We start from the raw sequence: 55,970 nt of genomic DNA, 5'->3' as shown, positions 1-55,970 counted from the left end.
GGCGCGGCACGGGGTGACGCATCTGCTGCTGCCGCCGGCGGTGCTGGGGGTGCTCGACGCGTCGGCTCTGGAACCGGTGACAACGCTGTTCTCGGGCGGCGAGGCGCTGGGGCCGGAGCTGGCGGCGAAGTGGGCGCCGGGTCGACGGTTCATCAACGCGTACGGTCCGACGGAGATCACGGTCTGCGCGACGATGACCGGTCCGCTGGCACCGGGGGATGAGCCGAGCATCGGCCGGCCCAACGCCAACACCCGGGTGTACGTGCTGGACGGGTCCCTGCAGCCGGTCGCCCCCGGCGTGGTCGGGGAATTGTACATCGCGGGGTCCGGAGTGGCCCGCGGGTACCTGCACCGGCCGGGGCTGACCGCGCAGCGGTTCGTGGCCGACCCCTGCGGGGCCGCGGGCTCGAAGATGTACCGCACCGGAGACCGGGCGCGCTGGACGGCCGACGGGCGGCTGCTGTACGCCGGCCGGGCGGACGACCAGGTGAAGATCCGCGGGTTCCGGATCGAGCCGGGCGAGGTCCAGTCGGTGCTGGCCGAGCACCCCGGAGTCATTCATGCGGCCGTCGTGGTGCGTGAGGATACCCCCGGCGACAAGCGCCTGGTCGGCTATGTCGTCCCCGCCGACGGCAGCGCCGCGGCGGGCACGGTCGGCGAGGCGCTGGCTGGCGCCGTGCGCGGTCTGGCCGCCGAGCGGCTGCCGGACTACATGGTCCCGTCGGCGGTGGTGGTGCTGGAGGCATTGCCGTTGACGTCGAACGGCAAGCTGGACCGCCGCGCGCTGCCCGCGCCCGAGTACACCGCGGTCGCCGCCGCCGCGGCGGTGGGCCGCGGGCCCGCCACCGCGCTCGAGGCCGTGCTGTGCGAGGAGTTCGCGGCGGTGCTCGGCGTGGCGTCGGTCGGGGTCGAGGACGACTTCTTCCGACTCGGCGGGCACTCGCTCCTCGCGGTCACGCTGGTGGCGCGGCTCGAGGCGCGCGGAGTGACGGTCTCGGTGCGGAACCTGCTGGCCACCCCGACGGTCGGCGGGCTGATGAACGGGATGAGCCTGGCCTCGGTGCAGGACGCGATGGGAGTGCTGCTGCCGATCCGTACGCAGGGGAGCAAGCCGCCGTTCTTCTGCGTCCACCCCGGCGGTGGGCTGAGCTGGTCCTACATGCCGCTGGCCCGTTTCGTCCCGGGGGAGGTCCCGCTCTACGGCTTGCAGGCCCGCGGCGTCGACGGCGCGGGCGAGTACGCGCGCTCGGTCCGGGAGATGGCGGCGGACTATGCCGAGCAGATCCGCACCGTGCAGCCGACCGGTCCGTACCACCTGCTGGGCTGGTCGTTCGGCGGGATTCCGGTGCACGAGATCGCCGTCCAGCTCCAGGCCGCCGGTGAGGAGGTGGCTGCGCTGGTGATCATGGACGCCTATCCCGCGCCGCCCCGCCCGGACGGTGAGTCCGCGGACCGGGACCGGCAGCCCGTCGACGCCCGCGTCCTCGAGGACGACGGGAAACTGGCCCCGGTCATGGAACGGATGCGTCGCGAGGCGGGTCAGGCGCTCGGCGCGATCTCGGACGAGGAGTTCCGGCGCCTCGCGCAGGTCTTCATCAACAACAGCCTGCTCCGGCAGGAGCACGCTCCCGGCCGGTTCGACGGGGACGCGCTGGTGCTCGTCGCGGCGGAGGGTCGACCCGACGGCGCGCCGACCGCAGACAACTGGAAGCCCTTCGTGTCCGGGGAGATCTCGGCGGTCCAACTGCCCTGCACGCACTCCGACATGATCCGGCCGGACATGCTGGCCGCGGCGTGGTCGGCGGTCTCCGACTGGCTGGGATAGGAGAGGGCTGACGAGGCGTCGTGCCACTGCCGCAGTGCCCGGACCGGGATGCCCGGACCGGGCACTGCGGCGTTCGGTTTCCCGGGCCGGATCGAATGGATAGCCTAGGAACCTAGATGAAGAGAGATGATGGTGATCGAGTTCCACCTGAATGCCCGTTCGGGCGTCGCGCCGTACATGCAGCTGGTTCAGCAGGTGCGCCAGGCGCTACGCCTGGGCGTGCTGACCGAGGGTGACCAACTGCCCACGGTCAAGGACGTCGTGGCCAAGGTGGCGATCAACCCCAACACCGTGCTCAAGGCATACCGGGAACTTGAGCACGAGGGCCTGGTCGCGCCCCGCCCCGGGAAGGGCACCTTCGTGACCAGGACACTCAGCGACGCATCTCTGGCCGCGCACGAGCCGCTGCGGGCAGACCTGCGCCACTGGCTCGACAAGGCCCGAAGAGCCGGCCTGGACGAGGAGAGCATCGAGGCCTTGTTCATGACCACCTTTCGAACCACCAGTAAGTAGGAACCATGACCGCCATGCTGGAGACCAGCAGGTTGAGCAAGCTGTACGGGCGCCACCAGGCGCTGAGCGACTGCACGTTGAGCGTTCCGGCGGGTCGCGTGGTCGGCTTGGTCGGCGCCAACGGTGCCGGGAAGACCACCCTGCTGAAGATGGCCTGCGGACTGGTGGCACCGACCTCGGGAACCATCGAGGTCTTCGGCGAGCGTCCCGCGGCCGACGCGGCGCAGCTGGCGAAGGTGGGCTACGTCGCCCAGGACACGCCCGTCTACGCCGGGCTGTCCGTCGGCGACCACCTGCGCCTGGGGGCGCGCCTCAATCCGAACTGGGACCACGACCTGGCGGAACGCCGGATCCGGCAGCTGGGTCTGAACCCGGCCCAGCGGGCAGGTGCGCTCTCCGGTGGCCAACGCGCCCAACTCGCGTTGGCGCTGGCCGTCGCCAAGCTGCCCGAGCTGCTGATCCTCGACGAGCCGGTGGCCAGCCTGGACCCGCTGGCCCGGCGCACGTTCCTGCGGAACCTGATGGAGTTCGTCGCTGAGCACTCCGCCGGCGTGGTGCTCTCCTCGCACCTGGTCGCCGACCTGGAACGGGTCTGCGACTACCTCGTCGTGTTGGCCGGCTCCCGGGTCCGGCTCGCGGGCGAGGTCGACGAGCTGCTCGCCACGCACGTCCGGATCACCGGCCCCCGGCGTGATCCCGGAACCCTGCCGGCGGGGGTGGAGGTCGTCCAGGCCGATCACACCGAGCGGCAGAGCACGTTCATCGTGCGGACCGACACTCCGATCGACGACTCGAACTGCAGTGTGGACGAACTGAGCCTGGAGGACCTGGTCCTCACCTACATGGCCCAGGCAGCCACCGAACCCGGCTACGGAACCCTCTCGGAGGCGGCGCGATGATCTGGTTGACCTGGCGTCAGTACCGCTCCCAGATCGTGGTGGCTCTCGCCGCCCTCGGCGCGGTCGCCGTCACCCTCGCGATCACGGGGGTGCGGCTGCGGCACTCCTACGACGCCACCCTCGCCGGCTGCCGGGCCCACGGCGGCTGCGAAACCGCGCTGGCCGCGTTCGGGTCGCAGTATGGCGTTCTGGAGACCTACGTCAACGCCGTGCTGATCGCGGTTCCCGGTCTGATCGGCGCCTTCTGGGGCGCGCCCCTGGTCACCCGCGAGCTGGAGACCGGCACCTACCAACTGGCGTGGAACCAGAGCGTGCCGCGGACCCGCTGGCTCGTCGTCAAGCTCGGCTCGGTCGCCGCGGTCGGTATGGCCGCCAGCGGCCTACTCTCCCTGCTGGTGACGTGGTGGGCCGGCCCGCTCGACCACGTTCACGCGGACCGGTTCAACCCGGAGGCGTTCGCCGCCCGCGGTGTGGCCCCCATCGGCTACGCCGCCTTCGCCGTGGCCCTCGGCGTCGTCAGCGGTGTACTGATCCGCCGAACCGTGCCGACCATGGCCGTGACGCTCGCGGTCTTCGCAGCGGTGCAGATCGTCATGCCGCTGGCGGTCCGACCGGTCCTGATGCCTCCGGCTCGCAGCACCGCGGCGCTCGACGCCGGCACCCTCGCCGCCGCCAGTAGCATCGAGGTGACGGGCAGCGGCAGCGACAGCCGCCTCTACGTGGGTATCGCTCAGCCCGACTCCTGGGTCCTGTCCAAGGACCCGGCCGTCGACTCGGCGGGCAGGGCGTACCAGGGGGCGGAGTCCTGTCTGGCGGCCGGGCAGGCGCAGTTCACGGCCTGTGTTGCCGAGGCGGGTCTCCAGCAGGCGGAGACCTATCAACCCGCCGACCGCTACTGGGGGTTCCAGTGGCTCGAAGTCGCGATCTTCCTCGCCCTCGCCGGCGGGCTGGCCGGTCTCGGACTCTGGGCCGTACGCCGACTGGAGTGAGCGGACCGGCGCCCCCGGGCGGGCGCCGGTCAATGCCGCAGCAGCAGGGCGGGTTGCTCGACCAGGTCGGCGACCAGGCGCAGGAACCCGCCGGCCGCGCCGCCGTCGCAGACGCGGTGGTCGAAGGTGAACGACAGCTGGGTCACCTCGCGCACCGCCAACTCGCCGCCGTGGACCCAGGGTTTGGCCACGATCCGGCCGACGCCGAGCATCGCCGCCTCGGGGTGGTTGAGGAGCGGGGTGGAGCCGTCGACGCCGAACACGCCGTAGTTGTTGAGCGTGAAGGTGCTGCCGGTCAGCTCCGCCGGAGTGAGCGAGCCGGCCCGCGCGGACTCCGTCAGCCGGGCCAGTTCCTCGCCGAGCCGCTCCAGCCCGAGCAGCTGCGCGTCCCTGACCACCGGGACCACCAGACCGCGTTCGCTCTGCGCGGCGAAGCCCAGGTGCACGGCGGAGTGCCGACGGATGCCGTCGGCCGCCACGCTGGCGTTGAGCTCGGGGTAGCGGGCCAGCGCGACGGTGCAGATCCGCGCCAGCAGGGCCAGCACGCTGATCCTGGGGCCGGCGGCGCGGTTCAGCTGCTGCCGCAGCTCCATGAGGCCGGTGGCGTCGGCGTCCACCCAGCAGGTGGCGGCGGGGATCTCCCGGTGGCTGAGGGTGAGCTTCTCGGCCGCCGCCTTGCGCAGGCCGCGCAGCGGGACGACGCCCTCGGCGGCCACCGCTGCCGGAGCGACGGTCGCCGCAGTGGCCCGCTCGACGTCGGCGCGCATGATCAGGCCCTCCGGGCCGCTGCCGGTCACGGCGGTCAGCTCGATGCCGTTCTCCCTGGCCAGCCGCCGCACCAGCGGCGAGACCACGGCGACCACGGCCGGGGCAGGTTCCATCGGCTCGGGCTCAGGGGCCGGGGTCGGGACCCCCACCCGGCGGCGCCGTGCGCCCTTGTCGGCCTCCGCCACGCCGTATCCGACGAGCGGCCGCTCGCCGTCGGGCATGGCATCGGCGACCGTCACCAGCGGCGCGCCCACGGCGATCTCCTCGCCCTCCTCGCCGTACCGCGCGGTGACCACCCCGCCGTACGGGCAGGGCACCTCCACCACGGCCTTGGCCGTCTCCACCTCCACCACCGGCTGGTCGACCGCGATCACCTCGCCGACCTCGACCATCCAGCGCACCACCTCCGCCCCGGTGAGACCCTCACCGAGGTCGGGCAGCCGGAACTCCCGCACGACGGGCATCATGCTCAGTCCTCCCACTGCAGCCGGGCGACCGCGTCCAGGATCCGGTCCACCCCGGGCAGGTGGTGGTGCTCCAGCATCGGCGGCGGGTACGGGATGTCGAAACCGGTGACCCGCAGCACGGGCGCGGCCAGGTGGTGGAAGCAGCGCTCGGTGACCCGGGCGGCGATCTCCGCGCCGGTGCCACCGAAGCCGCTCGCCTCGTGCACCACCACGGCCCGGCCGAGCGAGCGCACCACCCGGCAGACCGTCTCGTCGTCGAACGGCACCAGGGTGCGCAGGTCCAGCACCGCGAGGTCCCAGCCCTCGGCCTTCGCCGCCTCCGCCGCCTCCAGGCAGACCGGCAGCGAGGGGCCGTAGGTGATCAACACGGCGGAGGTCCCGGTGCGCCGCAGCACCGCCCGGCCGATCGGCTCGACCGGAGCCGCCGGGTCGAAGTCGGCCTTGCCCCAGTAGAGCCGCTTGGGCTCCAGGAAGACCACCGGGTCGTCGGAGGCGATCGACGCGCGCAGCAGCCCGTACGCGTCGGCCACCGTCCCCGGCGTGACCACGTGCAGGCCGGGGGTGCTGGTGTAGTACGCCTCGGAGGCGTCGCTGTGGTGCTCGACGCCGCCGATGCCGCCGCCGTACGGGATGCGGACGGTGATCGGCAGCGGGAGCCGGCCCGCCGTACGGTTGCGCATCTTGGCGACGTGCGAGAACAGCTGCTCCAGCGCCGGGTAGGCGAAGGCGTCGAACTGCATCTCGACGACCGGGCGCAGCCCGTACATCGCCATGCCGATCGCGGTGCCGAGGATGCCGGCCTCGGCCAGCGGGGTGTCCAGGCAGCGGTCCGGTCCGAACTCGGCGGTGAGCCCGTCGGTGATCCGGAAGACGCCGCCGAGCGCGCCGACGTCCTCGCCGAGGACGTGGACCGTCGGGTCCTCGCGCAGGGCGTCCCGCAGCGCGGAGTTGAGCGCCTGCGCCATGGTCGCAGTACGAGTCGTGGTCATCGCTCGGCCTCCGCAGCCAACTCAGCCGCCAACTGGTGCTGCTGCTCCAGGAGTTGCGGGGTTGGCTGGTCGTACAGGTGCCGGAACAGCGACATCGGGTCGAGCACCGGCTCGGCGTGGAACCCGAAGCGCATCCGGGACGCCAGGGTCTCGGCCGCCTCGGTCGCCTCGGCTGTCGCCGCGTCGTCCAGCAGGCCCATGGCGCGTAGCCGGTGCTCCATCAGCAGCAGCGGGTCGTGCTCCCGCCAGGCCGTGACCTCGTCCGAGTCGCGGTAGCGGGTGTCGTCGTCGGCGTTGGTGTGGGCGTCCAGGCGGTAGGTGACCGCCTCGACCAGGGTCGGGCCGCCGCCGCTGCGGGCGCGCTCCACCGCTTCGGTGAGCACCTGGTGCACCGCGACCACGTCGTTGCCGTCGACCAGGCGCCCGCGCATGCCGTAGCCGACCGCTTTGTGCGCCAGGGTGGGCGCGGCGGACTGGGCGCTGAGCGGGACGGAGATCGCGTAGCCGTTGTTCTGCACCAGGAAGACCACCGGCGCGTTGAGTACGGCCGCGAAGTTCAGCGCCTCGTGGAAGTCACCTTCGCTGGTGCCGCCGTCGCCCATCATGGCAAGCGCCACCACCGGGTCGCCGGCCAGCCGGGCCGCGTGCGCCAGGCCCACGGCGTGTGGCGCCTGGGTGGCGAGCGGGGTGCACAGCGGGGCGGTGCGGGTGGCCCGTGCGTCATAACCGGTGTGCGCGTTCCCACGCAGTAGCGTCAACGCCTCCAACGGATCCACCCCGCGCCCGACCACCGCCAGGGTGTCCCGGTAGCTGGGGAACAGCCAGTCGTCGGGCCGCAGCACCATGGCTGCCGCCACCTGACAGGCCTCCTGACCGGTGGAGGACGGGTACACGGCCAGCCGGCCCTGCTTGGTCAGGGTGGTGGCCTGCTGGTTGTAGCGCCGGCCCACCACCAGACGGCGGTAGAGGTCCAGCAACAACGCCGGATCGGTTCTCGCCATGGCGGGCGTACCGAGCATCCGGACGGGGGAGTCGTCCGGGAGTAGCGGCGCCGGGTCGGTGCGGGGGCCGGTCGCGCCGGGGAGCCACCCGGGTGCGGCGGTCTGGCGACGGTGGTCGAGAGCGGTCATCTCGGCTTCTCCGGGATGGTGGGGACCGCCTGCCGTCCGTCGGTCCGGTCGGACGAGCGGTAGGCGGACGGTGCGTGACGGAGGACCGGGCCGGGCCGGTCAGTGGGCCTCGGAGTGGAGCCCCGAGTCGACCGAGTCCTTCTGGGCGAACTGGGTGTGGTACAGGTCCGCGTAGAAGCCGCCCGTCGCGAGCAGTTCGTCATGGGTGCCGCGCTCCCGGATCCGGCCCGCGTCGATGACCAGGATCTGGTCGGCGTCGCGGATCGTGGACAGCCGGTGCGCGATCACCAGGGAGGTCCGGCCGGCCAGGGCGGTCTTCAGCGCGCGCTGGATCGCGGCCTCGGACTCCGAGTCCAGGTGTGCGGTGGCCTCGTCCAGGACGACGATCGGGGGCGCCTTGAGCAGCAGGCGCGCCAGGGCGATCCGCTGCTTCTCACCGCCGGAGAGCCGGTAGCCGCGGTCGCCGACAACCGTGTCGAGGCCGTCCGGGAGCGCGGAGATCGAGTCCCAGATCCGTGCGGCGGTGCAGGCCTCGATCACCTCCTGCTCGGTGGCGTCCGGGCGTGCGTACAGCAGGTTGGCCCGGAGCGTGTCGTGGAACAGGTGGGAGTCCTGGGTGACCACGCCGACCGTGTCGCGAAGGGACTGCAGGGTGAGGTCGCGGATGTCGTGACCGCCGATCCGGACGGTGCCCGAGGTGGGGTCGTAGAGCCGCGGCACCAGCTGGGTGATGGTGGTCTTGCCGGCGCCGGACGAACCGACCAGCGCGGTCAGCTTCCCGGCCGGGGCGACGAAGCTGAGCTCCTGCAGGGTCAGCGGGTTGTCGGTGCCCTCCGGGGCCCGCACGGAGACGGACTCCAGCGAGGGGATCGACACCTCGTCGGCGCCCGGGTAGCGGAACGAGACCAGGTCGAACTCGACCTCCGGCGCGGCCTTGTCCTCGGCGGTGGGCAGCGCCCGGGCGTTCGGCCGTTCCGCGATCAGCGGCTTCAGGTCCAGGATTTCGAAGACCCGGTCGAAGCTCACCAGCGCGGTCATCACGTTGACCTGCATGGTCGTCAGCTGGTTGATCGGGCCGTAGAGCCGCAGCAGCAGCGCCACCATGGCCGCCAGCGTGCCGATCTGGAGCCTGTCGTGCACGGCGAGGTAGCCGCCGAGGCCGTACACCAGCGCAGTGGTCAGGGCAGTGAGCACGGTGGCCGTGATGAAGAGCAGGCGCCCGTAGATGGCCGACGCCACGGTGATGTCGCGAATCCGGCCGGCCAACCTCTCGAACAGGGCGGACTCCTGGTTCGGCCGACCGTACAGCTTGGCGAGCATGGCCCCTGACACGTTGAACCGCTCGTTCATCATCGAGCCCATCTCGGCGTCGAGCTGCATGCGCTCACGGGTGAGCCGCTGCAGCCTGCGGCCGACCATCTTCGCGGGGGCGAAGAAGATCGGGATCATGACCAGGGCGGCGACGGTGATCTGCCAGGACAGGAAGAACATCGAACCGAGCACCAGCACCAAGGTCATCAGCGTGGAGACGCTCTGGGAGAGCAGGGTGGCCAGCGCCTGCCGGGCCCCCACGATGTCGGTGTTCAGCCGGCTGACCAGCGATCCGGTCTGCGCCCGGGTGAAGAAGGCCAGGGGCTGCTCCTGGACGTGCTGGAACACCTTGGTGCGTAGGTCGAAGACGAGCCCCTCGCCGATTCGGCCCGAGAACCAGGACTGGACGTAGAGGGCCACCGCGTCCACCACGGCCAGCACGCAGATGGTCCCGGCGAGCCAGAGCACCGTCGCGAGCCGCCGGGGCATGATGCCGTCGTCGATGATCGCCTTGAGCAGCAGGGGACTCGTCGCCGCGATCCCGGCGTCGATCACCGTGACCAGCAGCAGCATCGCCAGTGACCACCGGTAGCGCATCGCGTAGGGCACGACACGCCGGAGTGTACCGGGTTTGACCTGCTGGCCGGTGACCGAGTTCTTGTCGAAGCGCGGAAGCGTCGGACCCGTGCCCGGGTCGCCCATCTTGGCCACGAATACCTACCTCGTCAGTGTGCGTCAAGGAACTCGACAGTCGCCGCGTCGACCGCTTCAGGGTGCCCAAGGTGACCGCAGCCGGAGATTCCGCGGCGCCACGGTTCTCGGGCGCCGCGGAGTCGACGACTCTGGGGTTGCGCGGTGTCGATTGCTCGTGGCTTTTCGATGGCCCGTGGTTTTTCGATGGCCCGACCCGCGACGCGAGCGGTCGCAGCGGCGCCTCACTATCCCATTCGGCCGCTGCGCTGATCAATATTCGGACAGGTGCGGTTCGGCTGCGGCCGGCCCCGCGACCAGGGTGATGGCCGGTCGTTCAACTGCCGCGGCACGGCGGTTGAACGACTGCATTGATCGGCTGCGGGCCTTCCTCCATAGTGGAGTTCGGCGCAGTGCTGGCGTCCCGACGTGAGCACGGTCTGGTACGGGAAGCGGGTTCGACCGCACCCGTACTTCCGGTGCCGGCGGACAATGGTGCCGGCGACGGCGGATCACCGCGCGATCCATATCCATTCACCTGAGGAAGGACGGCGTGGTGACGAACCCGTTCGACGATCCCGATGCGAACTACCTGGTCCTGGTCAACGTGGAGGGTCAGCACTCGCTCTGGCCGGTATTCGTGGACGTTCCGGCCGGCTGGACCACCGTCTTCGGTGAGGCCGCACGGCAGGAGTGCCTGGACTTCATCGAGAAGTCCTGGACCGACATGCGCCCCAAGAGCCTGATCGAGGCCATGGGTTGAGTAGGACCCAGGGTTGAGTAGGACCCCCCATCCGTTCGGCCGGCCCTCGTGGCCGGCCGAACGGCTTTCCCGGGACATTTGAAGGGCGCCGGCAGCACGTTCGCGGGGCGCTCGCAGCACAGCGACCGCCCGCTCGGCCGACTGCCGGGCGGGCGGGCGCTGCCGGTCCGCGTTCCTTCCTTCGCTACCTCACCGCCGGCTCCGAGACCGCCGCCTCCGACACCGCGTCGCCGTAGTGCTCACGCACCCAGTCCGGCCGGTAGACGGTGTCCACGTAGCGCTCGCCCAGATCCGGCGCGATCGCCACCGCGATCAACTGATCGGAGCCCGGGCCGTGTTCGGAGAACCAGCGCTGGGCGCCGGCCACCACCGTGCCAGTGGAGCCGCCGAAGAGGAACCCGTGGCCGGCCAGTCTGTGGCAGGCTCGGATCGTGTCGGCCTCCGGGACCGTCACCACCTCGTCCACCAGGGACTCGTCCAGCAGCGGTGGCCGCACTCCGGAGCCGAGACCGGGGATCATCCGGCGTCCCGCCGGTCCGCCGAAGACCACGGAGCCGACGCTGTCCACCGCGACGATCCGCACGCCGGGCCGGTGCTCCTTGAACCAGCGGGCGCAGCCCATCAGGGTGCCGGTGGTCCCGGCGCCGACGAAGAGCAGGTCGAGCTCGGGGAACTGGTCGGCTATCTGGGGAGCCGTCAGCCGGTAGTGGGACCGCCAGTTGTCGGAGTTGACGTACTGGTTGAGCCATAGGTAGCGCTCGTCGCTCTCGCAGAGCCGCTGGACGTACGCCAGCCGGGCACCGAGGAACCCGGTCACCGGATCCGGCTCCGTGATGACATGCACCTCGGCGCCGAACGCCGCCATGATCTGGCGCGTGGCCGGATTGCACCGGGCATCGGTGACGCAGACGAAGCGGTGGCCCTTGCTCGCCGCGATCATGCTGAGCGCGACTCCCAGGTTCCCCGAGGAGGACTCCACCAGGATCGAGTCGAAGCCGAGCAGCCCCGACTTCTCGGCCGTCTCGACCATCGCCAGGGCGGGCTTCTGCTTGATCGAGCCGGAGAAGTTGAAGCCCTCGCACTTGAGATAGAGGGGCAGGTCGAAGGAAGAGGTCAGGTCTACGTACAGGCCGTCCTCATTGTATTCGTGAGGTGCCGAGATGATCACCGCGTGCCTCCCGTAGCCGCGCTTGTCAGGGATCCGGGCCGGTCAGCCGTAGCGGCGCAGCTCATGGAAGAAGTCCTCGACGACCCTCAGCTCTCCGGCGCCGAGCACGGTGTCGTAGACGTGCTTGCCGACCGCGAGGTCGAGCACCCCGAGGCCGAACGGGGAGAACACCACCGGCCGGTCGGCGGCGGGGGTCAGCCGCCCGGTGAGCACGTCGTCCAGGGTGCCGTCGATGAAGTCGCGGTGGCCGACCCGCTGTTCGGCCAGGTGCACCGAGGTGTCCGCCTTCAGGCAGTGCTCCACGTCGTCGACGACGTTGGTCGAGGCGAGCACCACCTCGGGGGACAGGTCACGCAGCGAGACGTGCAGGACCAACGGGTTGTGCGAGAACCAGGCCGGGTCGGTGACGTGCGGGGTGCCGGCGGTGGTGGCGAAGACCAGCAGGTCGCTGTTGCGGACCAGGTCCTCGGCGCTGCCGTGCACGGTGACCCGGGCCGAGCCGTCGGTGGAGCGCTTCAGGTAGTCGGCGTAGCCGCGGGCGTGCTCGGCGGACAGGTCGAACACGCCGAACTCGTCGAAGGACCAGCCGGTGCCGGCCAGGTAGTCGTTGATGTAGCGGGCGATCAGGCCGACCCCGAAGAAGCCGATCCGCCGGGGGCGGTCGTCGCGCTTGGTGAGATGGTCGGCCGCCAGCGCCGCGGAGGCCGCGGTGCGGCTGGCGCTGATGATCGAGCTCTCCAGGCAGGCCAGCGGGTAGCCGGTGTCGTGGTCGTTGAGGATCAGCACGGCCGAGGCGCGGGGGATGCCGCGCTCCAGGTTCTCCGGGAAGCTGGAGATCCACTTGATGCCGTCCACCCGGGTCTCGCCGCCGATGGAGGCGGGCAACGCGATGATCCGGGAGCTGGGGCGGTCGGGGAAGCGCAGGAAGTACGACGGCGGGTTGACGGTGTCACCGGCGCCGTGTGCGCGATAGGCGGACTCGATGAGATCGACGATCTCCCGGTGCCGGCCGTCGAGGACCCGGTGGACCTGGCCGCCGGAGATCACGGCGAACGGGGGCACAGCGGTGTTGTCGGGCATGCGGACTCCGTGGTTCTGGACTGGGCGTAGGCAAATGGGCTGAGGCCGGGTCAGGACGGGAGGTGGTCGGGGAGGCCGACCGGGTCGCCGAGGACGGCGACGATCTCCCGCCTGCCCTGGTAGGGGGCCCGACTGTGTGCCATCCGAAGGTTGTCGACCAGCAGGACGTCGCCCTCCTGCCAGGGCTCGCCGACCGCGGCCCTGAGGTAGACCTCGTTGATCGTCTGGACGGTCTCGTCGGAGATGGCCGAGCCGTCGCCGTACGCGGTGTTGAAGGGCAGGCCGTCGGGGCCGTAGACGTCGACCAGGTAGTCGCGGATCACCGGGTCCATGGTCCGCTCGTTGAGGAACGCCGCCTGGTTGAACCAGATCCGGGCACCGGTGCGCGGATGCCGGACCACGGCGGCACGCCGCTGCCGGGTGCGCAGCCGGTCGCCGGGCAGCCACTCGTGCTCCAGACCGGCGGCCGCGCAGTACGCGTCGACCTCGGCCCGGTCATCGGTCTGGAACGCGTCGCTCCAGGGGACACCGACCTCGTGGTACATCCGGGTGAGGAGCCAACCCTCGCGGGTGAAGCGCTCCACCAGCTCGGCGGGCAGCGCCTTGAGCACCTCCTGGCCGTCCGCCACCTCGGTCTTCCCGCCGCCGGCCGGCGCGGTCAGGCAGCCGAACAGCAGCAGGCTCGGGACCTCGGAGGCGTAGCTGAGCTCGTGGTGCATGCACATGGGCTCGTCGGCGGGCCACTCGGAGGCGGAGTAGACGCCGTCGGCGTGCGTGCCGCGCGGGGCGAACCGCTCCCGCTCGGTCATCCGCTCGATACCCAGGCCGTCGGCGACCGCGGCCACCTGGGCGGCCGAGCCGACGCCCAGTCCGCGCAGCAGCACCGCCCCGTGCTCGGCGACCAGCGCCCGCACCTCCTCGCGGTGCTCGGCTGCCCAGCCGGCGGCCCCGCCGGGGCTGGCAGCCGCCGTCCGGACGTGCAGGCCGCCGCGTCGGAGCTGCGTGCCCGGGGTCGCCGGGTCGGGGATGGTCGTGGAGCTCACGGTGTCGTCCTCTCGGGGGAGCTAGCGTTGATCCGGTCCAGCAGGGTCGCCACGTCGGCGACCGTGGGGGTGTCGGCCAGGTCCTTGACCGTCAGCACCTGGTCCAGCGCGATCACCAGGCGGATCGCGGTCATGGAGGTGCCGCCGAGCTCGGCGAACCGCGAGTCGCGGCCTATGCGCTCCAGCGGGACCTTCAGCAGCTCGGCCCACAGCCGGGCGACCCGGCGCTCGGAGTCGGTCGCCAGTGCCTCGACGGCGTCGTCGTCGGCCCGCTCGGACTCGGCGGCCATCCGCAGCAGTGCCTTCTTGTCGGTCTTGCCGTTCGCGGTGAGCGGCAGCTCCGGGATCCGGTAGAGGCGCTGCGGCACCATGTAGGCGGGCAGCGCTGCGGTCAGGGCCTGCCCGACCTCGGTGGGGGACGGGGCGTCCCGGCCGGTGAAGTAGCCGACCAGCTGGGGCTTCCCGGCACCGCCGGCGATCACCACGGCGCCGTCCCGCACGCCCGGGACCTGGAGCAGCCGGTTCTCGATCTCGCCGATCTCGATCCGGAAGCCGTTGATCTTCACCTGCGAGTCCCGGCGACCGAGGAACTCCAGGGTTCCGGAAGGCAACCAGCGGCCGAAGTCGCCCGAGCGGTAGAGCCGTTGATCCGGTCGGTGCGGGTCGAGGCCGAACGCCGCCTTGGTGCGCGCCTCGTCGTTGATGTAGCCGCGGCCGACGCAGATCCCGGAGAAGACGATCTCCCCGGGAGCGCCCAGCGGAACCGGGTCGAGCCGCTCGTCCACCACATACACCCGGACGTTGCGGACCGGTCGCCCGATCGGCACCGACCGCTGGTCCGGCACCCGGTCCATCACCTCGTGGTTGGTGTCGTCGGAAGTCTCGGTGAGCCCGTAGGCGTTGACCAGGAGCACGCCGGGGAAGGCGGCGAACCAGCGCTGGGCGAGTTCCTTCTTGAGCGCCTCACCGGTCACCGAGACGCAGCGCAGGGCGGGCAGCGGCCGGGGCCGCTCCCGCAGCGCCGACAGCACCACGTCCAGGTAGGAGGGGACCAGTTGGAGCACCTGGATGCCGTGGTCGGCCACCGTCCGGACGAACCGGTGGACGTCCAGGAGGGTCTCCTGCTCGATGATGTGGGTGCGGCCGCCCACCAGTAGCGCGCTGACCAGCTGCCACAGCGAGATGTCGAAGCACTGCGGCGCGGTCTGCGCCACCACCTGGCCCTCCTCGATACCGAGGTCCTCGATCTTGGCCAGCAGATGGTTGAGGAAGCCGTCGTGCTCGCACATCGCGCCCTTGGGCTCGCCGGTGGAGCCCGAGGTGAAGTAGATGTACGCGAGCTGGTCGGCGGCCACCGTGAGGCCGAGGTCGTGGTCCGGGCCCTGCCAGGCCAGCAGCTCGTCCAGGTAGGAGAGTTCGACGTCGGCGCAGCCCCGTAGTGCCTCGTCGAGGTGCGGCACACCGCGCTCGGCGAGCACCCAGCGGGCCTCGCTGCGGCCCAGTACCTTGGTGATCCGGTCGGCCGGGAAGTGCGGCTCCAGCGGCAGGTAGCAGCCGCCCGCCTTGAGCACCGCCAGCACCGCCGCCAGCCACTCCAGGGTGCGCTCGGTCACCACGGCGACCACGTCCTCGGAGCGTAGCCCCCGCTGGTGCAGTTGTCGGGCGATCCGGTTGGCCCGCCGGTTCAGCTCCTGGTAGCTCCAGCCGCGCTCGCCCTGCACGGCGGCGACGGCGTCGGGGTGGCGGCGCACCCGCTGCTCGAACAGCTCGTGGAAGCGGCGATCGGGCAGCGGGCGGACCGGGCCGGCGAACTCCTCCAGCTGGGTGCGCAGTTCCGCCTCCGGGAGCAGGCTGCGCAGTCGGTGGGGTTCGCCCGGGTCGGCGGTCAGCCGGGACAGAGCGGTCAGCAGGTAACCGGCGACCCGCGCCGGCGGCACGTACTCCTGGGCACCGACGCCCTGCCAGGCTAGCTCGGCCTCGGCCCGTCCCCGCGCTGTGGCCGCCCGGGCGACCAGGTCGTGCCAACTGCCCTCGTCCGACGAGAGGTCGGAGGAGCCGGTGACCGCCGCGGCCACCTTGAGCCGGGCGGCCAGGTGCACCGTGTCGGTGCCGACGCCGGAGGCGTCAGCGAGCCGCTGGACCGCGGTCGCGAGATCCGCGGGCACCACGGGGAGGTACTCCCGCATTGGTGCGCCGTCGCCCGGACGGCTGGTGCTGTCGAACATTGAGAGTTCCCTCGTTCAGCCGATCCACTGACACGGATCGGTCGCCCACAAGAAATGCCGGGCGGCCGGACGGCCGCCCGGCCGGAGCCGTGCGTGGGGGGTCGGGCAGGGCCGGCCGCGGAGATTGCCGAGCGTGGCCCGGTACGTCGGTCGACCGCTCGGCGAACCGTGTGCGGTACGGCTGCTGGGGAGCCGCCTGTGCCCGCCGTGCGGTCCGGTCGCGACACCAGGTCGCGAGCAGGGACCGCACAGCGGGCCGAAGGTCGTACCCGGGACTGCTACCAGCGCCACTCACGCTGGTTGAACAGGTGCTCGGCGGTGAAGCCGCGCTCCTTGCACCAGCCGAGGAACTCCTCGATCTGCTTCAGCTGGTAGGTGTCCGGGTGGTAGGTGGTGGCCATCACGTGACCCTGCCAGCTCTCCTCGCCCATGGCGTAGATGTACGCCTCGGTGGCGCCCAGCTCGACCATGATGTCGGCGGCCTGCGCGGCGTTCGAGCCGGACAGCTTGCGCGAGTCGCTCATCTTCTTCGTGACCGGCTTGGTGAACAGGCCGCCGTACAGCCAGGTCAGCGGCGCGCCGTCGCACTCCATGCCCAGGAAGGCCATGTCGACCTGGCCCAGGTTGGTGCGGATGTAGCGGTAGAGCACCGGGTCGATGCCCGAGGAGTCCGCACCGACGAAGACGTTCTTGCCGGCCAGCTCGACCCAGAAGGTCGACTTGGAGCGGATGTCCAGGTCGGAGTGCTCACCGAGGAACGGGGTGGCCACCACGCGGCCGCCCTTGAAGGGCACCTCGTCGAAGTCGTCGACCTCGATCACCGGCAGGCCGATCTCCCGGAGGTAGAGGCCCATCGACGGGTCCTCCAGGTTGCCCCGGGAGGAGCGCGGAACCACGATGGCGCCGACCCGGCCGCGCAGCTGCAGCAGGGTCTCCAGCACGATGTGGTCCTGGTGCCCGTGGGTGATCAGGACCAGGTCGATGTAGTCCGGCAGGTCGTCCAGGGTGTAGCGATTGCCCTCGGTGTTGTCGGTGCTGATGAACGGGTCGGTCACGATCGACACGTCGGGGGTCTGCAGCACCAGGCAGGCGTGGCCGAAGTAGCGGATCCGGCCGCCGTCCGCGATGTGCCGGTCCGCGGACAGGCTTGGCTCGGTGGTCAGCAGCTTGTCGAGCTGCGCCGCCTGCGCCTCGTCGAGGCCGAGCGCCTCGACCAGCTTGGCGGCCGTGGTGGGCTTGATCCGGGCCTGGAAGAGCGCCTCCAGGCCGGGGTGGTTGAACGGGATCTGCAGCTCGAGCACGTCCGGTGAGGGGAGTCGCGGGGTGCTCAGGATGAACGGGCGCTCGACACCGTCGTCCAGCGACAGCTGGACCGACTGGCGCCGCTCGTCGAAGGCCGGGCTCTTGTAGGTGAGCGGCTCGAGGAAGCGGATCGCGGCCTGGTTGCTGGTGTCGTACGCCATCTCGACCAGCCCGTTCAGGGCGGTCGGGAGCTTCGGGTAGAGCGGGGTGAGGTCGAAGCCGGTGGCGTTCTGGCGCACCAGCTCCTCACCCTCGGCGATCGCGTCAGCGAAGGCCAGCATGTCGGCCCGGTCCCTCTTGATCGTCTCGAGCAGCTCTGCGACCTCGCCGGCGCGCTCCTCGGGGACGTTGACGAAGTAACCGCCGCGCAGGTCGGGGTTGTTGCTGGCCGCGACGTGCACCTGCGGGGACTGCAGGTACGACTCGAGCAGCGGCACCTGCAGGAACGCCAGGTTCATCGACGCCGGGACCGGCGCGAACGTGAACATCCAGGCGTAGAACCTGTCGACCAGCGGCTCGATGATCACGTTCGAGCGGAGATACCTCAGCTCGCTACTGTCGCCCATGTGTTCCCTCCAACTGGAACTCTGCTGCCGAACTACGGGCCCGGGATCGCATGGCAAAACCGACAGTCGCGCCGTATTCGACGGGAAAAGAGAAACGGCCCACGGCCATTGACAAAATGCAGCTGACACGCAACTCATTGCAGGGCGCGGTGCTACGGCTCCTCACTATGGCATCGGGCCGCAGCGTTGATCAATGCCGGGCCACCGCAGCCACGTTGTCGGCCGGATACGTCAGCCCGCGGACGACTGACCCGCGTTCAACTGCGGCATCGCGCCGGTTGGACGCGGGTCGAGCGGACCGGTCGATTGCAGCCGAGCGTTGATCCACGGTGCGATGCCGCGTCATAGTGCTTTGACGGAGTGGGCTCAGTCAGGATCGCTTTGAGTCGACGCTCGAAGACCGTCGCGCCTGACCGGGGCGCGGGATGCCTGCGGCCGTACCTGTCGGCGATTGAGTGTCCCCCGACGAACTGGCGGTTGTGATGATGCGCAGCGAGACCCGGCCGATGCCGGAGGAAATCAGCCTGCGGAAGGAGGAGTTGCACTTCAGCCTCTCCGACCCCGTTCTTGACACGATGAACTTCCTTAACGAGGTGACGCAGCGCTATCCGGATGCGCTCTCCTTCGCTCCCGGCCGCCCGTATGACGGCTTCTTCGAGACCGAGGACATCTTCACGCACATCCGGCGCTACCACGATCACCTGGAGGAGACCGGGCACTCGCCGGCCCAGGTCCGTGACGCGCTCTTCCAGTACGGCCCGGCAAGCGGCCGGATCCGCGAGCTGGTGGCCGAATCGCTTCGCTTGGACGAGAACATCGACGTACCGGCCGAGTCCATCGTGATCACCGTGGGCTGCCAGGAGGCGATGTTCCTCGCGGTGCGTGCACTCGTCTCCGGCCCCGAGGACGTGCTCATGGTCTCCAGCCCCTGCTATGTGGGCATCACCGGTGCGGCCCGGGTGCTGGACGTCGAGCTGATCGCCGTCGAGGAGGGGGAGTCCGGCTTCAGCTGCGCCGACCTGGAAGCGGCAATCCTGGCCGAACGGGCGCGCGGGCGCCGACCCCGTGCCTTCTATGTGGTCCCCGACCACTCGAACCCCTCGGGGGCCACGATGCCGCTGGAGGCTCGGCGCGAGCTACTTGAATTGGCGGCCCGTCAGGACATTCTCATTCTGGAGGACAGCCCCTACCGGATCGTCAGCCCCGGGCAGCAGCTGCCAACCCTCAAGTCCCTCGACAGCGGGCGTCGGGTGGTCCATCTCGGGTCGTTTTCCAAGACCCTCTTCCCCGGTTCGCGGGTGGGCTTCGCGGTGGCGGACCAGCTGGTCATCGACGGGGCCGGAAACCGCGGCCTGCTGGCCGATGAACTCACCAAGATCAAGAGCATGGTGACGGTGAATACCTCCCCGCTGAGCCAAGCTGCGGTGGCCGGCATGCTGCTCGGCGGCGGCGGACGGGCCTCGGAGCTGAACGCCAAGACCTCGGAGTACTACAGGGAGGCAATGCAGACCACCCTGCGTCGGCTCGAAGAGTGCTTTCCGCAGGAGACCCGAGCGGGACTCGGGGTTCACTGGAACAAGCCCAGCGGGGGCTTCTTTTTGGCTGTGACCGTTCCGTTCCGCGTAGACAACGTCGCACTGACGCGCTCGGCGCAGGAGTTCGGAGTCATCTGGACCCCGATGTCCTACTTCTATCCCCAGGGCGGCGGAGAGCACAGCATGCGACTGTCCGTCAGCTACCTGTCGCAGCGGGAGATCACGGACGGCATCGGCCGGCTGGCCCGGTTCATCGAGGCCGCAGCTGAGGTGTGACCGCTACGAACTCGACTTCGTGATGTCGTTCTGTGGGTGGTCGGCCATCCAGGACCAGGCCGGTGGCGGCGAGGTGTCCGTCGACCGGGTGGGGTCAGGGCTGGTCATGCTTCAAGCTCCGCCTGACGGCTTGGGAGCCTTGCCAGCCTCGGTTCGTCCAAAGGGTTCGACCACGCCTGCGAGATCTATTGGCAGGCGCCCGCATTGCGGGGATCACCTGAATTTTCGGCGTCATCGGCGCGTCCAGCGAATCGGCTGTCCGACTGTGGCACTACGCCAGTTGAACCCTCGACCCGCCAGCGGAGGATAACCGGCCACCCTGAGCGGAGGCCGGTTATCCGAGGGGTCTGATTTATATCAGTTCGCTATCCAGCCGTGATCCTTGCCGAACTGCACCAGTGCGCGGCGGATCTGTAGGATCTGCTCGCCGGTAAGCGACGGTGCTGCCTTCAACAGGAGATCGGTCGTGTGCGCGGTGTACTCGTCCTCGGTGAACGCATCGCACATGGCGGCGTCGCTGTCCGTCGAATTGACCGCAGTCGCAGGGAAGGCTACCAAAGGGGTCTTCGGTGACGGCGGCGCTGCCTTGGCCTCGGCTCCCGCCGCCATCCGAACGGACGAGGCCTTCGGGCCGCGGTCGCCATCCTCGATCTCGAATTCGACCGATAGGCCTGAGCGTACAAGGGACTCGGGGATCAGCATGTTGTTCACGTGCAGAAAGACATCCTCTCCACCGTGGTCTGGGGCGATGAATCCATAACCCCGCACACTGTCGAACCTCACTACATGACCGGAAACCATGATGACTCCCAAGAGATTTCGGGCTTCTTGTCCAAAGAAATAACCGCTGATGATCATAGCTTTACCGCAGTGAGCGCGGCGATGGCGGCTGCTTTCCGCGGGTCGCCGCTCGGCCAGCGGCACCGACGGGGCCCGGGGCGGCGAGGTTTATTGTTGTCCGACATGCGGCTATGCACCGCTTGGGCCCGGATCTGCCCGGCTCTGGTTCAGATGTGCGGATACATCGGCTATCTCTAATCAGCAGAGTCGGCCGATTCAGTCGCTCTGAGTATCCAGCTGCCAACTAACTGTCGCCGCTGGTTCGCTGCCGGCTTCATTGGGACGGCTCCGCACCCCTTCGGACCAGGGTGTCCTTGGCCTTCTCGGCCGTCGCCCGTTCAACTGCGGCGGTCGACAGTTGAACGCCGAACTCACGTTCGGGGAGCCGTTCGCTCGCCTCAGGCCCATGTCAGCGGGGGGGCGGGCCTGCGGCTCGAGCCTTTCGACACGAAGTTGTGGAGCACCCGCCTGTCCCTTGCGTACCGAAGTCCAGCGATTGTTGAGTACTATCCAGCTTTGAGGGGTTGCCGACTACGCATGCAGATATAGGGGATGAGTCATGCGCGCGTGATGGTTGTATGGGTGAGGTGTAAGGCAATGATGGAGGCAAGTTCGCCTCGCGTTCTCGTCCCGGCGGCCCTTCGGGTGTGATGAGGTGTCGTACCCATGCGTCGTCGTTGTGTGCATTTGGGTGGCTCTGCTACGCGGAGCGGCCATGGGGATGTGACGGTGCGGGCTGTAGTGGAGGAGTCGAGTTGAGGGGGTCTTGATGTGAAGGTCATGTGCTCTGCGTATAGGTGCTTTCGCGTAGCTGCGGGTGATATGTGCACCAGGTTTGAGCTGTTCTTCATTATGGGGGAAATGTCTTGATTCACTCAACCGTTGACTCTTTTAAATCAAAAAATGGGGTGACGAGCAAAGGGGTAAATGTCGAGCCGATCGCCGAGGCCGCTCCTGCCGAAGCTCGAAAGCGGACGATTTTGGCAGTCTCGATCGGGTCCCTGCTGCCTGGCGAATCCCCTCGTTTGGGGGGACCGGACGGGGATCATGTCGCCCGACTGGCCGAGCTCGACGCACCACTTCCCCCTATTCTCGTCGATCGGCGCAGTATGCGGGTTATCGACGGAATGCATCGTCTGATGGCTGCCCTCCTGAAAGGCCAGGAGGAAATAGATGTCGAATTCTTCGATGGTAGCACCGACGATGCATTCTTGTGGGCCGTCGAAGCGAATGTCACCCACGGCTTGCCGCTGTCGCACGCCGATCGCCGTGCCGCAGCCGCGCGGATCGTGGTGTCCCACCCGCACATGTCCGACAGGGCGATCGCGCGGGCGGCGGGCCTGGGGGCCAAGGCCGTGGCGGCGATCCGGCGGTGCTCGGGCGAGGCTGTACCGCAGTTGGGCGCCAGAGTCGGACGGGACGGCAAGGTCCGCCCGCTGAGCAGCGTGGCCGGCAGGCAGCGGGCCGCCGAATTGATCGCTGAGCGTCCGGAGGCCTCGCTGCGCGAGGTGGCGCGGCTCGCGGGGATATCCCCGGCGACGGTCAGCGACGTTCGCCGACGTCTTGAATCCGGCGAGGACCCGGTGGGCACCCGGTCCATGGTGGGCGGCGCGCCCCGCGAGTCCGCCGCCGTGGCCGGAATCCCCCGGCAGCGCACCGAGCGGCGGATGCGGTTGGTACAGCGCGATCCGGCTACGGTGCTGGAGAAGCTACTGCGGGACCCCTCCTTGCGTCACAAGGAGGAGGGCCGGCTGCTGCTGCGACTGCTGCAGCAGAACGCGATCGGGACGCGCGCTTGGAACGAGTTGACGGCCGTGGTGCCGTCGCACTGCGGGGCACTGGTGGCGAACCTCGCGCGTCAGTACGCCGAGACATGGCGGGAGTTCGCCCAGGACCTCGACGAACGCGTGCAGTTGGTCGGGGATCTGGCCGTCGCCGAGTGATCATTCCTGTGGTGGCGGTGCGCGGGATACGCTGACGGTACGGGGGGCATGGCCGATCTTCCCAGCTTGACTTCAAGCCCCACCGAGATCTTCTCGGTGGGGCTTGAAGTCAAGCTGGGAAGCGAGGCGGCCTCTGCTTGATCATGTCTCTGCGCCAAGAGGCACGTTGATCAGGCCGGTGACGGCTTGCCGTCCGGTTCTGTCTCAGGACGCCAGGTGGACGGTCGCGCGCAGCACCGGTTCGCTGCACTGCTCGGCCCCTACCAGTGCCGAGGCTCGGTCCGCGCCGGCTTCGACCCGGAACTTGCAAGGGCTCACCGGGTCCGTGTTAGCGAGTGAACTCCGCCTCGAAGCCGGTGGCCAGGCCGCCCGCGGGCAGGAGCGCCGCATGGACCGCCTCGACCGCGGCCTCCGCCAGGACCATCCCCGGTATGTGGTCGACGGCCACGCCCCGGAAGGTGAGCCGACCGGGATCGGGGTGGAGGGTCCAGTCCGGTGGGCTGGATTCTCGGATCGGACGGCGGCGGCGCGTCCCGTTCCTGCCGTGCCGACCGGACGAAGCGGTAGACCGCCGGAGACAGGAACGCGAGCCGTACGCTCCCGGTGCCGGCCCGGTCCGGCCCGGTGAGGACCTCGCCCGGGAACAGAGCGTCGGTCAGCTCGCCCCGGCGGACCGTACGGTCCCGGCAGTCCAGCCGGACCGTCACCGCACAGTCGGCGGGGACGGGATCGGGATGCTCGGCCGTCGCCGACACTGCCTGGAGCACGCAGTGGTGCCCGAGCGGAACGCCGTACGACGCGTGCCCGACCAGCAGCGAGGCCTGCCGGACGGCCTGCGCCGCCAGAAGCGGTGCCTGACTCCGGGCCGGCAGCGGGGATGCGAACCCGACGGTGTACCGGGCGGAGACCTCGAAGTCGTCCGGGCCGAGGGCCCGCCAGCCGGTCAGCCGCACTCCGCTCGACGGGTCGTCCAGTTCCGCCGGCACCGGTTGCGGGTGGCCGCTCACTCGAAGCGGCGGTCGCGGCCTCACCGCTGCCGCTTGCGGTGTTCGCGGCGGCTTCGCGGGCGGTGGTGGCCAGCCCGGCGAACTCCCCGGCGACGGCCTCCAGGGCGTCGGCGCGGAGCTTGTAGTACGTGAAGCGTCCACAGGGCTCGGTGCCGACCAGCCCCGCCTCGTGCAGGATCTTCAGGTGGTTCGACAGGTTGGTCTGCTTCGCGCCGGTCTCCTCGACCAGGTGCATCGTGCACAGCGCATCCTCGGCGAGGAGCGCGACGATCTGCATCCGGAGCAAGTCGGCCAGAGCCTTCAATACGTCACTGTCGGCTGATGTCACCATGGGCTGATGCGTGACCCGCGTCGGGGCCCCGAAGCGAGTCCTCTCCTCCTCCTGGCCGCCACCGGAGACACCGGAGGACACCTCACCATGATCACGGTGTCGATCGCCTCCGTGCTGTTCGTCTGCATCCACAACGCCGGCCGCTCGCAGATGGCCGCGGGCTTCCTGCGCCACCTCGCCGGCGACCGCGTCGAGGTCCGCTCGGCCGGCTCCATGCCCGGCGACCAGGTCAACCCCTCCGCCGTCGCCGCGATGGCCGAGCTGGGCATCGACATCTCCGATCAGCAGCCGAAGATCCTCGCCACGGAGGCCGTCCAGGCGTCCGACTACGTCATCACCATGGGCTGCGGCGACGCCTGCCCGTGCTTCCCCGGCAAGAAGTGCCTCGACTGGAAGCTGGGGGACCCGGCCGGCCAGGGTGTCGAGGCCGTCCGACCGATCCGCTCCGAGATCAAGGGCCTCATCGAGGGCCTGATCGCCGAGATCGACGCCAAGGCCGTCCGCGGCAAGGAGAGCCGAGCATCTTCATGAGCGCGAACGCATCGATCACCGGCGTCGGCGACGTGCGCGAGGTCGTTATCAGCGGCTCCGGCCCTGCCGGATACACCGCCCTCTACACCGCCCGCGCCCGGCCCAAGCCGCTGCTGTTCGGCAGCCTCATCTTCGTCGGCGGCTTGCTTCCGCCACCACCAAGGTCGAGAACTTCCCCGGATTCCCCGATGGTGTCGACGGCCCCGACGTCATGGTCAACATGCGGGCTCAGGCGGAGAAGTTCGGCGCCGAGGTGGTCGACGACGACATCATCGTGGTCGACCTCGCCTGCGACATCAAGCTCCTCGCCGACTCCGCCAGCACCGTCCACCGCGCGAAGGCGGTGATCGCGGCCACCGGCTCCGGCTGCCGCGAGCTCGGCATTGCCCGCGAGGACGAGCTCTCCAGGCGTGGGGTGTCCTGGTGCGCGACCTGCGACGGGTTCTTCTTCCACGGCAAGGACGTCATCGTGGTCGCCGGCGGCGACACTGCCCTGGAGGAGGCCACCTTCTTCACCCGCTTCGCCGACTCGTCCACCGTCGTCCACCGCCGCGACACCCTGCGCGCCTCCAAGGCCATGCAGAACCGGGCGTTCGCCGACCCGAAGATCACCTTCGTGTGGAACAGCGAGATCGCCGCCATCCACGGCGACAAGCTGGCGGCCGGCGTCACCCTGCGCGACACCGTCACCGGCGAGGAATGAGACCTGGCCGCCTCGGGCCTGTTCATCGCGATCGGGCACGATCGGCGCACCGAACTCTTGGCAGGAGCTGGAGCTGGACGACGCCGATTACCTGAAGGTCGCCTCGCCGTCCACCCGCACCAGCCTGCCTGGCGTCTTCGGTGCCGGCGATGTCGTCGACCACACCTACCGACAGGCCATCACCGCAGCGGGCTCCGGCTGCGCGGCGGCCCTGGACGCCGAGCGCCACCTCGCAACCCTCGCCGACGTCAGCTCGGACGACCTGGACGACGGGACCTCGGAGTCGGTGCCGGTCGGCTGACCCGGCCCGGAACCGACCGTCCACTCACCACCGCCCGGGCCTCGCGGACCGGAGCCACCGTGGTCGATACCACCATCGCTGAAGGGGCGCCAGATTGCCGTCACAGGCAGTAGCCGGGGGAGCGTGGCGGCCTCGGGGATCACTTGGGGACCACATGCGATGGACGGCGGTGAGCGCCCATGGGCAGAATTGGGCAATTCTATACGAATTTGCCGTCCTCGCTGATCGAGTTGCCCAAGAGAAGCGTGGGTCGCGAAGTTGTTAATTTGCTTGCAGGATTGGATCGTTGAGCACGTCCGGGTTGACGGCTAGTCCTGTGCGCTGAGCGTCGGACGCAACTGGGGGTCAAGGGGTCGACGTGGCGGAAGCATCCGGGCAGTAGGTGTCGGGAAGATGGTGCAGACAATGAGGATGGTGGAGATGGTTAACAGATGACCTCGGCTCGGCCAAACCGCTGTTCGCGTGTGAACCTCTCCGGCGATCGGTAGCCGTTGCAGAGGAGGTCCCATGGCTCAACAGTTCATGAGCGTCAGGGAGACTGCGGAGTATCTGAACATGTCGGTCCCGTGGGTGTATCGGGAGGCTCCTCGCGTGGGCCTCGTGTCGTACAGGTTCGGGAGCGGGAAGAACGCGAAGCTGCAGTTCAAGGTGTCGGACGTTCTTGCGTGGGTGAAGCAGCAACGCATGTCGGCTGCCTGATCTGAACAGCCGGAGCGACGAGGAGGGCCTGACCCATCGGGTCAGGCCCTCCTCGCTTCAGGCGGCCAGGCCGAGGTCGAGGAGCTGGGCGGCGCGGCTGATGGAGCCGGGCATCAGGTGGCGGTAGATCTTGAAGGTGACGTCGATGCTCTTGTGGCCCATCCACTCGGCGACGTCGGTGATCGGGATGTTGTAGGTGAGGCAGTTCGAGGCGAAGAAGTGGCGGAGGCCGTAGAGCGTCATACCCTCGGGGATGTCGACGCCGTCGGCCTGCTTGACGATGCGCTGCCAGCGGTTGCTCAGGATGTGGTACGGGAAGGGCTTGCTGAGGTCGCGGGGGTGGCGGAGGAGGTAGCCGTCGACGGTGCCGTAGGTGTCGGCGTACCACTCAATGGTGTGCTTCACCCGGGCGGGTAGCGGGACGTCGCGGTAGTCGCCCTCCTTGCGGTGCTTGAGCGGCGCGTAGTCCTTGGTGGTCTGGTTGACCTGTTCGGACACGCGGTAGACGTCGTCGGCGACGATGTTGTTCAGGTTCACTGCGAAGGCCTCGCCGTTGCGCAGGCCGCAGCCGCTCATGAGGTCGGCGACGAGGAGGAAGGCGTCGTCGCCGGCGGTGCGTAGCCCCTGGAGCTGGGCGGGGGAGGGGATGACGGCGCGCTTGGGGTCGTACTGGGGCGGGGTGACGCCGTCGAGCGGGTTCTCGTCGTAGAGGCCGAGGCGGTGGGCGTCGAGCAGGATCGCCTTGAGCTTGTCGAAGGCGTTGGACTGGGTGGCCAGGCCGACGCCGTTGCGCTCCATGGTCCGGATGAAGGCCTCGACGACCTTGTGGTCGAAGGTGCCCATCCGGCGGCTGTGGAACGCGGGGTAGAGGTGGTGTTCGAGGAGCGAGTCGAGGTGCCGCAGCGACGCCGGCGCGAGGGCGCGCTGGCCGGCCTTCCACTCCTCGGTGTACGCCCCGAACTGCATCACGCCGTACTTGCGGATGCGGTCGGCCTTGGTCTGGCTCTGCGGGCGCTCGCGCTTCGCCCGGTAGATCTCGGTGAGCCGGTCGATCGCCTTGTCCTGGGTGGCGAAGCCGGACTCCTCGGTCTGCCTTCCGGCCGCGTTGCGGTAGCGGATCTTGTAGTCGTGCGGGCACTTCGACCACCGCGTCTGCGGGTGCTCGCACTCCTTGAAGAAGCTGCCCATGCCGCGGGCCAGGGTCCTGGGTGCCATCGTGTGCGGTCTCCGTCTCGTCCCATGCTGACGATTTGCTGACCGCGGATGGTCCACCAGGCCCCTGACCTGGGAAGAACCGTGGATCGCGTGGTATGTGGTGGAACTTCATCGGCCGCTCGATGGAGGACATCGTTCGGGCCCGCGCCGACTGGATGACCGGCAGCCGCTTCGGCGAGGTCCACGGCTACGCCGGTGACCGGCTGCCGGCTCCGGAGCTGCCCGGAATCCCGCTGAAGGCGCGGGGGCGCGTGCGCTGACACCTGCGGGGGCGCGTGCGCTGACACCTGCGAAGGAGCGTGCCGCCGGACCCGGGCCGGAGCCCGGTCGCCGCCGGTGCCGCCGAGGCCCGCCGGCGGGCAGGGGCGAGCTCCTGGTCGCGTTCCTACCGGACGTTGTCCGCCTCCTGCGGCGGCGCGGCAACCGGGGCCGCCTCGGCCTTCGGTCCGGCCTCGGCCCCGGAGCCGGCCGTGGGACGCATCCGGGACGCGACGACGAGCGTGAGGACGACGACCGCGGCCATGGCGAGGAAGACGTCGGAGTAGGCCGCGCCGTGGTGACCGGAGTAGAGGGGGTTGACGGCGTCGCTGCCGATCCGCTGCCTCGCGGACACCAGCACGCCGAACACGGCGGGGCCGGTACCGGCCCCGAGGAACTGGGCCCCCTGGAGGATCCCGAGGCCGACGCCGACCTGCTCGGGGGGAAGTTCGCTCGCCGCGGCGCCGATGATGGTGGTCATCACCACCATGAACCCGATGCTCAGCCCGAGGATCCCCACCCCGGCGAAGACCACCGAGGAGCCGCCGGTGAAGGACGAGAGGAACAGCGAGAACAGCCCGATCAGACCGAGCCCGGAGAGCACCAGGGCCCGCGTGTTGACGCGGCCGGCCAGGCGTCCGATCCACGGCGAGAGGAACGCGGTCACGACTCCGGCCGGGATCATGACCAAGGCGCCCTTGCCCGGGGTGAGTTCGTTGACCTCCACCAGCAGCAGCGGGACGAACACCAGGCCGCCGAGGTTGACGACCATGGCCAGGAACGCGACGAGGACGCTGGTCCGGTAGACGCGGTTGGTGAACAGCGACGGGGGCACGAACGGCTGGTCGACCCGGACGGTGCGCACCCCGAAGAGCGCGAGCGCCGCGATCGCGATCAGGAGGCTGCCCCAGGACAGGGGATCGGTGAAGCCGGAGACCTGCGCCCGGGTCATGCCGAACAGGACGAGGCCGGCTCCGAGGCCGAGGAGGATGCCGCCGGGGAGGTCGAGCCGGCCCGAGCCCCGCGGAGTCTCGTCCGGGAGCACGCGCAGGGCGGGGACGAGCAGCAGCAGCGAGACCGCGAGCATGATCCAGAACAGCGCCGGCCAGCCGAGTGCTTGCCCGATGCCGCCCCCCAGCGCGGGTCCGGCGGCGGTGCCGACGCCCGCACCGGCGGAGACGACGCCGATCCCGGCACCCCGCCGCTCCGGCGGCAGCAGCGTCGTGACGGCGATGACCGAGAGCACGGGGATCGCGGCCGCGCCGACGCCCGTCACGATCCGCCCGGCCACGAGCACCGCGAGACTGGGGGAGACCGCGCAGATCAGGCTCCCGAGGGCGTAGCTGAGGAGCGCGAAGGCGAAGAGGCGGCGCAGGCTCACGCGGTCCGAGATGCGGCCGTACAGGGGGATCCCGACCGAGAACATCAGCAGGAAGCCGGTGACGACCCAGGCGAGTTCCGCCTCGGAGGCCCCGAACTCGGACCCGATCGTCGGAAGCATCAGATTGACCATGTCGCTGGCCGTGACCGTGGCGAGGATCGCCGGCATCAGTACGGCCAGTAAGCGCAGCGCTGAGCCGGTCCGCTCGGTCGGTGTCGACGTGGGAGTCATACGAGGTCCTTCGGGTGAATTTCTGCAACCGTGATGGTTGCAGTTTGGGTAAAAGAGCGGCGGAGGACATTGCCTCCGCCGTCGGTCAGTTGGTGGCGCGTTGCGCGAACTCGCGCTCACTGGACAGTACTTGCCGGACGAGGTGGGCGATCGTGGTGCGCCCGAGCCGTTCCTCCATGGCCCGCTCCGCGTCCTGGAACTCCACTTCGAGCAGCCTCTGCATGTTCCGCCCCACCTCGCATTCGGCGCTCGGCGGGTGCGGGTGCCGCGAAAGCACCGGCCCCGACTCCACGGCGGTGTACGCGTCGTGGAGCGTGATCTCGCGGGCGGGCCGGGCGAGCGACCAGCCGCCGTTGCGTCCCTCGGTGGACCGGACCAGGCCGGCATCCCGCAGGGCGCCGAGGATCCGCCGCACCAGGACCGGATTGCTGGCCAGGCTCTCCGCGATCTCCGCGGAGGTCAGTGACCGATCCCAGCGCCCCAGCATGGTGAGTGCGTGGATCGCGACCGCACTCCTGCTGCTGATGCTCACCGTGCCCCCTTCGTGGCGACTGCCCCGCCGGTCCAACTGTAACGACGCTAGTGGCAGTTGGATCCACGCGTCAATCCCGAGTGCCCGTCGTGGGGGTGCGTCGGGGCGTCCGGGGCGAGGGCGTGGCCGAGGGTGGGGTGACGCGCGCCGACGGCGGCCTCAGGTCAGGTCGGCCAGTTCGGCGGGCCAGTCGATCAGGCCGGCCTCCGTGCCCCGGGGGACCAGGGCGAAGCTCTCCCGGCGGAGCCAGCGGCGGACCTGGCGGGCGGGGAGGTCGACCAGCACCACGCTGTCGCAGCCGCGGAGCATGATGCGCAGGGACGCGCGGCCGTGGCAGGTGCAGGGCGGCCAGACGCGGACGTCGCCGAGGCCGGCGGGTCTGTGCAGCCCCTCCCACAGGAGGTCGCGGGAGAACTGCCAGACACCGGCTTCGGCCGCCGGGCCGAGGAATTCGAGGGCGACGGCGAGCGGATCGTCGCTGCGGTAGCCGAGGCGCACCGGTACGTCGACGCTCGCGTGCTCACCGAGGACGAGCACGGCCTGGAGGGCGATGTCGGTGCTGGTGGCCTCGGGGTGGGGCTGGGGGCTGGAGACGGAGTGGGCGGGCATGGGGTTCTCCTGAGCGGTGTCGGGGCGGGAGCCGGTGCCGGGGTGCACGGGCGTGCACGGGGCGGGAAGGGGAGGCACCGACCGGGTTCGCACGGGCGGGGGCACCGGTGCCGGCGGCAGTGCGGTGCGCTCGTCTCACGCCCTGGGAGCTGCCGGGGGACAGGGGGAGGCGGTGTCGCCTTCACGCTAGGAGACGGTACCGACGCGGATGTTCCGGCCGTGCACCGCCGCATGATGATCCGCGCACCGTTCTCCCGCCGTGCGCGGGGGGTGAGCGGAGCGGTGGCGGCGGCCGGGGGCGGGCCGGCGGAGGGCCGGGAAGGTGGTCGCCGGTGCGTGAAATGCCTTGAGGATAAGGGGAGTTGGTGACCTCCGAGAGGTCAGGGCGCAGCCCTCGTCCGGTGCCTCCCGGAGCCGGCGGAGCGAGGGAATCCTCCGGTTGTCGAAGGTCTGTCCGTCGGGTTCCGCTCCTTGTATGAATGGCGCCGGGAGGCTTTTGACCATGCAGCAGAGGTGGATCCGGCGCGCCCGTTCCGGAGGCGAGGCGGTGCAGACGTTGGTGGACGGCCTGGCCGAGGAGCTGGGGCGTTCCGTGGTCCTCGACGACCCGCTGGTCCGGCTGATCTGCACCAGCCGGCACTTCGGGGACGAGGACCGGGTGCGGGTGCGCACCCTGTTGCAGGGCATCGCGGACGACGAGGCCATCCGCTACGTGCTGTCGCAGGGCGTCGACCGGTGGACCCGGGCGGGCGTCCTGCCGGGCCGCGACGACCTGGGGCTGCGACCGCGCTACTGCGTCCCGGTCCGCGAACGCGGCCACCTGCTGGGCATCCTCATGGTCGTCGCGGCGGGGGAGCCCCTCACGGAGGCCGAGACCGAGGCCATCGACCGGGTCGCCGGGGCGGTGGCGGTCGAGATGTACGCCGAGCGGCTGGCCGCGGACGCCGACGAGGAGCACACCGGTGGGCTGGTGGCCCGGCTGGTCGGCGCGGACTGCGCGCAGCGCTCCACGGCCCACCGTGTCCTCCTGGAGGACGGCCTGCTGCCGGCGGGCCCGCACGTCGTGGTGACCACGGTGGCCGCCTCCGGGCCGCGCGGGCCGTCCGGGCGGAGCGCGGTGGCCCTGCGCGGGGCGCTGGAGCCGTTCCGGCACGCCCGTACGGCCCGTGGCCTGGCGTCGGTCGAGCGGGACCGGGCGGTCCTGGTGCAGGTCTTCGAGCGGGAACCCACGGAGGAGGAGCTGGAGCGGCAGTGCCGCGACGTCGTCCGCTCCCTGCGGACCTTCCTGGGCCCCCGGGCGGCCGTGGTGGTGGGGGTCGGCGGACGCCGCACGGCGCTGGCGGACGCGTGGATCTCCCACGACCAGGCCCGGGTCGCGGCGCGCGCCGCCCGTCGGCTGCCCCGGCTGGAGGGCGTCGGCGACTGGGACCGGCTCGGGGAGTACGCCGTGTTCCTCCAACTGCCCGACAGCGCGCTCAACGACTCCCTGGTGCCCGGGTCGTTGCGGCGGCTGCTGGACGGCGGCGGCAACGCCCGGCTGGTGGAGACGCTGCGCTGCTTCCTGGAGAACGCCGGTTCGGTGCCCAGGACCGCGGAGGCCCTGGAACTGCACCGCACCTCGCTGTACTACCGGCTGCGCCGGATCCAGGAGATCACCGGCCTGGACCTGGACGGCGGCGCCCACCGCCTCGTCCTGCACATGGGGCTGCGGCTGCGGGACCTGGTGCACGCGCCCGCGGAGGAGCCCGTGGCCGTCCGGCAGCCGCTTCCGTAGCTGGTCAACGGCTGCTCGGCGCCCGGGGCCGGCCGGTTGCTACAGAGCGATGAAGCTTCGTCGGGCAATCCCTACCTCGGTCGGTGGTGCCGGGCCCGGCGCGCCGCGAGAATCGTGGCTACGAGCTGCCGCTCATCCCCTGACCACCGCCAGCGGGCGGTCCCCCCCAAGCACCTGTACTGAATCCTCGAACGGTCGGAGCCCTCCGTGATCCCGTCGGGTCCCTCACCCATGCCCGAAGCCGAGTACCACCACGCCGGCCAGACCGCCGTCGACGGCGACGGCTGCGTCGACGTCCTGTCCCCGCCGCCCGGCGCCGATCCCGAGGACTGCCTCTACGTCGTCCTGCACCTGCGGGGCGCGGCCTCCGTGCGGCGCCACGGCACCAGCACGGTGCTGGCGCCCGGCGACCTGCTGATCGGCACCACCCCGCACCCGGCGGGCCTGTTGCAGGACGCGCAGTCCCGGATGCTCCGCTTCCGCGTCCCGTGCTTCTACCTGGGCGTGCGGCCCGGTGACGTCCGGCGCACCGGCGGGCTGCTGGCCCGGGGGGACGAGGGCGTCGGCTCGCTCGCCTCCCAGTTCCTGCGGACGCTCGCCGCCCAGGCCAGGGCGCACCGGGCCCGGCCGGGCAACCACCTGGCGCGCAGCGTCGCCGACATCGTCGCCGTCCTGGTGGCCGAGCTGCTGGAACGGGAGGGGCCGGAGCAGCCGAGCGGCTCGGCGGAGCTGCTGGCGCGGGTCCGCGCGCACATCGAGGAGAACCTCGCCGATCCGGACCTGGCGCCGGAGTCGATCGCGCGCTCCCAGCACATCTCGGTGCGGTACCTGCACAAGCTGTTCCAGCAGGACGGGACGACGGTGGGCCAGTGGGTGCGCGGGCGGCGACTGGACGCCTGCCGACGGGAGCTGGAGCGTCCGTCGCGCCGGCAGACCAGTGTCTCGGCGGTCGCGCACCGGTGGGGCTTCGTCAGCCACTCCCACTTCAGCCGGGCGTTCCGCGACACCTACGGGGTCTCGCCCCGCGAGTGGCAGGCGTACGCGGCGCAGGGCGACGTGCGCGGCCCGGCCTCCTGACGCTCCCCGCGCCCGACGACCCCGCGCTCGACGACTCCGCGCCCGGCCCCGCCCCCGCTCCCGCCCCGCCCCCGCTCCCGCCCCGCCCGTGCTCCCGCCCCCGCCCGTGCCCCGCCGTCCGGCGCCGTCCGAAGGTCCGCCATGTCCTCCACCAGACCTACCGTCGTGCTGGTCCACGACGGCTGCTCCGACGCGGCCGGCTGGATCGGCGTCATCGCCGAACTCCACCGGCGCGGCCTGACCGTGGTCGCCGTCGCGAACCCGCTGCGGGGGCTCGCTCACGACGCCGCCTACCTGACCGGCGTCCTCGCGGGCATCGACGGCCCGGTCGTCCTGGTCGGCCACTCCTACGGGGGAGCGGTGATCACGGAGGCCGGGGCCCTTCCCCAGGTCCTCGCGCTGGTCTTCGTGGCCGCGTACCTGCCGGACGTGGGGGAGAGCCACGACGCGCTCGTGAGCCGCTTCGACCCCGTGCCGTCGGCCTCCCGGCTGCGGCGCACCGGGTCGAGCGCCGATGGCACCGGCCGGGAGGCGGAGCTGTGCTTCCCCCGGGAGTGGTTCCGGCCGCTCGTCGCCGCCGACCTCGACGCGGAGCTGGCCCAGGTGCTGGCCGCGATCCAACGGCCGCTCGCCGAAAGGGCGTTGAGCGACGCGCAGACGGTGGCGGCGTGGCGCGGCAAACCCTCGTGGGCCCTGGTGGCGGGTGCCGACCGGGCCCTGGCACCGTCGGTGCAGCGGTTCACGGCGGGGCGGGCCGGTGCCACCGTCCTCGAACTGCCCGGCGCCTCCCACTCGGTGGCCGTCTCCCGGCCGACCGCCGTCGCGGAACTCATCCACGACGCCGTCAGGTCGGTGTCGGGACGCTCGGGGACACCCTTGACCGGAGGGGCACCGGACGGCCGGTGAGGCGCGTACGGGGGCGGGGCGGGACGGGCCGGTAGCGGGGCGGGCGGTAGCGGGGCGGGAGCGGGACGCGGACGGGGCCCGGCGGAGCGGACACGCCTCCGGGCGGCCGGACGGCGAGGTGCCCGGCCGCCCGAAGGCGGCTGCTGTCACACCGGTCAGCGGTCGGTGTGGATCTCCGCGATGTAGCCGCCGGGGAAGCGCACCATCGCGCTGTCCCGGCCGCCCGCGCGGACCGGTCCCGACAGCACCTCGGCGCCGGCGGCCTTCGCCCGCTCCAGGGTGGCACCGAGGTCCGGCACGCCGTAGCCGGTGAGTTCCAGACCGAACGGGTGGGGCAGGTGGCCGTCCGTCACCGCGATCGTGGTGGTGCCGAACCCGGAGCTGAGGCGGACGAGCCGGTACGTCGTGCCGGGCAGGCCGATGGCGGCGCCGTCGGCCTTGCGGTCGTCGGAGACGATCCGGCCCTGGGTGAAGGCGAGGTAGCTGCGCAGGAAGCCGCCGACCGCGTCCGGCGACAGGTAGAGCCGGTTCTCCGGCACGCTGGCCAGGGCGGGGTAGGACGGCGCGGTGGTGTGCACGTAGAGCTGGGCGTTGATCCCGCCGGGGAACTGGACGACGGCGTCCCGGCCGATCGGGTCGGCGAACGGCGCCACGGTGACGGTCGCGCCGTCCGCGCGGGCGGCCTGGACCGCCTTGTCCAGGTCGGTCACCAGCCAGCCGGTGCGCTCGGTGCCGAAGGGGTACGGGATGGGCGTGGTGTAGTCGAACACCGACAGCGTGCCGACCGGGGAGACGACCAGCTCGGACAGCGTCCGGCTGGGAGTCGGGGTCACCTGGGTGGAGACCGGGCCGATCGTGGTGCCGCCGAAGGTGGACGTCCAGCTGGTGACGAAGGCCTGTTCGGTGCCGGGCGCGACGTAGACGTGGGTGCTGTCGTACTGCGGGCCGACGGCGAACCGGCCGTGGGCGCCCCGGGAGTTCTGAACGCCCTGCGAGTTCTGAGAGCCCTGGGCGTTCCGGTCGCCCTGGGCGGCCGAGGCGGCGGGGACCGCCGTCAGGGCGGCGAGTGCCGCCACCAGCGGGACGAGCCGGCGGGCCAGACGTAACTTCACGGGAACCTCCTGGTCGTGGTGCGCGCCCGGGTCCGTCACGGGCGGACACCGGGCGCGGGTGGGTGGCCGGTACCGCCACCGCCGGCCGGGCCAGGGCGGCGGTGGCGGTACCGACGAGGAGCGGTCGGCCGCGGTCGGGAGGAGCGGCCGACCGGGCTACTTGGCGAGGAAGGCCAGCAGGGCGGCGTTGACCTCCTCGGCGTGGGTCCAGAGCAGGCCGTGCGGTGCGCCCTCGATCTCGACGTAGTCGGCGGCGGGCAGCGCCTTGTGGAACGGGCGCGCGGTGTTGTCGACGGGCAGGGTGCGGTCGCCGGTGCCGTGCAGGATCAGGGCCGGCACGTCGATGCGGGCGATGTCGGCGCGGAAGTCCGTGTACCAGGTGGACGGCGCGGCGGCGGCGGCGAAGAAGCCCCCGCTCGCGGCGACGTTCCAGCTGTTGCGGACGGCCTCCTCGCTGATCCGGGTGCCGAGGTTCTCGTCCAGGTTGTAGAAGTCGTTGAAGAAGCCGGTGTAGAAGGCGTACCGGTCGGCCTTCACCGCGGCGACGATGCCGTCGAAGAACTCCTTCGGGGCGGCGCCGTCCGGGTTGTCGTCGGTCTTCAGCAGGAACGGCTCCAGGGAGGCCAGGAAGGCGACCTTGGCGATCCGCTCCGAGCCGTAGGTGGACACGTAGCGGGCGACCTCGCCGGTGCCCATGGAGAAGCCGACCAGGACGGCGTCGCGGACGTCGAGGGTCTCCAGCACGGTGTGCAGGTCCGCGGTGAAGGTGTCGTAGTCGTAGCCGGTGGTCGGCTGGGAGGACTGGCCGAAGCCGCGGCGGTCGTAGGTGATGACCCGGTAGCCGGCGTCGAGCAGCGCGGCGCTCTGCCGCTCCCAGGAGTGCCCGTTCAGCGGGAAGCCGTGGATGAGGACGACCGGCTGGCCGGTGCCGTGGTCCTCGTAGTAGAGGTCGATGGAGGTGGAGTTCTCCTGGCCAACGGTGATGAACGGCATGGGTTTTCCCTTTTCTTGCGGCTTGCGGCTTGCGGCAGCGTGTGGCTGCGACGGATCAGACGCTACGGCCGGCCGGCGGGCGCCTGTTGCCCCGGAGAGCACCCGGTGTTGTCCCAGAGCGGCTGCCCGGGGACCGTACGGGTGACGGGCCTCGACCCGGGCGGCCCGGTGCGCGGACCGACGGCAACCAGTGCGCCGTCGGAACAGGCCGCGGGCCCGGCGTTCCTAGCCTGGTGGTCGTACTGAGCCGCCCCACGAAGCACAGGAGCACCATGACCAGCCAGCAGCCGCACCTGCATCAGCACGGCCCGGAGATCCAGCAGTTCGGCACCGTCACCCTGCTGCCGATCGCCCTCTCCCACGACGCCCGGCAGTACTCGTGCCAGCGGCTCAACCGCGTCCTCGCGGACACCCAGTTCCTGTACTCGCTGTACAAGAAGTGCCACTGGGGCATGCGCGGGCCGACGGCCTACCAGCTGCACCTGCTCTTCGACAAGCACGCCCAGGAGCAGCTGGCGCTGGTCGACGTGCTGGCCGAGCGGGTGCAGAGCCTCGGCGGCGTCGCGGTGGGCGACCCCCGGCACGCCGCCGAGATCACGAGCGTGCCGCGCCCGCCGGACGGCATCGAGAGCTCGCGGTCGATGCTCTCGCGCCTCCTCGACGCGCACGAGGCCATCCTCGCCGACGTCCGGGACGCGGCCACCCGTACGGCGGAGCTCGGCGACGACGGGACCCAGGACCTCCTGGTCTCCCAGATCATCCGCACCGGCGAGACCCAGGTCTGGTTCCTCGCCGAGCACCTGGTCGTCACCCCCGAGCGCGGGGAGTGACCTCGGGGCCGGGCCCGTTCGTCGGCGGGCCCGGTTCCGAACCGCAGTGCCGGGCCCGTTCGTCGGCGGGCCCGGCACTTTCGCGTGCCCGGCACCTTCCCCCGTCCGGCACCTCCGCGCGCCCGGCACTTTCGCGTGCCCGGCACCTCTCCCCGTTCGGCACCTCCGCGCGCCCGGCACTTTCGCGTGCCCGGCACCTCTCCCCGTTCGGCACCTCCGTGTACCCGGCACCTCGGCGCGCCCGGCTTCCCCGTGGACGCGCCGGCGTGCCTCCCGGCACACCGAGAACGGGCTCGGGGGGGGGGGGGGGGGGGGAAACAAAAGAACACAAAAATGCCCCCGCCTCCCCCCCCCCCCCCCCATCCCCCTCTGAACTTCGCTGTCTCCCCCCCCACCACCCGGAGATTCTGCTCTTCCTCCGGGGGAACACCCCCCCCCGCCCCCCGAGCCCGTTCAGCTGCTGCCGCCTCAACTCCGGTGCAGGGCCAGCCTGGTGGCCAGGCCGCCGCCCACGCCGGCGACGACGGCCAGGGGCAGCCACCACAGCGGCCAGTCCGCGAGGCCGAGGGCCCCGTCGACCGACCACCGGCCGGGGCCGGTGGCGGTCAGCGCCGCGCCGATGACGATCAGGACGAACGGGAACTCGTACCCGTCGTGCTGGACCCACAGGCCGTGCGGCCACTTGACCGTCAGGGCGACGGTCATCACCCCCATGACGCCCGCGCCGGCCAGGGGCGTGAGCAGTCCGAGGGCCAGCATCAGCCCGGCTCCGATCTGGGTGCCGCCGGCGGCTACCGCGGTGAGTTTGCCGCCGCGGAAGCCGTCGCCCCGGAACTCGGCGCTGCCACCCTCCAGGCCGCCGCCGCCGAGGTGGAAGCTGACCTTCTGCACGCCGTGGCCCGCGATCAGCAGACCGGCGACCAGGCGCAGCAGGAGAAGGCCCGTGTTCATGTCGGACTCCGTCGGTTGGGTGCGGTCGGTCAGCCGGCGGCGTGCGGGTCGATCATCGACTGGGCGTAGACCAGGCCCAGGCCGTAGGCGCCGCCGTGCTCCTTGACCAGCTCGGTCACGGCGACGTACGTCTCCGTGCGGGCCCAGTCGCGCTGGAGCTCCAGCAGGACCTGCACCCAGGTGACGGGCACGGCGCCGGCGGCGGTCATCCGCTGGAGGGCGTGCTCGTGGGCCAGCGGGCTGACGCCACCGGAGGCGTCGGCGACGACGTAGACCTCGTAGCCCTGCTCCAGCGCGGAGAGGGCGGGCAGGACGAGGCAGACCTCGGTCCACAGGCCGGACAGGATGATCTTCTTGCGACCGGTGGCCTTGACGGCCTCCACCAGGGCCTCGTCCTCCCAGGCGTTCATGGAGGTGCGGTCGATGACCTCCTGGTCGGGGAAGACCGCCCGCAGCTGCGGCAGGAGCGGGCCGGAGAAGGACTCGGCGGCGACGGTGGACAGCACGGTCGGCACGTCGAAGATCTTCGCGGCCTTCGCCAGGCCGACGGTGGAGTTGATGATGGCGGTGCGGTCGCCGCTGCCGGTGCCGAAGAACATCTGCGGCTGGTGGTCGACGAACAGCATCATCGAGTTGTCCGGGGTCAGCAGGTCCGGGCTCGGCGCGGCGTGGACGTTGGCGAAGTCAACCATGGGTCTTCTCTTCCTTGTGGACACGGGAAACTGACGTTGCGTCAGCCGCAGCCCGGTTGCTCCGGGGCGGCACAGGACGACGTTATTCCGAGCCGGTCCGACGGTTCTGCCCGCTGTGCGCCCGGCACTGTTCCGACAACGCACGGCCGACGGGCGCCGGGCCGGCCGGGCGACGAGTGCGCTGCGGAGCAACTGGTGATGCGCTGCGAAGGGCGCCGCCGCGCCGACGGCTGCCTACGGTCGCCGGGCGGCCCCGTGCGGGAACGCCGTGCGCCGCGACGCCGTGCGCCGGAACACCGTGCGCCGGGGCCGTGCGCCGCACCGCCGCCGACCGCAGGACCGGCGGCCGAAACGCCACCGAACGAAGGGACCTCCGTTGTCCGCCATGCCCGTCGCCGGGATCCGCCCCGGCACCCCCGACCAGCCCGCCGACCTCGTCGTGCGCAACGCCAAGGTGTTCACCAACGACCCGCGCCGCCCGCAGGCCACCGCCGTGGCCGTCCGGGACGGGCGGATCCAGGCCGTCGGTGACGACGCGGACGTCATCCCGCTGGTCGGCCCCGGCACCCGGGTGGTCGACGCGCTCGGCCGCCGGGCCGTCCCCGGGCTCAACGACGCCCACCTGCACGTCATCCGCGGCGGCCTCAACTACGTGCTGGAGCTGCGCTGGGACGGCGTCCCGACGCTGCGCGAGGCGCTGGCCATGCTCCGGCTCCAGGCCGAGCGCACCCCGCCCGGCCAGTGGGTGCGGGTGGTCGGCGGCTGGTCGGCCGACCAGTTCGCCGAGCGGCGCCTGCCCACCCTGGAGGAGCTCAACGCCGCCGCGCCCGACACCCCCGTCTTCGTGCTGCACCTCTACCAGTCGGCGCTGCTCAACCGGGCCGCCCTCCGGGCCGCGGGCTTCACCCGGGACACCCCCGACCCCGCCGGCGGCCAGATCGTCCGAGGCCACGACGGCGAGCCGACCGGCCTGCTGATCGCCGCCCCGGGCGCCCTGCTGCTCTACTCCACCCTGGCGAAGGCGCCCACCCTGGACGAGGCCGACCGGATCGGCTCCACCCGGCACTTCCTGCGCGAGCTGAACCGCTTCGGCCTCACCTCGGCGATCGACGCCGCCGGCGGCTTCCAGAGCTTCCCCGAGAACTACGGCACCGTCATGGAGCTGGCCCGCCGGGGCGAGCTGACGCTGCGCATCGCCTACCACCTCTTCCCGCAGACCGCCGGGCAGGAGCTGGACGACCTCACCCGCTGGGTGAACACCGTGCGCCCAGGGGAGGGCGACGAGTGGCTGCGCCTCAACGGCGCGGGGGAGAACCTCACCTGGGCCGCCGCCGACTTCGAGAACTTCACCGAGCCCCGTCCGCAACTGGGCGCCTACGAGAGCGAGTTCGAGAAGGCCGTCCGCCTGCTGACGGAGAACGGCTGGGGCTTCCGGCTGCACGCCACCTACGACGAGACGATCCGCCGTGACCTCGCCGTCTTCGAGAAGCTCGCCGCCGAGGGCCTCTTCCCGCAGGGCAACCGCTGGCTGTTCGACCACGCGGAGACCGTCAGCAGGGACAGCCTCGACCGGATCGCGGCGCTGGGCGGCGCCGTCTCCGTCCAGAACCGCCTGTCCTTCCAGGGCGAGGCCTTCGTCTCGCGCTACGGAGCCCCGGCCGCCGCCGAGGCGCCGCCGCTGCGCGCCATGCTGGACCGCGGCCTGACCGTCGCGGCGGGCACCGACGCCACCCGGGTCTCCTCCTACAACCCCTGGATCGCCCTGCACTGGCTGGTCTCCGGCCGCGCGGTCAGCGGACGGCGCCTGGCGGCCGACCACAACCGGCTCAGCCGTGAGCAGGCCCTGGAGCTCTACACCCTGGGCGGCGCCCGGCTCACCGGCGAGGAGGAGGTCAAGGGGCGTCTGACGGTCGGCAGTTACGCGGACCTCGCGCTGCTCAGCGCCGACTACTTCACCGTGCCCGAGGCCGACATCCCGCACATCGAGGCGGTCCTGACCGTCGTCGGCGGACGCATCGTCCACGCCGCCCAGGAGCACCAGGGGCTGGCCCCCGAACTGCCCGCCGTCTCGCCGTCCTGGAGCCCGGTCACCCGGTTCGGCGGCTACCACGCCACCCCCGCCCCCGGCACGGCCGGTGTCCGGCAGGCCGAGGGCGTGCTGGAGGCCGTGGCGGCCTCCGGGGAGCAGCACGCCTGGCGTGCCGCCCGGGGCCTCGCCCTCCCGGGGCAGCCCGAGGTGCCGCTGGACCCCTGCTTCTTCTGACGTTTCGTCACTCGTGGGGGCGTCGCCGGAACGAGGCGTCGCCCCCACCGCACATCCACGTCCAGCCGCATCAGGAGCCGTCGTGACCACGCCCCCAGCCGATCACCGGACCGCACCCCCGCCCCCGCCCCCGCAGCCAGGACCGCAGATCCCGGACCACCACCCGCTGGCGCTCGCCCTGTTCGGCCTCACCCTGGTCAGCGGCCTGATCGACGCGGTGAGCTACCTCGGCCTCGGCCACGTCTTCACCGCGAACATGACCGGCAACGTCGTCGTGATCGCCTTCGCCCTCGCCGGAGCGCCCGGCTTCTCCGTCGCCGGCTCGCTGACCTCGCTCGCCGCCTTCCTGCTCGGCGCGCTGCTGGCCGGCCGTCTCGCGACGCGCGGCGCCGGAACCCGGCGGCCCCGGTGGCTGCGGACGGTCTTCGTCCTCGAAGTCGCGCTGTACGGGGTGGCCGCCGCCGTCGTCTTCGCCCGGGGCTCGGACGGCGCGGCGCAGTACGCGGTGATCGCGCTGCTGGCCCTGGCGATGGGCGTCCGCAACGGGACCGTCCGGGGCCTGGGCGTACCGGACCTCACCACCACGGTGCTCACCCTGACCCTGACCGGTCTGGCCGCCGACTCGCGCCTGGCGGGCGGCACCGCGCCCCGGCAGCGCCGGAAGGTCCTCTCCGTGGTCACCATGCTTGCCGGCGCCGCTCCCGGTGCCGTCCTGGTGCTGCACGGGCAGACGGCCTGGGCCCTGGTCGCCAGCGCGGTCCTGGCGGGCGTCACGGTTCTGCTCTACCGGGAGTGACCGGCGGGACGGTCCCCGCGGGGGCGGGGGCCGTGGCGGCGGTGGGCGACGAGTGAGCCATGACTGAGTCATGACTGCATCCGCCCGGCCGGCCGCACCGGAATCCGACCGTCAGATGACCTACCGGCCGGCCGCGCCCGCCGTCCAGGCTGGGACCGGCACGGGGCTCCGTACGCGGGACTCCGGGGAGGGGCGGCCGGATGGACTCGCGGACGTCGCTCCAGGAAATCGCGTCACCGGCTTGACTGGTGACGGAGAAAATGGCCATCATTGCATCACCGCCTCAACCGGTGACGACGAGCAGGGGCGTCTGCTCGCGCCGCCGGTCGGGGCGGGACATCCACTCGATCCAGATGGGGAGCACCAGTCATGGCAGTCAGCTACACCGCCGTCGTCGACGTCAACGGCGAGGGCCGCAACGGCGGCCGGGTCCGTTCCTCGGACGGCCTGCTGGAGACCGGTCTCGCCATCCCGAAGGAGCTCGGCGGGGGCGGCACCGCGACCAACCCCGAGCAGCTCCTCGCGGCCGGCTGGGCCGCCTGCTTCCTCGGGGCCCTGCGCCGGGCGGCCGGCGACCGCAAGGTCCGGCTCACCAGCACCGCCATCACCGCCGAGATCACGCTGACCCACGGGGACGACGACGAGTTCTCGCTCTCCGCGGTCCTCCGCCCGGTGCTGGGCGGCGTGGACCAGGCCACCGCCGGGGAGCTGGCACGCGCCGCGCACCGGATCTGCCCCTACTCCAAGGCCATGAGCGGCAACATCCCGGTCGTCATCGACGCCGGCGTCGCCGCCTGACCCGCACCCCAGACGGCGGGCCCCGCGCGATCTGCCCCCGTTCGCGCGGGGCCCGCTTCCCACCGGCACACCTGCGCGGCGCCGATCGGAGAGCGAGGACACGGCATGGTTTCCGCGACGCACACGTGTCGACGGGTGGCCGGACGGCGCCATCACCGCTCCGGCCGGTGCCCGGCCGCTCCCGAGGCGCGCGTCCGGGGCGCGGCGGCCCCGGGGGAGCGGCCGTGGCCGGACGACGCGCAGCTGTGGAGCTGGTCCGAGACCGTCCTCCTGCTGGGGTACGGCCCGGGGCCCTCGTCCTTCCTGTGAGCGGCGAGGGCGGCTCAGCCGGGCTGGCCGGAGGCGGTCGTACCCGGCCGGACCAGGGTGTGCAGAACGGAGCGCCCCTGCTCGTGGCGCCGGACGCGGCCCTTGGCGACGAGGGCTTCCAGGGTGTTCCGGAAGACCTGGGGCGTCGGGTCGCGCTTCGGGTCCGCCGCCATGAGTTCGTCGCGCAACTCCTCGGCCGGGCACGGTTCGTCGTGCCGTCCGAGCAGTTCCGTGAGCAGGCCGCCGAGCAGAGGCCGGTGCGAAGTCCCCTTCGCACCGGCCTTCTCGGCGTGCGCCGCCGGGGCGGGCGCCCCGCGCCGACGCGCGTGCCCCGCGAGGGGCCGCCGGGCGGAGCGGGGCCGCCGGGCGGAACCGGTTGACGAGCGGACGGGCCCGTTCGGGCGGGCCGGTCAGGCGCTCGCGGTGGACGGGGCCTTCTTCCGGGCCCGGTAGGCGGCCGCCTTGATCTTGTTGCCGCAGGAGTCCATGCCGCACCACTGGCGGCGCATGCCCCGGGAGCGGTCGATGTAGACCCGGGTGCACTCCGGGTTGCCGCACTCCTTCATCAGCGGGACGTCCGGACCGCTGAGGAGGTCGACCGCCTGACGCGCGACGGTCGCCAGCGCCTGGCCGGGCGTCGCCTCGTTGTGCCGTCCGGTCAGGGTGAGCTGCGGCGTCACGGGAGTCCTGCGCGCGGCGCCGTTGAGGACGGCGAGCGCCTGGCGGTCGAACGGCTCGCCCAGCCGGCGGTCGGTGACCAGCCGGTAGATGGCCTCGCGGACGGTCCGTGCCTCCAGGACGTCCTGTTCGTCACCGGGCGTGATCGTGTCCACCAGGCCGCAGTCCAGGTACCAGGCGTTCAGTCGCTCCGGCGTCACGAACATCTCGAACCGGACGGTGCGCCGTGCACGGAGGGTGGCCGCGAAGTCGAGCGCCGGGTGCCCGCAGACGAAGACATGGTCAAGGTTCACAGTCACCATCCTGACAGGTGACTGTGAACGGGTGCAATAACGCGGTGCCCGGGCGGCCGCTACAGCGGCAGCTCCCGGCCCTGCCAGCGGCGGCGCAGCCAGCGGTCGTGGCTCGCGAGGACGATCGCGCCGGGGCCGGCGCCGAGGGCCTCCTCCAGTTCGTCGCACAGGCGGGGGGAGAAGTGGTTGGTGGGCTCGTCGAGCAGCAGCAGCTCGGGCGGGTCGGCGACCAGCAGGGCGAGGGCGAGCCGCCGGCGCTGTCCGACGGAGAGCCGGCCGACCGGCTTGTCCAGGTCCGCCGGGTGCAGCAGGCCGAGCGAGCCCAGCGGCACCTGCTCGGCCCTGGCCGGGCCCAGCGCCAGTTCGTAGGTGCCGCGGACGGTGCGGTCGGGCCGGTCGAACACGGTGTCCTGGGTGAGCAGCCCGACGGTCAGCCGGGGGCGCCGGCGCACCGTGCCCTCGGCGTCGAGGTGCCCGGCGAGCACGGCGAGCAGCGTGGACTTGCCCGTCCCGTTGCCTCCCGTGACCAGCAGCCGGTCGGCCGCCGACACCTCCAGGCCGTCCAGTTCGAGCCGGCCCGGCACCCGGACGTCCCGCAGCGACACCAGCGGCCGCGGCTCCCCGCCCGGTGTCTCGGCGTCGACGGCCAGGGCATCGGGCGCCTCGGCGTCGACGGCCAGGGCGTCGGACGCCCCGGGGTCCACAGTCAGGGCACCGGCGGCGAACCGCAGCGGGCGCGGCGGCTCGGGCACCCGGGTGCGCTCCAGCTCCTCCAGCCGCCGGGCCGCGTTGCGCACCCGGCGGGAGACCTGGCTCTGCACCCGGCCCGCCCGGTGGCCGTAGCCCATCTTCTCGTTGTCGCGCGGCCCCCGGTCCGGTGCCACCCGGTGCGCGGTCACACCGGCCGAGTGGCGCAGCTGCGCCAACTCCTGCTGCTCCTCGGCGTACTGACGCTCCCAGCGCTCCCGCTCGGCGCGCTTCTCACCCAGGTACGCGCTGTAGTTGCCGCCGTAGCGGACCGGCCCGCCCACGGCCGGGTCGAGGTCGACGAGGTCGGTGCAGACGGCGTCCAGGAACGCCCGGTCGTGGGAGGCGAGGACCACGGTGCCGGGCAGTGCGCGGAGCTGCTCCTCCAGGAAGGCGGCGGCGCCGTCGTCGAGGTGGTTGGTCGGTTCGTCCAGCAGCAGCGCGGACGGTCGGCGGACGAGCAGCGCGGCCAGGGCGAGGCGGCCCCGCTGTCCGCCGGACAGCGAGCCGAGCGTGCGGTCGTGCCCGAACGCGCCGAGGCCCAGCCCGTCGAGGACCAGTGCGGCGCGGCGGTCGGCGTCCCAGGACTCCCGGTGCTGGGCACGCTCCAGCCGCTCGGCGTAGGCGGCCAGGAGCTCGGGGTGGCCGGGGGCGGACTCCGGGACGCGGGCGATCTCCGCGCCCAGCCGGTCGAGTTCGGCGAGGTCCGCACGGGCCTCGCGCAGCGCGTCGTCCAGGACCGCGGCGATGGTGGCCCCGGCGTCGAAGGGCATCTCCTGGTGCAGGAAGCCGAGGTCCGCGGGGCGCGTGACGCTTCCGGCGTCGGGTTCGTCCACACCGGCGAGCACCCGCAGCAGGGTGGACTTGCCGGCGCCGTTCTCCCCGATCAGGCCGATCCGGCGGCCGGGGGAGGCGGTCAGGCAGACGCCGTCGAGGACGCGCCGGCCGCCGAGGTGGCGGACGACGTCATGGGCGAGCAGGGCGTGCTGGGGCACGGGGGACCTTCCGGGGTGAGGGGTGGCGGGGCGCGTCGCCGAGCCGCCGTGGGCGGGGTTCGGCGACGCGCCCGGGCCCGCCGGGCACGGAGCCTCGGGCGCGGGCCGGTTCACACGGCGGCCGGTCACACGGCGGGGGCCGCGGTCTCCTTCAGCGTGCCGTCGGCCAGCCGGAGCCAGCGGTTCACGCCGATCTCGGCGAGGAACCGCTCGTCGTGACTGACCACCAGAAAGGCCCCCTGGTAGGAGTTCAGGGCGCTCTCCAGCTGCCCCGCGCTGACCAGGTCGAGGTTGTTGGTCGGCTCGTCGAGCAGGAGCAGGTGGGGGGCCGGTTCCGCGCACAGCACGCAGGCCAGGGTGGCCCGCAGCCGCTCGCCGCCGGAGAGCACCCCGACCGGCAGGTGGGCCCGGGCGCCGCGGAACAGGAAGCGGGCGAGCAGGTTCATCCGTTCCGTCTCGGGCCGCTCGGGGGCGAACGCGGCGAAGTTCTCCGCCACGGTGCGGTCGAGGTCGAGCAGGTCCAGGCGCTGCGAGAGGTAGGCGATCCGGCCGTCGTTGCGGGTGATCTCCCCGCTGTCGAGGGCGAGGTCGCCGGTGATCAGGCGCAGCAGGGTGCTCTTCCCGGCGCCGTTGGGCCCGGTCAGCGCGATCCGCTCGGGTCCGCGGACGCTCAGGTCGACGCCGCCGTCGGCGAACACCGGCCGGCCGGCGTGGCTCACCTGCATGCCCTCGCCGAGGAAGAGGTTGCGTCCGGCGGGCACCTGGGTGTCGGGCAGTTCCAGGGTGAGGCGCTGCTCCTCGCGCAGGGCGCGCCCGGCCTCGTCCAGCCGGGCCTTGGCCTCGCTGACCCGGGCGGCGTGCATCTGGCCGGCCCGGCCCGCGGACTCCTGGGCGCCGCGCTTCATGTTCCCGGCGAAGATGCGGGGCAGGCCGGCGTTCTTCAGGTTGCGGGCGGCGTTGCTCTGGCGGCGGTCGGCGCGCTCGCGGGCCTGCTGCATCTCCCGCTTCTCCCGCTTCAGCTCCTGCTCGGCGTTGCGGACGTTCTTCTCGGCGACTTCCTGCTCGGCCCGGACGGCCTCCTCGTAGGCGGCGAAGTTGCCGCCGTAGAAGCGCAGTTCGCCGTTGCCCAGCTCGGCGATGTGCTGCATCCGGTCGAGCAGCGCGCGGTCGTGGCTGACCAGCAGCAGGCAGCCGTTGAAGTCCTCCAGCACGTCGTAGAGCTGGTGCCGGGCCCGGGCGTCCAGGTTGTTGGTGGGCTCGTCGAGCAGCAGGACGTCGGGGCGCTTGAGCAGCTGGGCGGCGAGGCCCAGGGAGACGATCTGGCCGCCGCTGAGCGTGCTCAGGCTGCGGTCCAGGGTGAGGTCGGTCAGTCCGAGGCGGTCGAGCTGGGCGCGGGTGCGCTCCTCGATGTCCCAGTCGTCGCCGATCGTGGTGAAGTGCCGCTCGTCGACGTCGCCGGACTCCACGGCGTCGATGGCGCGGATGACCTCCGCGACGTCGAGCACCTCGGCGACGGTGAGGTCGGAGGTCAGCGGGAGGCTCTGGCGGAGGTAGCCGAGCCGGCCGGTGACCGTCACCGAGCCGGTGGCGGGCTTGAGTTCGCCGGCGATCAGCTTGAGCAGGGTGCTCTTGCCGGAGCCGTTGGGGGCGACCAGTCCGGTCCGGCCGGCGGGCACGGTGAAGGACAGGTCGTGGAAGACCGGGGTGTCGTCGGGCCAGGCGAAGGAGAGGTTGGAGCAGACGACGGCGGCGTCGGACATGGAAGTGACCTCGAAAGGGGTGAGGGCAGGAAGAGACCTCTGCCCTGGGCAGACATGGGAGAAATGGGTACGACGAAACGGACCACTTCGGCGGCGGCGCTGTGGAAGCACCGGCCGGTGGCCGTCAGATCCGGATCTCACCCGGAGATGTCGTCGTCACCCGCCACGTCTGTCACTCCTCGATCACACGACTACAGATGCCCGCCACTGTAGCCAGGCCTTCCGTGCGCGGCAACTTTCTTTTCGCGCGCACCCCTTCGGCGGCAGCGGGCGGCCCGCCGGTCCCGTTGACACGTCGGCCGTAGCCGTGTCAGCATCGTCACCGGTTGAACCGGTGACGATGCGGATGTGCTCCACCGTGTTCACACGTGTGGATCCGCCCGGGGCCGGGCCGGCCGAACCGCGGCCGCCCGCCGGGACCGTCGCCGTCTCGAAGGAGCGCACTGACCATGGCGGGAAATCCGAAGCGGAGGGCCGAGGGCGCGCCCGTGGGGCGGCGCGCGCTGCTCGGCATGCTCGGCGCCGGCGCCGCGGGGCTGGCCGCCGCGCCCCACCTCCAGCGCGGCTGGGAGGGGTTCCTCTCCGCCGCCGCGGAGAAGGACGCGACAGGCCTGACCGGCCTGCTGCCCAACCCGGGCGGCTTCCGGTACTTCAGCGTCGTCGGCTCGGTGCCGCGCAAGGACGAGACCGACTACGAACTGCGGGTGGACGGCCTGGTCGAGCGCCGGCGGACGTACACCCTGCCCGAACTGCGGGCGATGCCGCAGACCAGGGTGGTCCGCGACGTGCTCTGCACGGACGGCCGGCGGGTGAACGGCACGCCCTTCGAGGGGGTGCTGCTGGCCGACCTCCTCGATGCCGCCGGAGTGCGCTCCCCGGGCGCGGCCGTCCGCTTCACCTGCTTCGACGGCGCGTACAGCGAGAGCCTCACCCTGGAGCAGGCCCGCCGCTCGGACGTCCTGGTGGCGCTGAACATGCAGGACAAGCCCATCACCCACGCCCACGGCGGACCGGTCCGCCTCTACGTGGCGCCCATGTACTTCTACAAGTCGGCCAAGTGGCTGTCCGGGATCTCGGTCACCGACAAGGTCGTCCCCGGCTACTGGGAGGAGCGCGGCTATGACGTCGACGGCTGGCTCGACGACGCCGACCGGCGCGGCGAAGCGGCCTGAAACCGCGGACCGCGTCCGCCGGTTCAGCCCCGCCGAGCGCCTGGTCCACCGGGCCGTCGGCGTCCTGATGCTGCTCTGCCTGGCCTCCGCCGCCTGCCTGTACCTGGGGCCGCTGGCCCAACTCGTCGGCCGGCGCCACCTGGTGGCCACCGTCCACAGGTGGTCGGGCATCCTGTTGCCGCTGCCCGTCCTGCTCGGACTGCTCTCCGCGGAGTTCCGCGCGGACCTGCGCCGGCTCAACCGCTTCGCGCCGTACGACCGGGAGTGGCTGCGGGCGGTGCGCAAGCGCTGGGCGTGGCCCGGGGCGCGCCCGGCGGGCAAGTTCAATGCGGGCCAGAAGCTCTACGCGGGCTGGATCGCCGGGGCGGTGCTGGTGATGGCGTCCACCGGTCTGCTGATGTGGTTCAGGGGACTGCTGCCGTTCGTCCCGCGCACCAGCGCGATCTTCGTCCACGACGTCCTGGCCTGGGCGATCGCCTTCGTGGTGTTCGGCCACGTGCGCCAGGCGGTGCGGGACCCGGAGGCGCGGCGCGGCATGCGCACCGGGTACGTCGGCCGGGCCTGGGCCGAGCGGCACCACTCGCGGTGGCTGTCCGGGGGCCGCTCCGACGGCTGAGAGCGGTCGAACCCCCCGGGTCCGGCCCGTGCCCATCGGCACGGGCCGGGCCTCTCGGTGTGGCGCCGGCGCACCGGTGAGGGGTTCGGCCGGCGCCGGCGAACGGGCTCCGGCACGGCGAAGGGGCCGGCAGCCGGTGCTGTCGGCCCCTGGGGAACCCCGCCCCGCGGAGGTCACTTGGCCCGGAACGGTCCCGCGAACGACTTGCGCAGGGCCGGAGGAGCGACGAGCGGGAGCATGGTGGCGAGCATCCTGCCCTTGAGGGTGTCCGGCTGCCGGGTCAGCTGGACGTCGACCCGGGTGCCGTCGTCCTCGGGGGTCACCCGGAAGACCCAGCCGCCGCCGGGGCCGAAGAGCTTGGAGTCCAGGGTGGTGACGGTGACGGTGTCACCGCCCGGCTCCCAGTCGTAGCGGGCGCGCTCCCAGGCGGCGGCGGTGCCCTCGGTGACCTCGGCCCAGGTGTCGCCCTGCGCGTGGACCTCGAAGTGGTCGGCGTCGATCGTCGGCCAGGTCTCGGTGCGGGCGGGGCCGAAATCGGTCAGCACCGCCAGCGCGTCCGCCGGGGCGAGGGTGGAGACGAGGTGGAAGCGTACGACTGCCATGGTGGGTGTCCTCATCGAAAAGTAACTGTTCTGGCCGGTGACGAAAGGCTTCCATGAGGCTTCGTCACCTGTCAAGGCGGTGATGATTGAGGGTTGGCGAGCGAGACATGTGTCGCCGCATGCCGATGCCCGGCACTGCCGTGGGGCGGTGCCGGGCATCGGGGGAAGTGGTCGACGCGCCCGGCCGGGCGAGGCCCCCCCGCCCGGCCGGGCCGCCTCGTTACGCCGGGACGACCCGGTAGCTCAGGGCCGCGAACGGGACGTTGGACTGGGCCAGCGAGCCGGTGGCCCAGCCGTAGGCGCCGGTGCAGCCGGCGCCGGGGTACAGCACCACGGACGCGGACCCGTTGACGACCTGCACGGAGCGGGCGGACGTCGACAGCGTGTGGCAGGTGCCGAGGTCGGAGAGGTCGACGGTGGTCACCGCCCCCTGGCCGTTGGCGGCCGAGTAGAGCCGCGCGCCCGGCTGGAGCGGCGGCCAGCCGGCGGCGTCGGCCGCCCCGGCGCCGAGGCCGATCAGGGCCCCGGCCAGGGCGGCGGTCGTGGCTGCGCGGCGGATGTTCGTCGTGGACCTGAACATGCGACTCACCTTCTCGTGGGTGGCGGAACTGCCGGAGGAGCCGGCGCGGGGCTCGATGGATGAGCCCCGTCGGGAGTCGATCATTGCGCGTTCAACAATGCGTCCGGGAGTCCGGAATCGGCCAAACACATGTGAGTGCCCGACGGTCAGGTGTGTTTTCGCCAACTCGCGTCACCTGCTTGACAGGTGACGCGGATGGGTCGCACCCTGAAGGCAGTCCCCGGCGGCCCGCACGTCGCCATCCGTCATCGGTGGTCTGGAGAACGGCCATGAGCAAGCAGCCCGCGGACGACCGCGCCGCCGAAGCCCGCCGCGCCCGGTACGGCACGCTCCCCGAGCGCATCCGCTTCGAGGACACGACCGCGCAGGCGCCGTCCGGCCCGGCCGCCGCCGCCCGCGCCTCGTACGACCCCGAGAGCGCGTGGAACTTCTACAACTGCCTTGCCGTCGACCTGGGGCTCTGACACCCCACCCCGTCCCCACCGGCCGGTCCTTGTGGGACCTCCCGGAGTCCTGACAAGATCTCAGGTCGCGTACCCGGCCCGATGCCGACGTGGCAGCCGCGGGGCGCCGCGAAGGGGGAGACGGACATGGCACGGGTGAACCTGCGGGCGGCCTTCATGAGCGGGCTTTCGTCCACCGTCACGGCGCAACAGGTCTTCACCAACCGGGTCGACGAAGTCGCCGCCTTCGAACGGTCGGTGGAGAGCCTGGCCCGGACGCTGGACGAGGCCGAGGTCTCGCCGGTCCTGGACCGGGCGCAGGGACGCCGCAACGTCCTGACGCTCTACGGCGTCGGCGGGATCGGCAAGTCGACGCTCTCCCAGGAGCTGGAGCGCCGACTGCTCGCCGACGCGGCGGCCCAGGGGCGCGACGACGTCGTGACCGTCCGCGTCGACCTCGCCGAGGACGGCGCCTGCGACATCGAGGGCCTGCTGCTGCGGCTGCGGGCCGGTCTGGGACACCTGGGCAGCCGGTGGCAGGGCTTCGACCTGGCGCTCGCCTCCTACTGGGCCCGGGCGCACCCCGGCGAAGCCCTCCAGGACTTCCTGGACGCCTCGCCCGCCCTGCGCCGGGCCTCCCGGAGCATCGGCCTCGGCGACCAGATCACCCAGGCCGTGCAGGAGGTCGACCCGGCCGGCCTCGGCGGCCTGGCCGGACTGGCGCACCGCGCGGCCCTCGCCACCTACCGCGCCGTCCGGGACCGGGTCCGCGAGGGACGCCTGCTCGCCGACTGCGAGCTGTTCGCCGAACTCGTCGAGGCCGACGCCGACTACGAGACGCTCTCCTACTTCCCGTACCTGCTGGCCTGGGACCTCGACCGCCTGCCGGCCCGGGGTCGCCCGGCCCGGCGGCCCACGGTGTGCGTGTTCCTGGACACCTTCGAGGTGGTCAACGGCGGCGCCGACCGCACGGTGGAGCGCCTGATCCAGCGGTGCGCCTACCTGATGCCGAACGTGCTGTTCGTGATCACCGGCCGCAACCGGGTCGACTGGGCCGACGCGGGCGCGGGCGGCGAACTGGACTTCACCGGCCCGCAGTGCTGGCCCAACCTGCACTACCGCAACGACACCGTCGAACCCCGCCAGCACCTCGTGGGCTACCTCTCGGACTCCGACGCCGACAGCTACCTCCGGGAGGCGCTCACCCGGGACGGCGAGCCCGTCATGCCCGCCGAGGTCCGCCGGCGCATCATCGAGGGCGGCCAGGGCCTGCCCCTGTACCTGGACCTCTCGGTGTCGCACTTCGCCGCGCTCCTCGCCCGTGGCGGGCAGCCCTCCCCGGCCGACTTCGGCGGTTCGTTCACGGCGGTCGCCACCCGGTCGATCCGCGACCTGCCCCGGGAGGAGCGCGACCTCGTGCGCACCGCGGCGCTCACCGACTGGGTCGGCGCGGACCTCCTGCGGGCCGGACAGCCCAACGTCTCCGACGGCAGCGTGGCGCGTTTCCTGCGCCGGCCCTTCCTGACCCGCGACGACGCCTGCGCCATGCCGTACGCCCTGCACGCGGCGCTGCGCCACGCCATCGGGGAGGCGGACCGGACGCTCCCGGACGGCTGGTCCGACCGCGACCGCGAGGAGGTCGCGGCCCGGCTGCTCGGCTGGCTGGGCCGGCGCATCGGCCCCTCCGACGGGCGGGTCACCATCGCCCAGGTCCTGGAATCCGGCCTCAAGCTCTCGGTCGCCCACGGCGTCTTCGAGGACTGGATGGCCCGGGCGACCCAGCGCCTCGTCGAAGCGGGGCAGTGGACGGAACTGGGCGCCGGGCTCACCGCCGAAGGCGCCGGGACGCCCGAGTACCAGGCGGTGCGCGCCGCCATCAGGGGCGTCCAGCTGCGGCGCACCGGCCGTGCCGCACAGGCCGTCGACCTGCTCCGGGCCGCCGGCGAGGGCGTCCCGCAGGGCGGTGCGACGGCCCAGCTGGTGCGCATCCACCTCGCCCACGCGCTGCGCAACCACGGCGACTACACCGAGGCCGCGGAGATCTACCGCTCCCTGGTGGGCGGCGAGTTCGACGCGGCGGCCCGGCACTGGCTGTGCGACTTCGACTACCTCAACGGGCGGTTCGGCACGGCGCTGGGCTCGCTCCGGGAACAGCGCAGCCGCGGGCCGGAGGACGAGGGCGAGCGGCTGCGGCTGATCGGGCACATCTGGCGGGTGAACGCCCGTTTCGAGGAGGCGGCCGCCGTGTACACCGAGGCGATCGAGCTGGCCCGGCGCGAGGACCTCGCCGCCGCGGAGGCGAAGGCGCTGGCCAACCTGGCGCAGACCGCCTGCTGGGCCGGTGACACGGCGGCGGTCGCGGAGGCGGCGGCCCGGGCGAGGGACCTGCTCGACCTGGTGCCCAACCCCGTCGAACTGGTCAAGATCCGCTCGGCCGAGGCGGTCGCGCACGCGGTCTCCGGGGACGCCGCGGCCGCCGTGGAGGCGGTCGGGGACACCCGGCGGCTCGCGGACGGCATCGGCTACCGCGGCGGCCACAACCTGGCCGACGTGGCCCGGATCCTGATCGGCGTCCTCGGTGACGACCGGGCCGGCGCCCGCCGCACCCGGGCCGAACTCGACGCCCGGACCCGCCGGTCGGGCGGCAACACCTACTGGGTCCCGATCGTGACCAGCTGGATCGAGGGCGCTGCGAAGGCCGCGGAGCACGACCCCCGGGTCGAGTGGGTCGACGGGCCGGCCGAGGCGTTGGGCCGCTGGGCGGAGGTGGCTGCGCGAGGATGAGGGGCCGGAGCCCCGGCGCCCGGGGCCGCGACGGACGAGGGGAAGAGCCCATGGACCAGCAGGAGCACGCCGATCCGGTACGGGTGGGGCTGGTGGGGATCGGCACCATCGCCGAGACCCACCTCGCCGTCCTCGCCGAACGGCCGGACGTGGAACTGGAGTTCACCGTCGACCCCAGGCCGGTCGGCCCGGTCGACTTCCGGGGCACGAGGCCGCCGCACCACCGCGACCTCGGCCGGGCGCTCGACCGGCACCAGCCGGACCTGCTGGTCCTCGCCACCCCGACGCAGACGCACGCCGAGCTGCTGGCCGAGGCGCTGCTGCGCTCCACGGCCCGGGTGCTGGTGGAGAAGCCGCTCGTCCACGACCTGGCGTCCCTCGCCACGCTGCGCGAGCTGGAGGGGAAGGCCGAGGTGGCGCGGCGCGTGTTCACCGCGCACCACTTCGCGTTCTCCCCGGAGGTCGAGTGGGCGGCGGAGCTGCTCGCCGCGCACCCCGAGTGGGGGCCGGTCACGACCGTCACCTCGGCCTTCTACGACCCGTACGTCCTGCGCGGCGAGGAGGCCTTCGCCTCGTACGTCTCCAGCTGGACGGACTCGGGGGTGAACCAACTCAGCATGCTCACCCGCTTCGTGGACCTCGTCGGCCTCACCTCCCTCCGGCAGGAGGACGGCGGGGCGAGCGCGTGGTGCGCGGTGGAGTTCCGCTCCCGCGGCGAGGCGGGGACGGCCCGGCTGCGCAGCAGCTGGCTGACCGGCTCCAGCAGCAAGGAGAGCAGCCTGGCCTTCGGGCGCTCCGGTGTGGAGGTCTGGATCGACCACACCGCGATGACCGGATTCGCCGCCAGGGAGGGCGAGTTGCTCGCGGCCTTCGGCAACGACGGCAGGACCGGGCGGAAGGTCGCCCACTACCGGCCGCTCTACGCCGGCCTGCTGTCCGGCCGGCCCGATCCGGTGCTCGGGTTCGAGACCGCGGCGATGGTCACCGCGATCCACGGGGCGGTGCCCGAGGCGCCCGGGGGCGGGCCCGTCAGATGAGGTCGAAGTCGAACTCCCCGGCGGCGAGGGCCCGGACGAAGGCGGCGTGGGCCTCGCGGCGGACGGCCAGGACCGGGCCGGAGGGGTCCTTGGAGTCGCGGACGTAGCAGGTCGGACCACCGGGGACGGCGACTTCGACGCAGTTGTCGTCCCCGGCGCTGTGGCTGGACTTGGTGAAGGTCGGCTGGGTCACTTGATCCGGTCCCTCTGTGCGGCGATGAAGGCGAGCGAGGAGTCGACGGACATGGCCTCCGCGGTGATCTCCCGGAACTTCGACCGGTAGAGCTCGACGTCGGACGGGTCCTCGACCCACAGGCTGCTCAGCAGGCCCTCGACCAGGACGACGTCGAGGTCCGTCCGCTGGGGGAAGCCCATCATCGCGAACGCGCCGGTCATCCCCGGGTGGACCGCCGCGCCGACGGGCATGACCTGGATGTCGATGTTGGGCAGGCTGCTGAGCGTCAGCAGCCGCTCCAGCTGCGGGACCATGATCTCGGGGCGGTCGGCGTTGGCGCACAGGGCCGCCTCGTGGATGACGGCCCACACCCGCACCGGGTTCGGGCGGGTCAGGATGGACTGGCGGGCCATCCTGACCTGGACCAGGTCCTCGACCGACCCGCCGGACCGGATGCGCAGCCGGCCGATGACGATCCGCGCGTACTCGGGGGTCTGGAACAGGCCCGGGACGAACGCCGGTTCGTACGTCCGGTAGGTGGCGGCGTCGGCCTCCAGGAGGATCAGGTCGGTCGCGGTGGAGTTGATGACGTCGCGGTAGCTCAGCCACCAGCCGCGCTTGCTGCCGTCCTTGGTGATGGCGATCAGGCCGGCCCGGTAGTCCTCGTCCTCGCACCCGTAGAAGTCGAGGAGTCTGTTGACGTCCTCGACCTTGGCCGCGGTGTGGGCCGTCTCGATCCGGGTGAGCTTGGCCTGGCTCATCCCCGTCGCTTCGGCCACCACTTCTGCGGTGAGCTTCCGTTCCTCGCGGAGCTTCCGCAGCACGCCACCGAGCCTCCGCCGGCGAACGGTCGAGACTGCCATCGTGCCCCCTCCTGAACTATCGGTCGACCAGTCTGCCTGCGTGGCGGTCGGCCGCGCTACCGACAACTGCCCACTGAGGGCGCCGAATTCAGGTTCGATTTGCAAATATGCGGGAGGCGGGGAGCGAGTTGCGCTACCCGGTGCGCAGACTGCATGCTGAGCGTAGCGGGGCGTGTGCAACGAGTAGGCGGCGACCTGTGAACTCGCCGTCATCCGGAGCGTGTCTGCCGATATGCGGCGAGGAGCGAACCACTCCATCACCACGACCAGACCCGAGGCCCCGTGCGACTCCTGATCGACCTCGTCCTTCCGCTCCTGCTGCTCCTCGCCATCGCCGTCGTCGGCCTCGGCGCGGTCGCCGTCCTGCGGATGCCCCACCGTCCGGACGCCATCACGACCGCCGCCCCCGAGGGCGACCGCGACCTCCGGCCGCCCGGCCGGACCCGCCGGGAGGCGGGGGTGCGCGCGGGCCCGTAGCCGGCGGCGGCCGGACGCGGGGGGGGGGGGGGGGGGGGGAGGTGGGGGGGGGGGGGGGGGGGGGGGGGGGAGGGGGGGGGGGGGGGGGTTTTTTTTTGTTTGGGGTGGGGTGGGGGGGGAAAAACAA

Annotated in this window: 48 protein-coding genes and 5 pseudogenes (1 of these 53 cut by a window edge); 25 read left to right on the top strand and 28 right to left on the bottom strand. The window is 71.8% G+C overall.

Annotated elements, in window-relative coordinates; genetic code table 11:
• The 4 genes and pseudogenes from ACZ55U_RS13045 to ACZ55U_RS13030 form a co-directional block, all read left to right on the top strand.
• A pseudogene (locus ACZ55U_RS13045) lies at positions 1–1,825 on the top strand (amino acid adenylation domain-containing protein); its annotated part reaches 2,945 nt to the left of the window's first position; the annotation flags it as partial.
• Between the two features lie 126 nt (positions 1,826–1,951).
• The gene (locus tag ACZ55U_RS13040) at positions 1,952–2,338 is read left to right on the top strand and encodes a GntR family transcriptional regulator (RefSeq protein ID WP_465525543.1); all 387 of its coding nucleotides are present in this window, start codon (positions 1,952–1,954) and stop codon (positions 2,336–2,338) included.
• A gap of 5 nt (positions 2,339–2,343) precedes the next feature.
• On the top strand, positions 2,344–3,237 hold the full coding sequence (locus ACZ55U_RS13035; protein ID WP_465525540.1) for an ABC transporter ATP-binding protein: 894 nt from the start codon (positions 2,344–2,346) through the stop codon (positions 3,235–3,237).
• Positions 3,234–4,226, top strand: a complete 993-nt coding sequence (locus ACZ55U_RS13030) for an ABC transporter permease subunit (RefSeq protein WP_465525538.1) — start codon at positions 3,234–3,236, stop codon at positions 4,224–4,226. Before ACZ55U_RS13035 ends, ACZ55U_RS13030 begins: the two co-directional genes overlap by 4 nt.
• A 29-nt stretch (positions 4,227–4,255) precedes the next feature.
• Here the strand turns inward: ACZ55U_RS13030 and ACZ55U_RS13025 are convergent, their stop codons facing one another.
• The 4 genes from ACZ55U_RS13025 to ACZ55U_RS13010 all read right to left on the bottom strand — a co-directional run bounded on the left by ACZ55U_RS13025 (position 4,256) and on the right by ACZ55U_RS13010 (position 9,593).
• Positions 4,256–5,458 carry a dihydrolipoamide acetyltransferase family protein gene (locus tag ACZ55U_RS13025; protein ID WP_465525561.1) on the bottom strand — a complete coding sequence of 401 codons (1,203 nt, stop codon included), beginning with the start codon at positions 5,456–5,458 and terminating at the stop codon, positions 4,256–4,258.
• Between the two features lie 5 nt (positions 5,459–5,463).
• Positions 5,464–6,450 (bottom strand): alpha-ketoacid dehydrogenase subunit beta, encoded by a 987-nt coding sequence (locus ACZ55U_RS13020; protein ID WP_465525536.1) that lies wholly within the window; start codon positions 6,448–6,450, stop codon positions 5,464–5,466.
• Complete coding sequence (locus ACZ55U_RS13015) at positions 6,447–7,580, bottom strand: thiamine pyrophosphate-dependent dehydrogenase E1 component subunit alpha (protein WP_465525534.1); 1,134 nt, start codon at positions 7,578–7,580, stop codon at positions 6,447–6,449. The genes ACZ55U_RS13020 and ACZ55U_RS13015 overlap by 4 nt, the downstream gene beginning before the upstream one ends.
• A 99-nt stretch (positions 7,581–7,679) precedes the next feature.
• Positions 7,680–9,593, bottom strand: coding sequence for an ABC transporter ATP-binding protein (locus tag ACZ55U_RS13010; protein WP_465525559.1), 1,914 nt, complete (start codon positions 9,591–9,593; stop codon positions 7,680–7,682).
• Between the two features lie 544 nt (positions 9,594–10,137).
• Here ACZ55U_RS13010 and ACZ55U_RS13005 point away from each other — a divergent pair.
• Complete coding sequence (locus tag ACZ55U_RS13005) at positions 10,138–10,344, top strand: MbtH family protein (RefSeq protein ID WP_465525532.1); 207 nt, start codon at positions 10,138–10,140, stop codon at positions 10,342–10,344.
• Between the two features lie 184 nt (positions 10,345–10,528).
• Here ACZ55U_RS13005 and sbnA read toward each other — a convergent pair whose 3' ends face one another.
• The 5 genes from sbnA to ACZ55U_RS12980 form a co-directional block, all read right to left on the bottom strand.
• On the bottom strand, positions 10,529–11,512 hold the full coding sequence (gene sbnA / locus ACZ55U_RS13000) for a 2,3-diaminopropionate biosynthesis protein SbnA (protein WP_465525530.1): 984 nt from the start codon (positions 11,510–11,512) through the stop codon (positions 10,529–10,531).
• 42 nt (positions 11,513–11,554) lie between these two features.
• Positions 11,555–12,592 carry a 2,3-diaminopropionate biosynthesis protein SbnB gene (sbnB, locus tag ACZ55U_RS12995; protein ID WP_465525528.1) on the bottom strand — a complete coding sequence of 346 codons (1,038 nt, stop codon included), beginning with the start codon at positions 12,590–12,592 and terminating at the stop codon, positions 11,555–11,557.
• Positions 12,593–12,642: 50 nt separating this feature from the next.
• Positions 12,643–13,635: a TauD/TfdA family dioxygenase gene (locus ACZ55U_RS12990; protein WP_465525526.1), complete on the bottom strand. Its 993-nt coding sequence runs from the start codon at positions 13,633–13,635 to the stop codon at positions 12,643–12,645.
• Entirely contained in the window at positions 13,632–15,860 is a 2,229-nt protein-coding gene (locus tag ACZ55U_RS12985) for a non-ribosomal peptide synthetase (protein ID WP_465525523.1), read from the bottom strand. The genes ACZ55U_RS12990 and ACZ55U_RS12985 overlap by 4 nt, the downstream gene beginning before the upstream one ends.
• 278 nt (positions 15,861–16,138) lie before the next feature.
• On the bottom strand, positions 16,139–17,728 hold the full coding sequence (locus ACZ55U_RS12980) for an MBL fold metallo-hydrolase (RefSeq protein WP_465525521.1): 1,590 nt from the start codon (positions 17,726–17,728) through the stop codon (positions 16,139–16,141).
• Positions 17,729–18,183: 455 nt separating this feature from the next.
• On the opposite strand from ACZ55U_RS12980, the gene ACZ55U_RS12975 reads away from it, so the two are divergent.
• Positions 18,184–19,539 (top strand): aminotransferase-like domain-containing protein, encoded by a 1,356-nt coding sequence (locus tag ACZ55U_RS12975; RefSeq protein WP_465525519.1) that lies wholly within the window; start codon positions 18,184–18,186, stop codon positions 19,537–19,539.
• A gap of 357 nt (positions 19,540–19,896) precedes the next feature.
• Here the strand turns inward: ACZ55U_RS12975 and ACZ55U_RS12970 are convergent, their stop codons facing one another.
• On the bottom strand, positions 19,897–20,340 hold the full coding sequence (locus ACZ55U_RS12970) for a cold-shock protein (protein ID WP_465525557.1): 444 nt from the start codon (positions 20,338–20,340) through the stop codon (positions 19,897–19,899).
• A gap of 947 nt (positions 20,341–21,287) precedes the next feature.
• Here ACZ55U_RS12970 and ACZ55U_RS12965 point away from each other — a divergent pair.
• Complete coding sequence (locus ACZ55U_RS12965; protein WP_465525517.1) at positions 21,288–22,322, top strand: transcriptional regulator; 1,035 nt, start codon at positions 21,288–21,290, stop codon at positions 22,320–22,322.
• Positions 22,323–22,954: 632 nt separating this feature from the next.
• Here the strand turns inward: ACZ55U_RS12965 and ACZ55U_RS12960 are convergent.
• Together ACZ55U_RS12960 and ACZ55U_RS12955 are read right to left on the bottom strand one after the other, a co-directional pair.
• Positions 22,955–23,275 (bottom strand): annotated as a pseudogene (locus tag ACZ55U_RS12960) (AfsA-related hotdog domain-containing protein); the annotation flags it as partial.
• A gap of 94 nt (positions 23,276–23,369) precedes the next feature.
• Positions 23,370–23,660 (bottom strand): annotated as a pseudogene (locus tag ACZ55U_RS12955) (ArsR/SmtB family transcription factor); the annotation flags it as partial.
• Between the two features lie 87 nt (positions 23,661–23,747).
• On the opposite strand from ACZ55U_RS12955, the gene ACZ55U_RS12950 reads away from it, so the two are divergent.
• From ACZ55U_RS12950 to ACZ55U_RS12940, 3 genes and pseudogenes are all read left to right on the top strand, one after another.
• Positions 23,748–24,191 (top strand): arsenate reductase ArsC, encoded by a 444-nt coding sequence (locus ACZ55U_RS12950; protein WP_465525515.1) that lies wholly within the window; start codon positions 23,748–23,750, stop codon positions 24,189–24,191.
• Positions 24,188–25,195: pseudogene (locus ACZ55U_RS12945) on the top strand (FAD-dependent oxidoreductase). The gene ACZ55U_RS12950 and the pseudogene ACZ55U_RS12945 overlap by 4 nt, the downstream one beginning before the upstream one ends.
• A 507-nt stretch (positions 25,196–25,702) precedes the next feature.
• Entirely contained in the window at positions 25,703–25,894 is a 192-nt protein-coding gene (locus tag ACZ55U_RS12940; RefSeq protein WP_465525513.1) for a helix-turn-helix domain-containing protein, read from the top strand.
• A gap of 57 nt (positions 25,895–25,951) precedes the next feature.
• Here the strand turns inward: ACZ55U_RS12940 and ACZ55U_RS12935 are convergent, their stop codons facing one another.
• A complete protein-coding gene (locus ACZ55U_RS12935; RefSeq protein WP_465525511.1) occupies positions 25,952–27,109 on the bottom strand; it encodes a tyrosine-type recombinase/integrase in 1,158 nt (385 codons plus the stop codon).
• A 95-nt stretch (positions 27,110–27,204) separates the two neighbouring features.
• On the opposite strand from ACZ55U_RS12935, the pseudogene ACZ55U_RS12930 reads away from it, so the two are divergent.
• Positions 27,205–27,369, top strand: a pseudogene (locus tag ACZ55U_RS12930) (pirin family protein); the annotation flags it as partial.
• A 125-nt stretch (positions 27,370–27,494) separates the two neighbouring features.
• Here the strand turns inward: ACZ55U_RS12930 and ACZ55U_RS12925 are convergent.
• The 3 genes from ACZ55U_RS12925 to ACZ55U_RS12915 form a co-directional block, all read right to left on the bottom strand.
• Positions 27,495–28,979: an MFS transporter gene (locus ACZ55U_RS12925; RefSeq protein WP_465525509.1), complete on the bottom strand. Its 1,485-nt coding sequence runs from the start codon at positions 28,977–28,979 to the stop codon at positions 27,495–27,497.
• 85 nt (positions 28,980–29,064) lie between these two features.
• Positions 29,065–29,511 (bottom strand): Rrf2 family transcriptional regulator, encoded by a 447-nt coding sequence (locus tag ACZ55U_RS12920; RefSeq protein ID WP_465525507.1) that lies wholly within the window; start codon positions 29,509–29,511, stop codon positions 29,065–29,067.
• 159 nt (positions 29,512–29,670) lie between these two features.
• Positions 29,671–30,120: an SsgA family sporulation/cell division regulator gene (locus ACZ55U_RS12915; RefSeq protein WP_465525505.1), complete on the bottom strand. Its 450-nt coding sequence runs from the start codon at positions 30,118–30,120 to the stop codon at positions 29,671–29,673.
• 502 nt (positions 30,121–30,622) lie between these two features.
• On the opposite strand from ACZ55U_RS12915, the gene ACZ55U_RS12910 reads away from it, so the two are divergent.
• The 3 genes from ACZ55U_RS12910 to ACZ55U_RS12900 all read left to right on the top strand — a co-directional run bounded on the left by ACZ55U_RS12910 (position 30,623) and on the right by ACZ55U_RS12900 (position 33,877).
• Positions 30,623–31,894, top strand: coding sequence for a PucR family transcriptional regulator (locus ACZ55U_RS12910; RefSeq protein ID WP_465525503.1), 1,272 nt, complete (start codon positions 30,623–30,625; stop codon positions 31,892–31,894).
• A 231-nt stretch (positions 31,895–32,125) separates the two neighbouring features.
• Complete coding sequence (locus ACZ55U_RS12905) at positions 32,126–32,971, top strand: helix-turn-helix domain-containing protein (protein ID WP_465525501.1); 846 nt, start codon at positions 32,126–32,128, stop codon at positions 32,969–32,971.
• 141 nt (positions 32,972–33,112) lie between these two features.
• A complete protein-coding gene (locus tag ACZ55U_RS12900; protein WP_465525499.1) occupies positions 33,113–33,877 on the top strand; it encodes an alpha/beta fold hydrolase in 765 nt (254 codons plus the stop codon).
• 155 nt (positions 33,878–34,032) lie between these two features.
• Here ACZ55U_RS12900 and ACZ55U_RS12895 read toward each other — a convergent pair whose 3' ends face one another.
• Complete coding sequence (locus ACZ55U_RS12895) at positions 34,033–34,989, bottom strand: VOC family protein (protein WP_465525497.1); 957 nt, start codon at positions 34,987–34,989, stop codon at positions 34,033–34,035.
• A 156-nt stretch (positions 34,990–35,145) separates the two neighbouring features.
• The gene (locus ACZ55U_RS12890) at positions 35,146–35,982 is read right to left on the bottom strand and encodes an alpha/beta fold hydrolase (RefSeq protein ID WP_465525495.1); all 837 of its coding nucleotides are present in this window, start codon (positions 35,980–35,982) and stop codon (positions 35,146–35,148) included.
• Positions 35,983–36,254: 272 nt separating this feature from the next.
• Here ACZ55U_RS12890 and ACZ55U_RS12885 point away from each other — a divergent pair, with 272 nt between their 5' ends.
• Complete coding sequence (locus ACZ55U_RS12885) at positions 36,255–36,812, top strand: Dps family protein (RefSeq protein ID WP_465525492.1); 558 nt, start codon at positions 36,255–36,257, stop codon at positions 36,810–36,812.
• 468 nt (positions 36,813–37,280) lie between these two features.
• Here ACZ55U_RS12885 and ACZ55U_RS12880 read toward each other — a convergent pair whose 3' ends face one another.
• Entirely contained in the window at positions 37,281–37,763 is a 483-nt protein-coding gene (locus ACZ55U_RS12880; protein WP_465525490.1) for a DoxX family protein, read from the bottom strand.
• Between the two features lie 29 nt (positions 37,764–37,792).
• Entirely contained in the window at positions 37,793–38,455 is a 663-nt protein-coding gene (locus ACZ55U_RS12875) for a hydrolase (RefSeq protein WP_465525488.1), read from the bottom strand.
• 385 nt (positions 38,456–38,840) lie between these two features.
• On the opposite strand from ACZ55U_RS12875, the gene ACZ55U_RS12870 reads away from it, so the two are divergent.
• The 4 genes from ACZ55U_RS12870 (at position 38,841) to ACZ55U_RS12855 (ending at position 42,621) form a co-directional block, all read left to right on the top strand.
• The gene (locus tag ACZ55U_RS12870) at positions 38,841–40,718 is read left to right on the top strand and encodes an amidohydrolase (protein ID WP_465525555.1); all 1,878 of its coding nucleotides are present in this window, start codon (positions 38,841–38,843) and stop codon (positions 40,716–40,718) included.
• Between the two features lie 82 nt (positions 40,719–40,800).
• Positions 40,801–41,514: a YoaK family protein gene (locus tag ACZ55U_RS12865; RefSeq protein ID WP_465525486.1), complete on the top strand. Its 714-nt coding sequence runs from the start codon at positions 40,801–40,803 to the stop codon at positions 41,512–41,514.
• A gap of 369 nt (positions 41,515–41,883) precedes the next feature.
• Positions 41,884–42,312 (top strand): Ohr family peroxiredoxin, encoded by a 429-nt coding sequence (locus ACZ55U_RS12860; protein WP_465525484.1) that lies wholly within the window; start codon positions 41,884–41,886, stop codon positions 42,310–42,312.
• A 105-nt stretch (positions 42,313–42,417) separates the two neighbouring features.
• A complete protein-coding gene (locus ACZ55U_RS12855; protein WP_465525482.1) occupies positions 42,418–42,621 on the top strand; it encodes a hypothetical protein in 204 nt (67 codons plus the stop codon).
• A 14-nt stretch (positions 42,622–42,635) separates the two neighbouring features.
• On the opposite strand, the gene ACZ55U_RS12850 is transcribed toward ACZ55U_RS12855, so the two are convergent.
• From ACZ55U_RS12850 to abc-f, 4 genes are all read right to left on the bottom strand, one after another.
• Entirely contained in the window at positions 42,636–42,809 is a 174-nt protein-coding gene (locus tag ACZ55U_RS12850) for a hypothetical protein (protein ID WP_465525480.1), read from the bottom strand.
• 222 nt (positions 42,810–43,031) lie between these two features.
• Positions 43,032–43,592 (bottom strand): CGNR zinc finger domain-containing protein, encoded by a 561-nt coding sequence (locus ACZ55U_RS12845; RefSeq protein ID WP_465525478.1) that lies wholly within the window; start codon positions 43,590–43,592, stop codon positions 43,032–43,034.
• A gap of 59 nt (positions 43,593–43,651) precedes the next feature.
• Positions 43,652–45,334, bottom strand: coding sequence for an ABC-F family ATP-binding cassette domain-containing protein (locus ACZ55U_RS12840; protein WP_465525476.1), 1,683 nt, complete (start codon positions 45,332–45,334; stop codon positions 43,652–43,654).
• A gap of 125 nt (positions 45,335–45,459) precedes the next feature.
• Complete coding sequence (gene abc-f / locus ACZ55U_RS12835) at positions 45,460–47,094, bottom strand: ribosomal protection-like ABC-F family protein (protein ID WP_465525474.1); 1,635 nt, start codon at positions 47,092–47,094, stop codon at positions 45,460–45,462.
• Positions 47,095–47,543: 449 nt separating this feature from the next.
• Here abc-f and ACZ55U_RS12830 point away from each other — a divergent pair, with 449 nt between their 5' ends.
• Positions 47,544–48,266: a molybdopterin-dependent oxidoreductase gene (locus tag ACZ55U_RS12830; protein ID WP_465525472.1), complete on the top strand. Its 723-nt coding sequence runs from the start codon at positions 47,544–47,546 to the stop codon at positions 48,264–48,266.
• Positions 48,214–48,882, top strand: coding sequence for a cytochrome b/b6 domain-containing protein (locus ACZ55U_RS12825; RefSeq protein WP_465525470.1), 669 nt, complete (start codon positions 48,214–48,216; stop codon positions 48,880–48,882). The genes ACZ55U_RS12830 and ACZ55U_RS12825 overlap by 53 nt, the downstream gene beginning before the upstream one ends.
• Positions 48,883–49,055: 173 nt before the next feature.
• Here ACZ55U_RS12825 and ACZ55U_RS12820 read toward each other — a convergent pair whose 3' ends face one another.
• Together ACZ55U_RS12820 and ACZ55U_RS12815 are read right to left on the bottom strand one after the other, a co-directional pair.
• Positions 49,056–49,484, bottom strand: a complete 429-nt coding sequence (locus tag ACZ55U_RS12820; protein WP_465525468.1) for an SRPBCC family protein — start codon at positions 49,482–49,484, stop codon at positions 49,056–49,058.
• A gap of 220 nt (positions 49,485–49,704) precedes the next feature.
• Positions 49,705–50,064 carry a hypothetical protein gene (locus ACZ55U_RS12815; protein WP_465525466.1) on the bottom strand — a complete coding sequence of 120 codons (360 nt, stop codon included), beginning with the start codon at positions 50,062–50,064 and terminating at the stop codon, positions 49,705–49,707.
• A gap of 269 nt (positions 50,065–50,333) precedes the next feature.
• On the opposite strand from ACZ55U_RS12815, the gene ACZ55U_RS12810 reads away from it, so the two are divergent.
• From ACZ55U_RS12810 to ACZ55U_RS12800, 3 genes are all read left to right on the top strand, one after another.
• Positions 50,334–50,528, top strand: a complete 195-nt coding sequence (locus ACZ55U_RS12810) for a hypothetical protein (protein ID WP_465525464.1) — start codon at positions 50,334–50,336, stop codon at positions 50,526–50,528.
• A 126-nt stretch (positions 50,529–50,654) separates the two neighbouring features.
• The gene (locus ACZ55U_RS12805) at positions 50,655–53,291 is read left to right on the top strand and encodes a hypothetical protein (protein ID WP_465525462.1); all 2,637 of its coding nucleotides are present in this window, start codon (positions 50,655–50,657) and stop codon (positions 53,289–53,291) included.
• Positions 53,292–53,341: 50 nt separating this feature from the next.
• Positions 53,342–54,328 carry a Gfo/Idh/MocA family protein gene (locus ACZ55U_RS12800; RefSeq protein ID WP_465525460.1) on the top strand — a complete coding sequence of 329 codons (987 nt, stop codon included), beginning with the start codon at positions 53,342–53,344 and terminating at the stop codon, positions 54,326–54,328.
• Here the strand turns inward: ACZ55U_RS12800 and ACZ55U_RS12795 are convergent.
• Both ACZ55U_RS12795 and ACZ55U_RS12790 read right to left on the bottom strand, forming a co-directional pair.
• Positions 54,321–54,521 (bottom strand): DUF397 domain-containing protein, encoded by a 201-nt coding sequence (locus ACZ55U_RS12795; protein ID WP_465525458.1) that lies wholly within the window; start codon positions 54,519–54,521, stop codon positions 54,321–54,323. The two genes, ACZ55U_RS12800 and ACZ55U_RS12795, sit on opposite strands and share 8 nt — an antisense overlap.
• Positions 54,518–55,366, bottom strand: coding sequence for a helix-turn-helix domain-containing protein (locus ACZ55U_RS12790; protein ID WP_465525456.1), 849 nt, complete (start codon positions 55,364–55,366; stop codon positions 54,518–54,520). The genes ACZ55U_RS12795 and ACZ55U_RS12790 overlap by 4 nt, the downstream gene beginning before the upstream one ends.
• 282 nt (positions 55,367–55,648) lie before the next feature.
• On the opposite strand from ACZ55U_RS12790, the gene ACZ55U_RS12785 reads away from it, so the two are divergent.
• Entirely contained in the window at positions 55,649–55,843 is a 195-nt protein-coding gene (locus tag ACZ55U_RS12785; protein WP_465525454.1) for a hypothetical protein, read from the top strand.
• Positions 55,844–55,970 lie beyond the last annotated feature (127 nt).

The sequence above is a fragment of the Kitasatospora sp. NPDC034533 genome, assembly GCF_055575155.1.
The sequence above is the reverse complement of the archived record's forward strand: the minus strand, read 5'-3'. Positions and strand labels throughout refer to the sequence as shown.

Excerpts from the sequence above, each read along its gene's own strand:
- ACZ55U_RS12970 (WP_465525557.1), bottom strand. The coding sequence starts at position 20,340 with ATGGTTTCCGGTCATGTAGTGAGGTTCGACAGTGTGCGGGGTTATGGA.
- ACZ55U_RS13035 (WP_465525540.1), top strand. The coding sequence starts at position 2,344 with ATGACCGCCATGCTGGAGACCAGCAGGTTGAGCAAGCTGTACGGGCGC.
- ACZ55U_RS12870 (WP_465525555.1), top strand. The coding sequence starts at position 38,841 with ATGCCCGTCGCCGGGATCCGCCCCGGCACCCCCGACCAGCCCGCCGAC.
- sbnB (WP_465525528.1), bottom strand. The coding sequence starts at position 12,592 with ATGCCCGACAACACCGCTGTGCCCCCGTTCGCCGTGATCTCCGGCGGC.
- ACZ55U_RS12820 (WP_465525468.1), bottom strand. The coding sequence starts at position 49,484 with ATGGCAGTCGTACGCTTCCACCTCGTCTCCACCCTCGCCCCGGCGGAC.
- ACZ55U_RS12910 (WP_465525503.1), top strand. The coding sequence starts at position 30,623 with ATGCAGCAGAGGTGGATCCGGCGCGCCCGTTCCGGAGGCGAGGCGGTG.
- ACZ55U_RS12855 (WP_465525482.1), top strand. The coding sequence starts at position 42,418 with ATGGTTTCCGCGACGCACACGTGTCGACGGGTGGCCGGACGGCGCCAT.
- ACZ55U_RS12860 (WP_465525484.1), top strand. The coding sequence starts at position 41,884 with ATGGCAGTCAGCTACACCGCCGTCGTCGACGTCAACGGCGAGGGCCGC.
- ACZ55U_RS12875 (WP_465525488.1), bottom strand. The coding sequence starts at position 38,455 with ATGGTTGACTTCGCCAACGTCCACGCCGCGCCGAGCCCGGACCTGCTG.
- ACZ55U_RS12880 (WP_465525490.1), bottom strand. The coding sequence starts at position 37,763 with ATGAACACGGGCCTTCTCCTGCTGCGCCTGGTCGCCGGTCTGCTGATC.
- ACZ55U_RS12805 (WP_465525462.1), top strand. The coding sequence starts at position 50,655 with ATGGCACGGGTGAACCTGCGGGCGGCCTTCATGAGCGGGCTTTCGTCC.
- ACZ55U_RS12950 (WP_465525515.1), top strand. The coding sequence starts at position 23,748 with ATGATCACGGTGTCGATCGCCTCCGTGCTGTTCGTCTGCATCCACAAC.
- ACZ55U_RS13025 (WP_465525561.1), bottom strand. The coding sequence starts at position 5,458 with ATGCCCGTCGTGCGGGAGTTCCGGCTGCCCGACCTCGGTGAGGGTCTC.
- ACZ55U_RS12830 (WP_465525472.1), top strand. The coding sequence starts at position 47,544 with ATGGCGGGAAATCCGAAGCGGAGGGCCGAGGGCGCGCCCGTGGGGCGG.
- ACZ55U_RS12890 (WP_465525495.1), bottom strand. The coding sequence starts at position 35,982 with ATGCCGTTCATCACCGTTGGCCAGGAGAACTCCACCTCCATCGACCTC.
- ACZ55U_RS12800 (WP_465525460.1), top strand. The coding sequence starts at position 53,342 with ATGGACCAGCAGGAGCACGCCGATCCGGTACGGGTGGGGCTGGTGGGG.
- ACZ55U_RS13015 (WP_465525534.1), bottom strand. The coding sequence starts at position 7,580 with ATGACCGCTCTCGACCACCGTCGCCAGACCGCCGCACCCGGGTGGCTC.
- ACZ55U_RS12980 (WP_465525521.1), bottom strand. The coding sequence starts at position 17,728 with ATGGGCGACAGTAGCGAGCTGAGGTATCTCCGCTCGAACGTGATCATC.
- ACZ55U_RS12815 (WP_465525466.1), bottom strand. The coding sequence starts at position 50,064 with ATGTTCAGGTCCACGACGAACATCCGCCGCGCAGCCACGACCGCCGCC.
- ACZ55U_RS12935 (WP_465525511.1), bottom strand. The coding sequence starts at position 27,109 with ATGGCACCCAGGACCCTGGCCCGCGGCATGGGCAGCTTCTTCAAGGAG.
- ACZ55U_RS12985 (WP_465525523.1), bottom strand. The coding sequence starts at position 15,860 with ATGTTCGACAGCACCAGCCGTCCGGGCGACGGCGCACCAATGCGGGAG.
- abc-f (WP_465525474.1), bottom strand. The coding sequence starts at position 47,094 with ATGTCCGACGCCGCCGTCGTCTGCTCCAACCTCTCCTTCGCCTGGCCC.
- ACZ55U_RS12790 (WP_465525456.1), bottom strand. The coding sequence starts at position 55,366 with ATGGCAGTCTCGACCGTTCGCCGGCGGAGGCTCGGTGGCGTGCTGCGG.
- ACZ55U_RS12905 (WP_465525501.1), top strand. The coding sequence starts at position 32,126 with ATGCCCGAAGCCGAGTACCACCACGCCGGCCAGACCGCCGTCGACGGC.
- ACZ55U_RS13040 (WP_465525543.1), top strand. The coding sequence starts at position 1,952 with ATGATGGTGATCGAGTTCCACCTGAATGCCCGTTCGGGCGTCGCGCCG.
- ACZ55U_RS12810 (WP_465525464.1), top strand. The coding sequence starts at position 50,334 with ATGAGCAAGCAGCCCGCGGACGACCGCGCCGCCGAAGCCCGCCGCGCC.
- ACZ55U_RS13020 (WP_465525536.1), bottom strand. The coding sequence starts at position 6,450 with ATGACCACGACTCGTACTGCGACCATGGCGCAGGCGCTCAACTCCGCG.
- ACZ55U_RS12900 (WP_465525499.1), top strand. The coding sequence starts at position 33,113 with ATGTCCTCCACCAGACCTACCGTCGTGCTGGTCCACGACGGCTGCTCC.
- ACZ55U_RS12915 (WP_465525505.1), bottom strand. The coding sequence starts at position 30,120 with ATGCCCGCCCACTCCGTCTCCAGCCCCCAGCCCCACCCCGAGGCCACC.
- ACZ55U_RS12925 (WP_465525509.1), bottom strand. The coding sequence starts at position 28,979 with ATGACTCCCACGTCGACACCGACCGAGCGGACCGGCTCAGCGCTGCGC.
- ACZ55U_RS13030 (WP_465525538.1), top strand. The coding sequence starts at position 3,234 with ATGATCTGGTTGACCTGGCGTCAGTACCGCTCCCAGATCGTGGTGGCT.
- ACZ55U_RS12940 (WP_465525513.1), top strand. The coding sequence starts at position 25,703 with ATGGCTCAACAGTTCATGAGCGTCAGGGAGACTGCGGAGTATCTGAAC.
- ACZ55U_RS12825 (WP_465525470.1), top strand. The coding sequence starts at position 48,214 with ATGACGTCGACGGCTGGCTCGACGACGCCGACCGGCGCGGCGAAGCGG.
- ACZ55U_RS13010 (WP_465525559.1), bottom strand. The coding sequence starts at position 9,593 with ATGGGCGACCCGGGCACGGGTCCGACGCTTCCGCGCTTCGACAAGAAC.
- ACZ55U_RS12885 (WP_465525492.1), top strand. The coding sequence starts at position 36,255 with ATGACCAGCCAGCAGCCGCACCTGCATCAGCACGGCCCGGAGATCCAG.